The organism is Stenotrophomonas sp., assembly GCF_032061965.1.
In the GTDB taxonomy this organism is placed as follows: Bacteria; Pseudomonadota; Gammaproteobacteria; order Xanthomonadales; family Xanthomonadaceae; genus Stenotrophomonas.
In genome coordinates, this window is record NZ_DAMBEF010000013.1 from 57,672 (window position 1) to 107,062 (window position 49,391).

General features: G+C 62.5%; 45 protein-coding genes (1 of these 45 only partly in view). 14 read left to right on the forward strand and 31 right to left on the reverse strand.

Going from position 1 to position 49,391, the window contains the following annotated elements; translation table 11 throughout:
* Both RT460_RS08970 and RT460_RS08975 read right to left on the reverse strand, forming a co-directional pair.
* Positions 1-85: the 5' end (the start) of a CorA family divalent cation transporter gene (locus tag RT460_RS08970; RefSeq protein WP_313318502.1), read on the reverse strand. The gene continues 845 nt to the left of window position 1, outside the view; only the first 85 of its 930 coding nucleotides appear in the window; the start codon lies at positions 83-85; its stop codon lies off the left edge, out of view.
* Between the two features lie 102 nt (positions 86-187).
* Positions 188-418 carry a hypothetical protein gene (locus RT460_RS08975; RefSeq protein ID WP_313318505.1) on the reverse strand — a complete coding sequence of 77 codons (231 nt, stop codon included), beginning with the start codon at positions 416-418 and terminating at the stop codon, positions 188-190.
* A 60-nt stretch (positions 419-478) separates the two neighbouring features.
* Here RT460_RS08975 and RT460_RS08980 point away from each other — a divergent pair, with 60 nt between their 5' ends.
* The 5 genes from RT460_RS08980 to RT460_RS09000 all read left to right on the forward strand — a co-directional run bounded on the left by RT460_RS08980 (position 479) and on the right by RT460_RS09000 (position 7,582).
* Positions 479-754: a hypothetical protein gene (locus RT460_RS08980; RefSeq protein ID WP_313318506.1), complete on the forward strand. Its 276-nt coding sequence runs from the start codon at positions 479-481 to the stop codon at positions 752-754.
* 109 nt (positions 755-863) lie between these two features.
* A complete protein-coding gene (locus tag RT460_RS08985; protein ID WP_313318507.1) occupies positions 864-2,015 on the forward strand; it encodes a hypothetical protein in 1,152 nt (383 codons plus the stop codon).
* Positions 2,016-2,311: 296 nt separating this feature from the next.
* Positions 2,312-5,320, forward strand: coding sequence for a TonB-dependent receptor (locus tag RT460_RS08990; protein WP_313318508.1), 3,009 nt, complete (start codon positions 2,312-2,314; stop codon positions 5,318-5,320).
* A gap of 159 nt (positions 5,321-5,479) precedes the next feature.
* Positions 5,480-7,120, forward strand: coding sequence for an alkaline phosphatase D family protein (locus RT460_RS08995; protein ID WP_313318510.1), 1,641 nt, complete (start codon positions 5,480-5,482; stop codon positions 7,118-7,120).
* Positions 7,121-7,234: 114 nt separating this feature from the next.
* A complete protein-coding gene (locus RT460_RS09000) occupies positions 7,235-7,582 on the forward strand; it encodes an RcnB family protein (protein WP_313318511.1) in 348 nt (115 codons plus the stop codon).
* Positions 7,583-7,645: 63 nt separating this feature from the next.
* Here the strand turns inward: RT460_RS09000 and RT460_RS09005 are convergent, their stop codons facing one another.
* On the reverse strand, positions 7,646-7,834 hold the full coding sequence (locus tag RT460_RS09005) for a hypothetical protein (RefSeq protein ID WP_313318563.1): 189 nt from the start codon (positions 7,832-7,834) through the stop codon (positions 7,646-7,648).
* Positions 7,835-8,062: 228 nt separating this feature from the next.
* On the opposite strand from RT460_RS09005, the gene RT460_RS09010 reads away from it, so the two are divergent.
* On the forward strand, positions 8,063-8,422 hold the full coding sequence (locus RT460_RS09010; RefSeq protein WP_313318512.1) for a BON domain-containing protein: 360 nt from the start codon (positions 8,063-8,065) through the stop codon (positions 8,420-8,422).
* A gap of 11 nt (positions 8,423-8,433) precedes the next feature.
* Here RT460_RS09010 and RT460_RS09015 read toward each other — a convergent pair whose 3' ends face one another.
* The 22 genes from RT460_RS09015 to RT460_RS09120 all read right to left on the reverse strand — a co-directional run bounded on the left by RT460_RS09015 (position 8,434) and on the right by RT460_RS09120 (position 31,867).
* Positions 8,434-8,931: a hypothetical protein gene (locus RT460_RS09015; protein ID WP_313318513.1), complete on the reverse strand. Its 498-nt coding sequence runs from the start codon at positions 8,929-8,931 to the stop codon at positions 8,434-8,436.
* A gap of 76 nt (positions 8,932-9,007) precedes the next feature.
* Entirely contained in the window at positions 9,008-9,208 is a 201-nt protein-coding gene (locus RT460_RS09020; RefSeq protein ID WP_313318515.1) for a hypothetical protein, read from the reverse strand.
* 185 nt (positions 9,209-9,393) lie between these two features.
* Complete coding sequence (locus RT460_RS09025; RefSeq protein WP_313318517.1) at positions 9,394-12,105, reverse strand: hypothetical protein; 2,712 nt, start codon at positions 12,103-12,105, stop codon at positions 9,394-9,396.
* The gene (locus RT460_RS09030) at positions 12,102-12,641 is read right to left on the reverse strand and encodes a hypothetical protein (protein WP_313318519.1); all 540 of its coding nucleotides are present in this window, start codon (positions 12,639-12,641) and stop codon (positions 12,102-12,104) included. The genes RT460_RS09025 and RT460_RS09030 overlap by 4 nt, the downstream gene beginning before the upstream one ends.
* A gap of 648 nt (positions 12,642-13,289) precedes the next feature.
* Positions 13,290-13,637 carry a hypothetical protein gene (locus tag RT460_RS09035; protein WP_313318521.1) on the reverse strand — a complete coding sequence of 116 codons (348 nt, stop codon included), beginning with the start codon at positions 13,635-13,637 and terminating at the stop codon, positions 13,290-13,292.
* Positions 13,638-13,794: 157 nt separating this feature from the next.
* Complete coding sequence (locus RT460_RS09040; RefSeq protein WP_313318522.1) at positions 13,795-15,621, reverse strand: peptidoglycan-binding protein; 1,827 nt, start codon at positions 15,619-15,621, stop codon at positions 13,795-13,797.
* A 101-nt stretch (positions 15,622-15,722) separates the two neighbouring features.
* Complete coding sequence (locus tag RT460_RS09045) at positions 15,723-16,610, reverse strand: hypothetical protein (protein WP_313318523.1); 888 nt, start codon at positions 16,608-16,610, stop codon at positions 15,723-15,725.
* A 50-nt stretch (positions 16,611-16,660) separates the two neighbouring features.
* Positions 16,661-17,911 (reverse strand): lipase, encoded by a 1,251-nt coding sequence (locus RT460_RS09050; protein WP_313318524.1) that lies wholly within the window; start codon positions 17,909-17,911, stop codon positions 16,661-16,663.
* Positions 17,908-18,600 carry a hypothetical protein gene (locus tag RT460_RS09055; protein ID WP_313318526.1) on the reverse strand — a complete coding sequence of 231 codons (693 nt, stop codon included), beginning with the start codon at positions 18,598-18,600 and terminating at the stop codon, positions 17,908-17,910. Before RT460_RS09055 ends, RT460_RS09050 begins: the two co-directional genes overlap by 4 nt.
* 594 nt (positions 18,601-19,194) lie before the next feature.
* A complete protein-coding gene (locus tag RT460_RS09060) occupies positions 19,195-19,647 on the reverse strand; it encodes a DUF4189 domain-containing protein (protein WP_313318527.1) in 453 nt (150 codons plus the stop codon).
* Positions 19,648-20,286: 639 nt separating this feature from the next.
* Positions 20,287-20,763 carry a DUF4189 domain-containing protein gene (locus RT460_RS09065; RefSeq protein ID WP_313318529.1) on the reverse strand — a complete coding sequence of 159 codons (477 nt, stop codon included), beginning with the start codon at positions 20,761-20,763 and terminating at the stop codon, positions 20,287-20,289.
* 688 nt (positions 20,764-21,451) lie between these two features.
* Positions 21,452-22,486 (reverse strand): type IV secretion system protein, encoded by a 1,035-nt coding sequence (locus RT460_RS09070; RefSeq protein ID WP_313318530.1) that lies wholly within the window; start codon positions 22,484-22,486, stop codon positions 21,452-21,454.
* A 19-nt stretch (positions 22,487-22,505) separates the two neighbouring features.
* Positions 22,506-23,249, reverse strand: coding sequence for a hypothetical protein (locus tag RT460_RS09075; protein WP_313318531.1), 744 nt, complete (start codon positions 23,247-23,249; stop codon positions 22,506-22,508).
* Positions 23,250-23,301: 52 nt separating this feature from the next.
* Positions 23,302-25,770: a VirB4 family type IV secretion/conjugal transfer ATPase gene (locus RT460_RS09080; protein WP_313318532.1), complete on the reverse strand. Its 2,469-nt coding sequence runs from the start codon at positions 25,768-25,770 to the stop codon at positions 23,302-23,304.
* Between the two features lie 4 nt (positions 25,771-25,774).
* Positions 25,775-26,089, reverse strand: coding sequence for a VirB3 family type IV secretion system protein (locus RT460_RS09085; RefSeq protein WP_313318533.1), 315 nt, complete (start codon positions 26,087-26,089; stop codon positions 25,775-25,777).
* A complete protein-coding gene (locus RT460_RS09090; RefSeq protein ID WP_313318534.1) occupies positions 26,082-26,462 on the reverse strand; it encodes a TrbC/VirB2 family protein in 381 nt (126 codons plus the stop codon). The genes RT460_RS09085 and RT460_RS09090 overlap by 8 nt, the downstream gene beginning before the upstream one ends.
* 78 nt (positions 26,463-26,540) lie before the next feature.
* Positions 26,541-27,392, reverse strand: coding sequence for a transglycosylase SLT domain-containing protein (locus RT460_RS09095; RefSeq protein ID WP_313318536.1), 852 nt, complete (start codon positions 27,390-27,392; stop codon positions 26,541-26,543).
* A gap of 46 nt (positions 27,393-27,438) precedes the next feature.
* Complete coding sequence (virB11, locus tag RT460_RS09100) at positions 27,439-28,470, reverse strand: P-type DNA transfer ATPase VirB11 (RefSeq protein WP_313318537.1); 1,032 nt, start codon at positions 28,468-28,470, stop codon at positions 27,439-27,441.
* Between the two features lie 13 nt (positions 28,471-28,483).
* A complete protein-coding gene (locus RT460_RS09105) occupies positions 28,484-29,644 on the reverse strand; it encodes a TrbI/VirB10 family protein (RefSeq protein ID WP_313318538.1) in 1,161 nt (386 codons plus the stop codon).
* Positions 29,641-30,363, reverse strand: coding sequence for a TrbG/VirB9 family P-type conjugative transfer protein (locus tag RT460_RS09110; protein WP_313318562.1), 723 nt, complete (start codon positions 30,361-30,363; stop codon positions 29,641-29,643). Before RT460_RS09110 ends, RT460_RS09105 begins: the two co-directional genes overlap by 4 nt.
* 47 nt (positions 30,364-30,410) lie before the next feature.
* A complete protein-coding gene (locus RT460_RS09115; RefSeq protein ID WP_313318540.1) occupies positions 30,411-31,388 on the reverse strand; it encodes a type IV secretion system protein in 978 nt (325 codons plus the stop codon).
* Between the two features lie 14 nt (positions 31,389-31,402).
* A complete protein-coding gene (locus RT460_RS09120; protein WP_313318541.1) occupies positions 31,403-31,867 on the reverse strand; it encodes a hypothetical protein in 465 nt (154 codons plus the stop codon).
* Between the two features lie 646 nt (positions 31,868-32,513).
* Between RT460_RS09120 and RT460_RS09125 the strand changes: the two genes are divergently transcribed.
* The 3 genes from RT460_RS09125 (at position 32,514) to RT460_RS09135 (ending at position 36,641) form a co-directional block, all read left to right on the forward strand.
* Positions 32,514-33,092, forward strand: a complete 579-nt coding sequence (locus tag RT460_RS09125; RefSeq protein WP_313318543.1) for a hypothetical protein — start codon at positions 32,514-32,516, stop codon at positions 33,090-33,092.
* 87 nt (positions 33,093-33,179) lie between these two features.
* Positions 33,180-34,853 carry a type IV secretory system conjugative DNA transfer family protein gene (locus RT460_RS09130; protein ID WP_313318544.1) on the forward strand — a complete coding sequence of 558 codons (1,674 nt, stop codon included), beginning with the start codon at positions 33,180-33,182 and terminating at the stop codon, positions 34,851-34,853.
* 300 nt (positions 34,854-35,153) lie between these two features.
* The gene (locus RT460_RS09135) at positions 35,154-36,641 is read left to right on the forward strand and encodes a hypothetical protein (RefSeq protein WP_313318545.1); all 1,488 of its coding nucleotides are present in this window, start codon (positions 35,154-35,156) and stop codon (positions 36,639-36,641) included.
* Positions 36,642-36,672: 31 nt separating this feature from the next.
* On the opposite strand, the gene RT460_RS09140 is transcribed toward RT460_RS09135, so the two are convergent.
* Both RT460_RS09140 and RT460_RS09145 read right to left on the reverse strand, forming a co-directional pair.
* Positions 36,673-37,068, reverse strand: a complete 396-nt coding sequence (locus RT460_RS09140) for a hypothetical protein (RefSeq protein WP_313318546.1) — start codon at positions 37,066-37,068, stop codon at positions 36,673-36,675.
* A 147-nt stretch (positions 37,069-37,215) separates the two neighbouring features.
* Positions 37,216-38,316, reverse strand: coding sequence for a crosslink repair DNA glycosylase YcaQ family protein (locus RT460_RS09145; RefSeq protein ID WP_313318547.1), 1,101 nt, complete (start codon positions 38,314-38,316; stop codon positions 37,216-37,218).
* A 220-nt stretch (positions 38,317-38,536) separates the two neighbouring features.
* Between RT460_RS09145 and RT460_RS09150 the strand changes: the two genes are divergently transcribed.
* The 4 genes from RT460_RS09150 to RT460_RS09165 all read left to right on the forward strand — a co-directional run bounded on the left by RT460_RS09150 (position 38,537) and on the right by RT460_RS09165 (position 43,727).
* Positions 38,537-40,525: a PEP/pyruvate-binding domain-containing protein gene (locus RT460_RS09150; protein WP_313318548.1), complete on the forward strand. Its 1,989-nt coding sequence runs from the start codon at positions 38,537-38,539 to the stop codon at positions 40,523-40,525.
* 150 nt (positions 40,526-40,675) lie between these two features.
* Entirely contained in the window at positions 40,676-41,782 is a 1,107-nt protein-coding gene (locus RT460_RS09155; RefSeq protein ID WP_313318549.1) for a hypothetical protein, read from the forward strand.
* Complete coding sequence (locus RT460_RS09160) at positions 41,779-43,140, forward strand: hypothetical protein (protein WP_313318550.1); 1,362 nt, start codon at positions 41,779-41,781, stop codon at positions 43,138-43,140. Before RT460_RS09155 ends, RT460_RS09160 begins: the two co-directional genes overlap by 4 nt.
* Positions 43,141-43,169: 29 nt before the next feature.
* Positions 43,170-43,727 (forward strand): hypothetical protein, encoded by a 558-nt coding sequence (locus RT460_RS09165; protein ID WP_313318551.1) that lies wholly within the window; start codon positions 43,170-43,172, stop codon positions 43,725-43,727.
* A 116-nt stretch (positions 43,728-43,843) separates the two neighbouring features.
* Here the strand turns inward: RT460_RS09165 and RT460_RS09170 are convergent, their stop codons facing one another.
* Both RT460_RS09170 and RT460_RS09175 read right to left on the reverse strand, forming a co-directional pair.
* Positions 43,844-44,578 (reverse strand): hypothetical protein, encoded by a 735-nt coding sequence (locus tag RT460_RS09170; protein ID WP_313318552.1) that lies wholly within the window; start codon positions 44,576-44,578, stop codon positions 43,844-43,846.
* A gap of 62 nt (positions 44,579-44,640) precedes the next feature.
* Positions 44,641-46,590, reverse strand: a complete 1,950-nt coding sequence (locus tag RT460_RS09175; protein WP_313318553.1) for a S9 family peptidase — start codon at positions 46,588-46,590, stop codon at positions 44,641-44,643.
* Between the two features lie 160 nt (positions 46,591-46,750).
* Here RT460_RS09175 and RT460_RS09180 point away from each other — a divergent pair, with 160 nt between their 5' ends.
* The gene (locus RT460_RS09180) at positions 46,751-47,437 is read left to right on the forward strand and encodes a transposase (protein ID WP_313318554.1); all 687 of its coding nucleotides are present in this window, start codon (positions 46,751-46,753) and stop codon (positions 47,435-47,437) included.
* Here the strand turns inward: RT460_RS09180 and RT460_RS09185 are convergent.
* Both RT460_RS09185 and RT460_RS09190 read right to left on the reverse strand, forming a co-directional pair.
* Entirely contained in the window at positions 47,396-48,589 is a 1,194-nt protein-coding gene (locus tag RT460_RS09185) for a GGDEF domain-containing protein (RefSeq protein ID WP_313318556.1), read from the reverse strand. The genes RT460_RS09180 and RT460_RS09185 overlap by 42 nt on opposite strands.
* Before the next feature lie 301 nt (positions 48,590-48,890).
* On the reverse strand, positions 48,891-49,118 hold the full coding sequence (locus RT460_RS09190) for a hypothetical protein (protein ID WP_313318558.1): 228 nt from the start codon (positions 49,116-49,118) through the stop codon (positions 48,891-48,893).
* Between the last annotated feature and the right edge of the window lie 273 nt (positions 49,119-49,391).

The window sequence follows — 49,391 nt, forward strand, 5'->3', positions numbered from 1 at the left end:
CATCCGGCGTGGGTTGGCACAGGTCCACCCACAACGCCTTGGCACCGCCATCGGCGGCATGGGCGAGAGTCCGGCACTGGAGCATGGCGGGATACCGATGAAAGCCAGCGCTCATCGTCGCCGCCGCGCCGGTTGGAGTAAAGCCGGATGACACGCCATCCGGCCTGGGCCACGCGCCTGGCCGGCGTCACCCAGGCGTTGCCTGGAGGGATGCAATGCCCGCAGCAGACCCGCGCAACCACTGCCGATCGTCGCTGCGCCGGACGCCCATCAAGGCCTGCACCACGCAGCTGCGAACTGGCAGCCCATCGCGGCAGCCGCGCACGTTCCGGTAGCGTTCGTCGGGTGCGAACGGGGGCAGTTCCGGCATCCGCTGCTCGGTGGGTGCGGTGCCGTGCACGGTGGCGGCCACGGACACGGTTGCAATACGCGCCCGCCTTCACGCAAGCTCGCCGTTCCTTCAACCGATAGTCCGCTCATGCAAGACAACATCATCCAGATCATCCCCGCCGACGGCTGGGTAGCCGTGTTTGACGAAGCCGGTGACGAAAGTGCGCAGTCGCTGGTGTGCTTTGCGGTAGTGGAGGAAGCCGGCAAGCGTGCCGTGCGCCCGATGCTCGCCAACGGCAAGCAGATCAGCTTTGCTGACACCCTGCCCAACTTCTCCCGCGTCGAAGAAGCCGATGCCTTCGAGGAAGACGAAGACGAGGAAGAAGAAGACGAAGAGGAAGAAGAGGAAGAAGAAGAAGCCTGAGCCGCTTCCGTCGCTGCGCAGCGGGTGCTTGCCGGCTGCGCGGCCTTTGTCATCGGCTGGTCACCGTGGCCTGCAACGCTGCGCGGTCGTTCCGCAACAGCAGCGCCCGATGAAGCTCCGCACCTGCCTGTACCTGCTGCTGGCCGCCAGTGCCAGCCATGCCTCTGCCGTCACTTCCGCCCCCCTGCCCGCATTGCCAACCACCCAGCACGGTGGATTATGGGACGCAGGCCATGTGCAGGGCATCGCCGTGGACGAACAGGGAGGCTACATCTACTACTCCTTCACCAACCTGCTGGCGCGCTATGACTTCAGCGGCACGCTGATAGGTACGCTGGAGGGCTGGACCGGCCACCTTGGCGACCTGGACTTCAATCCGGATGATGGTCTGGTCTATGGCTCGCTGGAATACAAGAAGGACCAGGCCTTCTACGTCGCGCTCATCGATGTACGCCGCATCGACAAGCTTGGCCTGCAAGCCACCGATACCGACATCATGCGCACGGTCTATCTGCCTGAAGTCGTGGCCGACTATACCGCCGACGTCAATGGCGACGGTCGCTTCGATGGTGATGATGGCCGCTATCGCGGCAACGAAACCGCGTCGCCTGATCACCGCTACGCCTGCTCGGGTATCGATGGCGTCGCATTCGGGCCGCGTTTTGGCCACGCAGATGGCGGCCCCCTGCTCACTGTGGCGTACGGCATCTACGGCAACACCACGCGTGAGGACAATGATCACCAGGTGCTGCTGCAGTATGACGTTGCCCAGTGGCACGCCCTGGCTCGCCCACTGAAGGAGGCCGCGCCGCACCACAGTGGACCGCAGCAAGTGGATGGCAAGTACTTCGTGCGTACCGGCAATACCAGCTACGGCGTGCAGAACCTCACCTACGACCCTGCGCAACAACGCTGGCTGATGGGCGTGTACCAAGGCAAGAAGAGCACGTTCCCCAATTACCTGATGTTCGCTGTCGATGCCAAGGCCACACCACGCCGCGGCGATCTGATCGGTGTCCCCGGCCCATCACCGCAGCAGTGGGAACAAGGCCAGCTGCTGCCACTGGCCGAGGCAGGACTGCGTGATCCGGTCACCGGCATCCGCGGCTGGAATCAGAAGGCCGATGTAGGTCTGCAGGCGCTGGGGGATGGACGCTTCTATCTGGTGCGCAACTACAAACAGGGCCAGCAGCAAGGCGCCGAACTGCAACTGGTGCGCTGGACGGGTGATGCCCAGCAACCCTTAGCGCGGGAACCCTAGGCAGCAACAGTCCGCTGCCCTTCCCGCGCCCGCGCGGACCTCGTGATCGACAGATGCAGGCTGTGGCATTCGTCCCTGCCGCCTGCATCGGTGAGGCGGCGAACACTCTTGCTCCGGGCGCGTGTGAACATTTTTTCGGCACTGGACGGGCAGAAGCAGCAAAAAGCATTTTCATTCGTGACTGTTTCCACGCCTGAAACGTAAAGCTTCTGTAATTGTCCGGACGTAAGGTGGCGCCGCTTGCAGCGTGCAACCCCCGCTGTGTGCGGTCACTCCACACTCTCCGGAACAGATCCATGCTCGAAGTGAAGAAGTCGGCGCTGGTCAGCGCCATCGTCGCAGCGCTTTGCCTTTCGCCCACTGCCCTGGCCCAGCAGGCTACGGACACCACAGCACAGGGCATCGCCAGCGGCAGCCTGCGTGGTCGCGTACTCAACACTGCCACCGGCGAGTATCTTCGCAACGCCGAAGTGCGTGTGGACGGTAGCCGCAATGTCACCTACACCCAGGAAGGTGGCCATTTCCAGCTCAACGGACTCACCGCTGGCAACGTCACGCTGCTGGTGAAGTACACCGGCCTGCAGGAAGAACGCATCAACGCCACCATCGTTGCCGGCCAAGCCGCTACGGTCGAGGTTGCGTTGAAGGCGCCATCCTATGCCGGCAGCGGCGCCACCGACCTTGATGCGATCAAGGTCACCGCATCGCGCGACGGCCAGGCCTCCGCGATCATGGAGCGTCGCGCTGCGATGAACGCAAAGAACGTTGTCGCCGCCGACAACTACGGTGCGCTGACCATGGGCGACGTCGGCGAGTTCATGAAGTCGATGCCAGGCCTGTCACTGGACTACACCGAGGTCGACGCCACCGCCGTGCGCATCGGCGGACTGGACCCGAAGTACTCGACCTTCACCACCGACGGCGCGCGCATGGCCACGGCCACGTCGAACAACAATTCCGGTCGCCAGAATTCGTTCGAGCAGATGTCGATCACCGGCATCGAGTCGATCGAACTCAATAACACCCTGACCGCGGCCATGGATGCCGACGCCCCCGGCGGCAACATCAACCTGCGCAGCAAATACGCGTTCCAGCGCACCAAGCGCGACATCGTGTTCCAGCTCGGTGCTGTGGGCACCTCCGACTCGAACTGGTCCGGCAAGTACTTCCCGGACGACAAGAAGCACGACACCATCTACCCCTCCGGCCAATTCGGTTTCGGCGACGTGTTCATGGATGGCCGGTTCGGCGTGGAGTTCAACGCCAGCTACAACGCCAACTACGTGCAGCAGGACCGCATCCAGACCGACTATGCCTACAGCGCTGACGGCAGCGCGATGCCCTACCGCGTGATGTGGCGGCCAGGCCCGAAGATGACCAGTCGCACCGCCGCCAACCTCAGCCTGGACTACCAGATCACCGATGAACTGGTCGCTTCGCTGCGCAGTACCTACTCGATGTATGACGTGGAGTACTTCAACCAGTACACCTACCTGATCTTCGGCACCACGTCCAAGTCCGAAGCCGCGCCGGGCTCCAATGCCAATCACATCGTGGTCAATCCCAACGGTACCAACACCCGCCTGCATACCCAGTACTCGCACCGTTATGCAGGCACGCCGGCCTACCTGATTGCCCCCAAACTCGAGTACAAGGGCGAGGACTGGGAGGCCGTGCTGCGTGGCAGCTACTCCTCTGCGGAGTTCAACTTCCGCGACAACAGCAAGGGCTTCTTCCAGCGCACCGACAGCTGGCTGACCGACATCGGCTTCACCCTGGACCGTCCTTCGGAGAGCTCGCACGACTGGATACTCAACCAGACCGCCGGCCGGCCGTGGGACGACCCCAGCAACTTCAACCGTGACGCCGAGATCGGCTACAACGTGCGTACTGCTGAATCCGATGCGCTCAACGATCAGTACGGGGTCAACCTGGACCTGAAGCGCCACCTCGATTTCAACGATACCACCGTCACCCTGATGGGCGGCCTGGGCACCCGTAGCAACGATTGGCGCACCAATGAGGGCTCGTACAAGCAATACAAGTACGTCGGCCCCAATGGCAGCCAGACCGATCCCGACGCCACGGTGCCGTGGACCGGCAACTACGATTTCGAAATCATCGGCACCGGCGCAGGCAACATGAACCAGCAAGGCTGGCGCGCCGACAGCAACTACGCCATGTACCAGATATTCAAGGATCACCCGGAGTACTTCACGCCGGATGTGGTGGGCAACCTCAAGCGCGAACTGGACAACAACAAGCGCATCCAGGAGGACGTGGATGCGGCTTACATCGAGGCAGAAACCCGCTTGGGTGATGCACGCTTCGATCTGGGCCTGCGCTACGAAAAGACCCGCACCGCGGCGCGCGTGGCCGACGTAAGGCCGCTGAGCGAAGTCACCGAAGCCGGACTGGACGTCAACACCGTCGAAGGCCTGATGTACCAGTACAACGGCGCCCGCTATACCACCCGCAAGGGCGAGTACGACGACTTTTTCCTGAGCGGCGGGGTCAAGTACGACTTCAGCGACAAACTGGTCGGGCAGTTGTCTTTCAGCCAATCCATCCTGCGCCCGGACTATGGCAACCTCGGCGGCGTCGTATCGGTCAACGACGACACCATGATCGTCACCGTGCCCAACGCGCAGCTCAAGCCCGAGCATTCGACCAAGTATTACGCCAGCCTGCAGTACTACCTGGAGCCCTCCGGCATGCTGGGCCTGTCCTACTACAAGCTCGACATGCAGGACATGCAGGTCACCGGCATCACCGTCAATCCGGAAGATGTCGGCTTCGACCCGGATGCGTACGACGGCTATACCTTCCGCAGCGCCCAGAACGCGCCCGGCACCAGCACCAACGAGGGCGTGGTGCTGGAATACAACCAGCAGATGACCTTCCTGCCTGGCGCATGGAAGGGCCTGAGCGTGTATGGCTCGCTGACCCAGGTGAACCCGGACGGCCCACGCCAGAACATTCCAAAGCAGGCCGCCAACTGGGGCATCCGCTACAACTACGGACGCTTTGATTTCCAGATCAACGGCAACTACCAGTCCGAGCATCGTGTCAGCGCGTTGAGCAATACGCCCACCACGGCGAACAACGGCATTCTCTACCGCGATGCACGTGAGCTGTGGAACATCAGCGCCAGCTACAAGCTGACCGACAACATCGATGTGATGCTGGCCGGCCGCAATATCTTCAACGAGCCGGAAGTCATCTATTCCAACATCCCCAGCCGCGTGCAGATGTACACGATCTACGGCTCGATGTGGAACTTCGGCATCCGCGGCCGCTTCTGAGGCCACGCGCAAGAACGCGGCTACCCCACGCTCGAACGAAGCAGGCCCCTGCCCCTCTTCCAGCCGCGGCAGAGGGACAGAGGGCGAGGGCCACCTCGCCCGCCAATCCATCCCGCTTCACCCGCCAATGACCGCCCCCCGCTGACCACGGAGCACCCAATGAGCATCAACATCGACCGCCGCCGTCTGATCATTGGCGCCAGCCTCGGCCTGGGCGCCCTGCTGCTCCCTACGGGCCGCCTGCTTGCCGCCGAAGTGCAGGCGGCAAAGGGCTTCACCCACAACGTCGCCAGCGGTGAGCCTGGCCCCGACTCAATGCTGTTGTGGACGCGCTACGTACCGCCCGGGGACGCACAGGAAACCACCCTGCAGGTCGAAGTCGCCAGCGACCGCGAGTTCCGCCAGGTGGTCTCCGGCGCCAGCGTACGCACCGGTGCCTACCGCGACTGGACCACCAAGCTGACCGTCACCGGCCTGCAGCCCGGGACGACCTATTGGTATCACTTCATCGCCGCCGATGGCAGCCACTCGCCGACCGGACGTACGCGCACTTTGCCGGTGGGTGACGTACCCCGCTTCAAGCTTGGGTTGTTCTCCTGCTCCAACCTGCCGATGGGCTGGTTCAATGCCTATGCCCATGCAGCCCAGCGCGAGGACATGGATCTGTGGCTGCATGTTGGCGACTACATCTACGAATACGGCATTGCCTCCTACAAGATGCACGACCGCATTGCCGAACGCGAAGTGATGCCGGCACACGCGCACGAAATGATCTCGCTGCTCGACTACCGGCTGCGCTTTGCCTGCTACCGTGCCGATCCTGACCTGCAGGCGCTGCATCAGAACGCCGCCATGGTGGCGCTGTGGGATGACCACGAGAGCACCAACGACAGTTGGGAAGGCGGTGCGCAGAATCATCAGCCCGGCACGGAAGGTGACTGGAACGCGCGCAAGTCCGCGGCCATGCAGGCCTACCGTGAATGGATGCCGGTTTCCGAAGAACCCTGGAAGGCCTATCAGATCGGCAACTTGGGCACGCTCTACCGCACCGAGTCGCGGCTGATCGGGCGCACCCAGCCTGCGGACATCGCAAGCGCCTACCAGGCCGGCACCGATGCCGCGCTGGAGGCCTTCCGCGATGGTCCCTGGCAGGACCCATCGGCGACCATGTTGGGCCTGGAACAGGAACACTGGCTGTACCAGGCCATGGCCGAGAACGCCCGTCGCAGCCGCTGGCAACTGGTGGGCATGGGCACCATCCTGGGCCGCACCCTGATGCCCGTCGACACGCTGCGCATGCTGCGCAGCGATGCCAGCGAACGCACCGTACAGGCCTTCAGCAACAACATCCGTGGCACGCGCCTGGGCCTGCCCATGTGGATGGATCGCTGGGACGGCTATCCCGCTGCCCGCGCGCGCTTGTTGCAGGCCGCACAACGTGCCGATGCCGATCTGGTGATGCTGTCTGGCGACAGCCACAATGCCTGGGCCTATTCACTGCAGCAGGATGGCCATCCGGCCGGTGTGGAGTTTGCCGTGCAAGGCGTCACCTCCGGTGGCATCGAAGGCAACATGGGCGCCGCACCCAGCGACGTGGCACGGGCCTTCATTTCGACCAATCCAGAGCTCGCCTGGTGCGATACCTCCCGCCGCGGCTACGCGCTGCTGGACATCACCCCTGGGCAGATCACCGGCGAGTGGACCTTCGTGCAGGATATCAAGACCCGCGGTATCGCAACCACGGCATCGCACCGCATGCGCGTGCAGCGCGACCGGCGTGCGTTCGAAAAGATGGCCTGACCGTCGATGATAAACCCGTGTCGCGACCCGTTGCGGACCTCTGCGTCCATTCACATTGGCTGGATTAGAGTCCGCACCGTGACGCCGCATGCTGCGGCAGGGACGGAGATCAACATGAAAACCACACGTCTGCTCGGCATCACCCTGGCCACCGCGGCCGCCCTTGCTGTGGCGCCGGCATGGGCTGATCCACCGCACCACGCGCGCGGTAATGGGCCGCCCGCACATGCAGGTGGTCCGCACAACCGCCAGGCGCCGCCGCCCGGCTGGCAGAAGAAAGCCTGGCGTCGCGGTGAGCGCATGCAGTGGGCCGACGTAGACCGTCGCTACTGGGTCGACGATTACGCTCATTACCGCTTGCGGGACCCGGGGCGCGGCCAGCGCTGGGTACGCCAGTCCGACACCGATTACCTGCTGGTGGAGATCGCTACCGGGTTGATCATCGACGCACTGCATCGCTGATCCGCACGCCATCCCGGCCCCGTCCACCGGCGATCCGGCAGGCGGGGCCGTTCTGCTTTTTGGCTAGTGCCTGGAGCGGTTGGCCCGGCCCGCACCGGACTTCTTGCCGCCACCGTCCTGCTTGTTCACGGTTGCCCACGCGATGCGCTCCGCATCCCTCTTGGAGCGGCCCGCTTTGCGCTCGCTTTGCTCGATGTGTTCGGCCTGACGCATCTGCTTATCGGTATACGCACTCTTGTCGCCGCGTGTCATGGCGATCTCCTGACTGTGGAACTCAATCAAACTAGGGCTATACGCGTAAGCGAAGCGTGCAGTTTCCGTTCCGGCATGCAGACACTGGCGTCATCGTTGCAATTTGACTCACCTGGTTGAATACGCGGATTCCCCTGCCACTAACATTCGTCCTGCGTGCGCGTAACACGCGGTTCCGTAGGCTGGGATTGCACCTGAGTGATGCGGTTCCACCGAAGGAGCAACGTGATGAAACGCCTGCATTTGCCTGCCTTCGTGCTGTTGGCAGCCATTGTTCCCGCCTGCACCCCTGTCGGGGTTGCCACGGCAATGCCACCTCGCGACAACGTGCTCCTGCAGCAGGCCGATACCGCCAACCAACCGGGCAGTGATGGCTGGATAAGCACCACCATCAAGCAGAAGCTGTCCGCCGCAAGCGACAGCAGCCAGCGGGAAATCCACGTGGATACACGTGGCGGCATGGTGAGACTCAGCGGCACGCTGCCCACCCAGGCAGACGTCGACCGCGCGGTGAACGTGGCCGCTAACGTGGAAGGCGTGATCAGTGTCGACGACAGCGGGCTGAGTGTGGGCGACACGCAGCACTGAACACGCCTTGCCTAACTCAGCGCAGTCGGTGCCTCGTAAGGCATATAGCGCAACCCCAACGCTGTCAGTGCGTCACCTGCCGCATCCAGGACCGTCGCCTCCGCATCCAGCACCACAAGAATGTTGCCGGCGTTGATCTCATCTTCAAATTGCTGGCGCACGGGATCAGGAACAGTCGCACCGAGCAAGGCCGAGGACAGGCTGCCTACCATTGCGCCCGCCAGACCAATTGCCGCCGCACCTGCCAGGGTGATGCCCAAGGGAGGCACCGCCACCGCCACCAGACCGGCCAGCAAACCGGTCGCCGCACCTACGCCGGCACCGCGTGCCGTCGCTGATACCAGATCGGTGTCGGCGAGCTTGCGATTGTCCTCGATGGCGTACTTTTCCACCTCCGAGCGTGCAACCAGAAGAATATCGTCGTCGTGCACACCGGCGAAGCGCGCGGCCTCAACGGCTTGCTGAGCCAATTGCAGACCTGCGGAACTGTAGACATGGCGCATCTTCATTCAGCACCTCCTGTCGTGAAACGGGGTGCGGAACAGGGCTGCCGCACGCAGCAGCCCTGCAGCGTCGTCGCCTCACTCAATGTTTGTTGCCGTGACCACGATTGTCCTGCTCGCGCTCATCCAGCATTTTCTGATCATGCATGTCTTTCTGGTGACTGGGTTCACCGCGTGATGCCTGGCGCGACGGATTTGCATTGCGCGCCTGGTCGGCGGCGTTGCCCTGCGGCTTCGCCTGTTCACCCTTGTGCATGTTGTTCTGGGTCTGCTTGCTGATCATTGCAACCTCCACTGCGGCAGTGGGCCGCAGGATCAGGCTACGGCGCTGCGGGTTAGCAGGACGTGGCAGTTCCGTAGTGGAAGGGACACAAAGCTGAGCCGTTGGCCAACGCAAGCGCTGGCCACCGCATCAGGTTTGGCGGCGTAGCGGTGATGCGGGCTGCGGCCTGCTCAACCTGCCTGCACTCAACCGCCGAGGGCCGGGCCCTGCACCGCGGGGCTACGCGGCTGATCGACCTCAGCCGAATTGCCTTGCGCCTGCGATGCCTGTGCAGCGTTCTGGGCAAACTGCGAACTCTGGGCATAGGCAGCGGTCAAGGCCTGAATCTGCGCAAAGTCCCCCCGTTCAAGCGCCGCCGTGTAGTCATTGATGAACCGGCCCGCCGCCGAGCTGGAAGACGGTGCCAAACCGGCCTGATCCGTGGACTGGCCAGCTTGCGCGGGGGGCGCAACGCTGGGCTCGCCAGCAGCCGGCGCGACCTGGCGCATTTCCTCGCCGGTGGTCATGCTGGTCAGCACCATCTGGCCGTCCTCGTCGCTGGCGTAGCTCGCAATCGGGCTGTTCGCGTTGTAGGTATTGGTTGCCGGATCCGGCATCAATTCCAGTGAATAGCTGCGCTGGCCCAGGCCATCGCGTGCATGATCGCGTTGTACCGCTGCCATCGCCGCGTCCAGTTCCGCGTCGGTACGTGGCACGCCGGCTGTTTTATAGAGGTCGGCAATCAAACCGCGCATGCTGTCCTGCTCGGGCTGCGGATGCTCGCGCGCATACTGCGCGATGGCCTGCATGTCGGCCACGCCGGCCTGCTGGCTCTGGTAAACGGCGTCCAGCTCGGCGCGGACATTGCCCGTGGCCTTGCTGTCGTAGAGCCAGCCGTCGTGGGTCCACTCACGGTCCGCACCACGGGTATAGGTATCGCCATCGGAAGCGCGCAGGGTGCCGGCACTGGCGGCCGCATGCTGGATCGCCTCCGGCACCGGCCCATCGCGGTGCCAACCAAACTGGTCGTAGGCCACCTGGTACCGCGCGGCCACCGCCGCCGGTGAATTGGCTGCGTTCTGCGCCACGATCAGGTCCGAGGCGCGCTGCAGTTCGTCCGCCTTCTGCGCTGTCACCGGCGTGGTCCATTCGTGCTTCATTCCATGCTCCATCGGCATGGAATGCAGCGCCGACCAGGAGCCTGCCTGCGCATCACGCACGTAGGCATCCACGTCGGCCTCCTTGCTTGGCAGGCGATAGGGGTTCTGGCTGTCGGCCGGGTTGGCCAGGCCAAGCGCGTAGGACGCGTTGGCAGATTGATAGTTCAATTGCCGCGCCAGGTTGCCCGATGCCACGTAGCGCGTCTCACGGAACACAGCATCACCATCGCTGTCCAGGCGTGGGCTGACGGCCACCTCGGCCCCGGCCGTGGGCGCCTGCGGCACCGGCGCCAGCTTGATCTGCTCGGTGGCCGCCGACCGCAGCCACCTGCCCTGCGGGTCGTCGGGGTCACGCGCCCACTCCACCCCGTTGCCGTCGGTCTGCTTGAACACCTTGTCGTTGTCGCGCGCCTGCGCCCAGCGCTCGCCAAAATAGGCGCCGACAATGCCGCCGCCAATACCGGTGATGATCGCGCCCGGCCCTGTCTCCGAGCCCACCAGCAAGCCATAGCCAAAACCGGCTGCCACACCGCCGGCAACGCCGCCCACGTTGCGACCGACAAAATGGGTGGCGGTGGATTCGGCGCCCATGTCGTTACCCTGCCCGCGCAGCTCGATCACCTTGTGTCCGCTGCTGGCGAAGTCATAGGCCATCAGCGCGATGCCAGCCGCGCCGGCCCCCTTGAGCATCATCCGGCCACTGGGACTCAGGCCCCGTGCCAGCATCGCATCCGGTGCGGCCTCCGCCGCGGCTTTGGCGCCGGTCAGTTGCGGCGGTTCCACCGCCGGTGGCCCGCGCGGCGCACCGGGCTCGCCGGCCATACGCGACGACGTGCCGGGCGGCTCCACCAACAGGCCCGGGGCCAGCCCGCCACGGGCTGCGCTCCACGCGGAGCGGGCAGTCGCCATCTCATCGAAGCTGAGCGCCTTGAATGCGTCCACCGGTTGGTTGAACAAGGTCCTGCCAACCGCGTCATAGCCCTCGATCAACGACAGGTTGGCGCGCACCTGCTGCACGCTGATGATCTTCCCGCTGTTGCTGCTTGCGGCCTGGGCGATGCTTCGCTCCAGCTGCTGGAACTCGGCGGCGGACTGACTGGCAAAGGCCAACGGGTCATTGCCAAAGGCGCGTACCGGATAGCCGTTGATTACCGCGTCCGGGTGTTTGAGCGCGGTGCTCAGCTCGAAGTTGCTGAAGCCACGCCCCGGCGGTGCATTCTCGACGAATGCCACGATCGGACGACGGGCAGCAATCGCATTCTCGAAGTATTCCGGGCTACCGGCATTCCACATCATGTCCTGCAGCGCGCCGGCGTAGTTCGCTGCGCGCGGCTCGTAGCCATGAAGTTCCATGAAATGCTGGAACTTGCCTTCCACCACCCTGAACTCGGTTCGCGCTGCAGACTCCGTGCCCAGCTCGTTGATGAAGCGGCCCCAAGGCGTATCACCGATGATGCCGGCCTTCTTGCCGACATCGCCTATATACGTCTCCGCATTCTGGAAGTTCGACACGCCCTTGCCGTCTACGCCGGAAAAGCCGACGTAGTCCATGTTGGCAGGCAGCCTTGGCGGGTTTGCCCGCATCTGCCGGGCAAGGTAGTCCGCATAGCTCGACGTTCCATCCGGACCCGAACCGGGCGATTTCAGGTAGCCGATGACCTGGTCTATCTGCGCCGGTGTCAGCGGCTTACCATCGGCGACATTGGTTGCTGCCGACAATGTTGTGCGCGCATAGTCGTCAAAGACGAAGTCGGTCATGCGCCCACCTCGCCGCTTCCACGTGCCGGGATGCGGACCTGCGCAAGCACCAGATCACCCGCGCCCTGCAGGTCGATGTCCGTGCTTGCCGAAACTGCAGCACCCGCAGGCACCGCGATGCCACGCTCCATCAGCAGCGCTGTCCGTGTAGTCGCCACGTACCGCAGGTCGTAGGCAACACGGGAGCGGTTCTCGAAAACCGATACCAGGCCTTCGGCCAGGCCTCGCAGGAACTCGAAGTCGGACTCGTCGCTATTGAGCGTCTGCTTCAACTCCAGCACCGCATCCAGCACCCAGTCCCGGCCAAGATCCAGCGTGAAAACACGCTCACGACGGCCCGCTGAGAGCACCTGCAGGTCAGCACCAAAACACCCGATACCGGCTATGCGCTCCTCACCACGGTAGATCGCATAGCGATACTCGTTGTGGCTTGGGTCTTCCGGCGGCGAAGCAGGCACCATCTGCGGCTGCGGTATCCACAATCCGTTGCTGTTGTCGACCGCCGAATCCAGATGGGGCTCAAAGTTCAAAGGCATTGCCGGGGTCTCGCAGATGGTTGTTTACAGGTAGGAAGGAGTTGTCGCACATGCTTCCTGCTCGCCGTAATGAAGATGGCAAAACGTTCAAGCCCTTGGGGGTGACTCCCCAACAGCAAGGCGGCCGTCATTCTGCAGAAACAGACAGTCACCGTCATCGTCGGCAAGCAGATGCTTGGTCCGGCTACGCCTGCACCTGCACCTGCACCACCAACATCACCCCTTGATGGCCACAGGGGGGCGCTCATCCATCAATCCCTTGTTGTCGCAACCGAACACGGCCAGTCCACTGATGTGCTCGTCCCCAATGAAGATCGGGAATAGAAATCCGGCGCTGGCAGAACCGCTCACCGCTGCATGCCCAGCACGCGGCAACCGAGTCCTAACACCCGACCAGACGCAGTGGGTTATGGGGTTCAAAATCCAACACCATGCCGTACTACTTCGCTGATCTGACAAACGAGGCGTCCAGGGACAATCTCAGGAACCACGTCCTCAGCCGACAACGGTAACCGCAACGCAATGGCGCAGTTTGTCGCCAGTTGCAAGTCTGGGTGCATACCGCCGCGGGTATACACCCAGACTATCGTCTCCACCGCCAGGAAAACGTGGAACAGCGCACCGCGACGACACTGCTCACCCAGCGTTTCAATGCCAGCGGGAAGGACTGGTTTCAGGAATACCAGGACCTTCCCAATCGCCCGACCTCTCTGCCTGCGGACAAATAGTCAGGTACTCCTGCAACGACTTGTAGTCGTCAGTGGTCCATGGCTTGCCATAAGGATCCTCTGGTTGGCAGTAGGGCATCCGCATGTAGGTGCGAATATGATCCACCGGCGTCCAACAGGGCAAAGGTTCCTTCACTGGATCCTGTCCCTTGGTGCAGAACAGGAACGGATCGCCGTCACGGTAGCTAAGGCCGTTGCCGGACTGCGCTGCCGCGCCAAAGCTGAGCAGCATCAAGGCGATCGAGCCGATCTTGAACATGGTTTTCATGGTGTTTCCTCTTCAGCGCATCATCGCGCCGCTTCCATTTGCTGCGGTGGTGGTCAAGTGAAGCGCCGACAATGCGGCCGTTGCCCCTTGCCGATGCAGTCCATGCACCGGCAAGGCCTTTCCAATCCCTGCCAGCAGTGGGCCGGCAGGGTCGAACTCAACGTTGCGGATCCGTGCTGGGCTTGGCGGCGTCCGGCGTCGCCTGCTGGACCTGCTGATTCTGCTGAACCTGCTTGTCCCACTGGCTCTTGAGCGTCGAGGCGTAATCCTCGATCGTCTTCTGGATGCCGGACACATCCGCATTGCGCGCCGCGTTCAACATGCGATCAACGAAGGAGGACTGCCCTTCGCCGCCCTCTTGCTGGCCATGCGTTGACGCACCACCGGCGCGCAGTTGCTGCGTCATCGCCTCACGCGACTGCTTGCCGAACGCGCCATCCACACCAATGCCACGGTCTTGCTGGAAGCTGCGCAAGGCATGCTCGGTCTGCGGGCCGAAGGTTCCGCTGCGGGTTTCCAACGGCTTGCCATCGGCCCCCTTGTAGCCCAACTGATTGAGCTGTTCCTGCAGCGCCTTCACCTCCGCGCCGTTCGCGCCCGACCGCAACACGCCGCTGCTGGCCGGTGCCGGCCGCGCGCCGTCGCCACCACGTTCAGCAGCACGCAATTCAGGTAGCGGATCGATCTTGCGACCATCACGCCACAACTCGAAGTGCAGGTGGGTGTCGCCCTTGGCAGGCGTATTGCCGCTGCGCCCCATCGTACCGATCTGCTCACCGGCCTCGACCCGCTCACCATTACGCACCGAGAAATCGCGCAGATGGAAGTACTTGGTGACCGATCCGTCGTCATGGGTGATGCGCACCGTGTTGCCGGCGGCGCCATTGTTGGGCGACACCGTGACCTTGCCGCCGGCAAAAGCAACGATAGGGTCACCTACATTGCCCTGGATATCGATGCCACCGTGGGTACGGCCGCCACTGCGCGCCGTGCCGAACTCGCCGTGGCCTTCGCGCGGCTTGTCGGCGCGGTTGATCTGGTCATTGCCGGGCGCCGGCCATGTTGCCCCGCCGTTGGCACGCGCCTGCGGCTCGGCGGGCTGGTTGCGCTCAGCGGCCGGGCGGCCCTGCTGCGCGGTAAGCGCCTCGCGCGTGCGCTCGTCGGCCTTGCCGGTCGGCTCCAGTCCGTTGGCCTGCTGGAAGCTCCTCACGGCCTCGGCGGTGCGCTGGCCGTAGATGGCGCTGTTGGTTTCCAGCGAGCCACCCTGTGCGTCACGGAAACCCAGCTGATTCAGCGATTCCTGCAGGGCACGTACATCGTTGCCACGTTCGCCACGCTGCAGCACCCCATCGGCCAACGCATCGCGCTGGCCCGGCAGGGCCGCGCTCGCGGTGATGCCACGGTCGGGGATGGAGATCGCCGAATACTTCGTGTTCCAGTATTGGGTGAACGACGTTGCCAGCTCACGATCATCCATGCCGCGGACCGTGCTGTAGGGGTGACCGGTGATCTGTTCGAAGTCACGCGAACTGATGTTGCCCATGATGTTGCCGCGCGTGCTGCCCAGCGAAAAATTGCCGGTAGCGATCGCGCTCTGGATGGAGCCGTAACCCGCTGCACCCTGCTGGTGCGCCAGGTACATGTCCAGGCCATTCGGGTTCTCGGCGCCGGACAGGAAAGGCCGGCCGGTCTGATCGTGCCTTGCAACGATCTGCCTGCGGTTGCCTTCGTACAACGAAGCTGCAGCTGCGGTATTTGCTTCGGGATCGAACTCGCGACCAGCCAGGCCATAGGCCTTGGCGGTACCGGGAATGAACTGGAACAGGCCCTTGGCACCGCTGTCGGTGTTATGGGCATTGGCATTGAACTTGCCGCCGGTTTCGATATAGGCAAAACGCAGGAAGTCTTCTCGCGGAATATTGCTGCGATCCGCCTGGCGTTCAATGATGTCGAGTACAGCGGCTCTGTCGGTGGGATTGGCCATCGTTGGCTCCTCAGGTGAAGTGCGGCCGCGGGGTGGGCCGCAGGACGTCAACCGGACTCAATCCTTGAGTCAATTACAGAGCGGTCAACTCGAAAGTGGATTCAGGGCAGGTAGCGCCCTTCCTTCGTGTCGAAGCGATAGGTTAGCGCATCTTCGGCGCCAAGATCACGGGTTTTTCCGGGCGCGGAAATTTCTTTCCCTGCCAGCGCGATCTTCACATTGGGTAGACCTCCCTGACCAGGCGCTTCGAACGACAAGGTGCCAGTACTGGCCGCACAGGGCATTACCTTGCCTTCATCACAGGCCGCAGCGTTGTCACTGCCTGCCAGCACCGACCCCAGGTAGCCCCACTTGCGGAAGGACAGGTCGTCAACATTGTCGGGATCGAACAGGAACATTGCATACGATGCCTGCGCCACGCCGTCGTCGAAACGCCGGGTCGGCAATGCCAGCAGCAACCTGCCATCGGCAGTTTCCTGCGACAGCGGCTTGCGGGTGTCATCAATCGCATCCGGTTGGTCGTTCTGGCCGAACTCGCCGACGTAGCCATCGGTATCCACCTGTGACCAGGTAGGCTTGCCGGCGTCCTCCGCCTTCACGAACGTGGCCTGCGCGATGGCGACATGGCCGGGCTCCATCATTTCGCCCTCCCCGTCTTCGCTGTCCTCGCCCGCCGTGCTGGTGGCAAAGCCGGTGAAATAGTGACGGCCCTTCAGATCGAACGGATAGCCATACCAGTAGCTCACCATCGCCCCACCGTCGATCTCGTAGCTGACGGCACCATCACCATCACGCTGATAGATGACGTACAGAACACTGTCGGCGGATGGTGGTTTCAGATCGGTCATACCTGCGTCCTTTGATTGTTCGGCAACGGTGGGGGCGCCAGCGGCCGCAGGCGTTTGTGCGGTCCCGGTGCTGCCCTGCTGACTGCAGCCAGCCAAGGCCAGTGCCAGCAGTACCGCCATCGTCGTCTTTGAATGTTTCATGCAAGTTCCTCAAGGCATCGTGCGAACGAATTCGACAGTCCCGCTGCCGGCTAGCCGTAGCGCGCCATATCCTGTTGCTGCGCCCCCTGCTGACGTGCCTCCTGCTGCGCCGCTGCATCACGCTGCGCCAGCACCTGTGCATGCTGGTCGGCCTGTGCCTGGAACGCCTGTCCCGTCGGCGAGGCCTGCAGGGCATCGCTTGCAGCGCGCACGCCGTCCGGGCTGCCATTGCGAGCGGCTTCCAGCAGTCGTGCCACATAGGCCTGCTGGGACTCTGGCACGGCCGGCGTGGCGTTTGCCGATGCCATCTTTTCGCTTCCATTCAACGAGGCATCGTGGAACTGGTTGTTCCTGCCCTCGCGCTGCAACTCCTCGCGCGCCGCGGGGGCACCTGCGGGATCACGATCGCTGAAGTAATCGACACCGTCCTTTATCCAACCCACCGGACCCCGTGCGCCGATGGTGACCGCGCGCCGCAGGTCCTGCACATCACCGCGGTAGTTTTCGATCATGGGCGCATTCTGCCGGGCCCGCTCAAGTGCGGCCGGATCCTGCAGCACCGATACATCCGGCTTGCCATTGCCATCCACCGGCAGGAAGTTGTGCATGCTGTGCGAGCCCATCGAGCGGCCCGCTGCCACCACCGCCAAATCCGGCGTTATCGCGTCAGCAATGCGGTTGTTGAAATACCCGGACTGGTTGAGAACGGACATCTCCTTTTCGGTGGCGTAAATGCGCACATCACCGTACTGGGGACTGGCCGCACTGACCGCATCGTTGGCCATGACGTGGTTCAACACCTTGCCATTGGGGCCAGCCGGAATTTTCAGGTCCAGGCTGCTCGCGCCATAGGCATTGAAGGTTTCACCGCGCAGATCGAAATGATGGGCCGATACCTGCGCCAGCGTGCCGCCCAGCGAGTGCCCAGTCACGCTGACCTGCGGCGCTTCCATGCCCGGCCGCTCACCGATGGTCTGGGAATATTCGAGCGCACGCCGCGTCAACGCGATCGCATCTTCTGCCTGCGGGTTGGTACGCCGGGTGACCATCGAGCCATCGGCAATCACCGCGTCCTTCCAGATCTGCTCGGTGCCGCGATGGGCAACCACAATCTGGCCGTCTGTCAGGCTCTGGTAGATCGTCCCCTCGTAACCGTTGCTGGCATTGCTGACGTGCTCGAGGACCTTGTACTTGCCGCTCGGGGTCAACTCCTCATGCGAGGGGTCAGCAGGCCCCAACCGATAGTCGGAATAGGAATCGTTGGCCAGCTCTGCGTAGTCCTGGGAGGTGAGCTTGGTCATGAGGCGATCTCCTTGGCGCTGAGCGTCATGCTGAAGAACTCACCACGCTTGTCAGCAGGAACCTTTTCCATATCCGCATCACCCAGATCGCGGAACGCATCCATCTTCGCGCGGGGGTAATAGCCGGACCAGAAATAGCGGGTCTCCTGCCCGCCGGCGATCACTTTTTCCGCGGGCAGACCAAAGATGAAACGGGTGTTGGCCGGATCGTTCGTTGCCTTGAGCACCACACGTGCTTCGGCCAGACCCCAGCGGCACACCGCACGCCCGAAGTAGTCCTCATCGACGATCTGATCAAGATAGATGACCCCGGCGTACTCCGTGTCCGAGACCTTTTTCAGGGCAATCGGTTCGTTGCTGGTGATACGCGGAATCGCACCGATGACGGGATCGACGTTCCCGCACTCGCCCGGGTTCTCGACGTCGAACTGGGCGGCTCCATCGATGGTTTCAAAGGCACCGGGAGCATTTGCAAGCTTCACCCGGATTTCGTAAGCCTTGGTCGGATGGTTGTTGAGCTTGCGCTGCGGCGCAGCGGCTTCAGCGGCTTGGGTAGATGCATTCATGGGGGCTTCGCTTCTGTTCTGCCTGTTGTTGCAGGCGGCGATGGGAACCATCACGGCGCAGGCCATCCCGGCCAAAGCCAACCGTGAGAAAAAGGTACGGGGTGCAATATCAATATTCGGCATGAACGGGGTTCCGTGTTTCGGACAGGTATTGGCAACGCGCCGCGATCGGACCGCGCGGAGCCAAGTGAAGCGACGACCGGGCACACCCCTTGCCTGGCTTCTTCAAAAAAACGATCGAGTGGCTGCGCCTGTACGAGCCAGACTGCATCGAACACAAGGCAACCTCGCCGGAACCGGGTTCCGTCGCTGGCACTACATCATGGTTGTGGGGTGACACGTTGTTCTCTGGCATATCCATACGCAGCGTCATCGTGTGGTCGATGCAAACGCAGGCAGCACACCGGCTACCCTTCCTTAATCGCGCACACCCCTTGCGCGACCCTGGCAATTTCGACTGGCAAGCACCCGACAGGCGACGTGACCAGCATATGCCAAAACTAACATCCAATCGCAAGAAGTTGAACCCTTGCACAGATGCAGTTACAACTTCTCACGCAACGCTAACAAGCGGAACGCAACACGGCCCCTGCATGCCCGCGAAGCGGCCTGGAGAACAGCGCAGCATTGCTGCGGGAAGCGTTTGTTTCCACGCATCCCGACGGCGTTGAAGGGCCACAGCGTTCCGCTCCCAGGTGTCATAGCTACAGAGCGCAATCACCGACCAGCAATGGCGCAGCCTTCCTGGATAATTTCGCAGCCCTGACCACACTCCTTCAGGGCGTCCCGGCGCAGCTTCCTCATCCCTCGATTTCCGGTTGCCACGCCGGTGGTCACGGGGTGACCACCGGCGACATCCACCACTGCGATATTTGAAGCTATCGCCATGCAAGCGTTATTGACGACCCCCAATATCTCGCAACCAACCGCACCCTTGGCTTCACAGGAGCGCATGGCAAAGTCGGTCGCCGCCTGCTCAGTCGGGGCCTCCAGTGTCCAGCCCATCAGCCCCCGGTTCCCAACGGCCAAGGCACCCCATTGATCGATGCCACGGCCGCGAACCGTATCACCAACCCCATGCGCTGGAAGATAGACGCTGTTATAGGCAGCCGAGCCGGGTTGCTGGGCCTCCGCCTCGTTCGACCACGAAAGCAGCGCAAGCCAAAACATAAAAGCAAACGTACCTGATCTCACCACCTGATCTCCCGTTACGCCGCCCAACACGCCGGCGTGTCAACCCGCGGACAACGCACGCCCTTTATGGACGATTCTGCAATCGTCACCGCAGTGCGCCATCACCTCTTTTCTCAGCTTACGGATACTTGTCGTTCCATTCATCACGCGAACAGCAACCAACTGCCCGGTGGACACATCCACTCTTGCAATATCCGACGCCACCGCGGCACAGCTGTCTGCGAAGGTAGCAACGACTTCGCATTCGACTGCGCCTGCCGCACACTGCACCGGTCCATCGCCTCCGCAGCTGCGCCTTGCGCCGAGTCGCCTTCGGTGGTCCAACCAAGCACGCCGCCTTTTCCCGCCACCAGCGCACCCCATCGCATCTGCTTCGGGGCACGCGAGGTGCCACCTACGCCATGCGCAGGGAGGCACACGCTGTTGTAAGCGGCCGAGCCAGGCTGCGGCTGCTGAGCACCTGCCGCCACTGAAACGCAATACAGGCCAATGCAGGACAGCACAATCATCAGTGCGTAACGGATAAACCTTCCTCCTTCAGCCGGTGGAACACGTCCCAGCCTTTGAACCGAAATGAACATCAGGTCCGACTATCGCCGTTGCAATTCCGATGAATCACCTGCCCGGGAGCGCACACCCTTCCTGGACAACTGAGCACTGCCCGCCGCATTCACTCAGTGCTCGTTTCCGCAGCGACCGCATCCCCTCCCCACCATGGACCAGAGTGGTGAACACCTTGTCTCCACGCGCAACATTGGCGACAGCAATATCCGAAGCAATCACCATGCACGAATTGCTGAAGGTACCGAGAATCTGGCAATCAACACCGCCATTTTCCACGCAAACTTGTATTGCCTGCTCAGCCGCCTGCTGCTCATCTCCTGCTTGCAGGGTCCAGCCCAGAAGCCCATGGTCACCCACTGCCACACCGCCCCATCGTTCGGGACCGCGGCCACGCACGGTGTCACCGACACCGTGTGCGGGAAGGTAAACGCTGTTGTAGGCAGCGGAGCCAGGCTGCTGTGCGTGCGCTGACAAGATGCCGCAGAGCAGGCAGGTCCATGTCAGTGCAATGATCGATAGGTAACGCATATCCCAACTCCCTGGCTACGGACGTCGATCAACATCTCGGCGCACCAAAAAAGTCAGCCTCGTCCGAATTCCGCCACTGCGCGAACCGCAAAGGCTGTTAGACGCCCCAACAACGCTGGCTCCTCGCCATGCTCAGCCAGCGTATACCTTGGTTTCGCGACAGCGGGGATTCCCCCTTCGCCATGGCGAGATCGAGCTGGCGTCTTGCGAACTTCAGGGAAGCGCACACCCAGTGCGGATCACACTACAGTCTTCGCCACACTGACGAACCGTCATATTGGTCAAGCGCCGCAATCCCTGGTTGCCCGTCCGCCAAAACCAGCGGCTCGCATTCCGAGTCAGCACCGCGCATTCGTTTACAAAAGTGAACTCAACGCGGCACTCCTCACCGGCCTGACTCCGGCATCCATCCATTGCCAGCTGGGACGCCTCGGCCTCAGAGCCGCCATCGACAGCCCAGCCAATGACGCCACGTTTGCCCGAGGCGAATGCCCCCCACTGCTCCGCAGGTTGACGGGTATCCCCCACCCCATGGGCGGGGAGAAAAACCGTGTTGTAGCCGGTTGAACCAGGCTGTTGTGCACTCGCAGTTCCACAAGACACAACAAGCAACCCAGCCGCCAGCAAGATCTTCATTGGGCTATTCATATCGTCTCCACTATCAGCCGATCTGATCCGATTGCCAGCGTTATCGAACAGGCGAACCAGCTCCCTTGTTGTTCTGATGGTGCTGGTTGTTGTCGTCGTCCCTGTTGCGCCGAAGGATGTCCTGCTTGAAATCCGAAGTCTGACCCGTGCTGTTCCGCCCCACACTGCCGAAGCTGGAGTTGGCAACGAATTGGCCCAACGTGCCATTGAAGAACATTGCAGCCATCGGCGGGGTCATCACCATCAGTACGGACATGAGCAATCCTATGCCGCCTTGCTGGATGGCAGATGAACTCAAGCCTGCACCGAAACCATTGGTGCTACCCGTTGAATTGGCGATGTAAGCCGTCACCATCGCTACGGCCGTGATTGCAACAAGTTTGGTGGCCAGTGAAACCATGAACGCCAGCACACCCATTGAGAACATGGTGCCGATGCCATACATCAACCAGCGCTTGAACAAGTCCTTGGTCTGATCGAACAGAAGGCAAAGGATGAATATCGGGCCAAAGCCCACGAACAACACTATTGCCAGCTTGTACAGCATCAGCATCGCCCCGCCGATCACCGACGGCCCGGCAATGCCAATACCGGTCATGCTGGCGATCATCCGCTGGTCTGCCTGGTTCTGGTCGCTGTCACTCACCGGCAACGCATCGACCAAGGCGAAGATCAGCCCCATCAGCTTCAGGTTCTCGTCAATCGAATCTTCTACCTTCTCATCGTTACCTGTAATGACCTGGTGTATTTCCTCAGGCATTGTCTTGCTGATGAAATTGGTCACGTCTCTGCCCGCAAAGGACATGGACGTAGCCGCGAGCACGATCAGGAAACCTCGCAAGGATCCGACCACCAGGCCCATCAATGATTCCCGGCTGCGTCCGGTGACGATCATGAACCCCTGAGAAAGCACCCAAAGGGTAAGCAGGGTCAGTGACATGCCACTGACCCAGCTCATCGTCCGCCCCAGCATTGCTGCCTGGAACGCGTCGATCTGACCGTTGAGCCATTCGAATGTTGCAGCAAAGAAGGCCCATTGGATGAACCCGCTCAGATCGAAAGCAGCCATTAACATGAAACTACTCCTAGTTCCTTTAGATGCCCGGCAGGGCGCCGTTGCCCTTCAGCGCATTCCTGGTCAAGGCCGAGCGTGAGTTCTGCAGGTGAGAAACACGGGCTTGATAAGCCGCCATGTAGGTCTGATAGCGGTCGCGGTCATTGTCCATGAGCGCGGTGAGGGCCAACACTTCATTGGTGTTGTACTCGATGTTCGCGTAGTCGTTGGCACTGAGGCTGCGGCGGCGATCTTCCAGTTGCTTCAGACGGTCATAGTTCTGCTTGGATCGCTCGAACATCCGCAGCGAAAATCGGTACTGCGCCAGCTCGGTTTTGGCCAGTTCCTGGCACAAGGTCTGTTGTTGCATACCCAAGGTCGTGGCTGCGCCGGTGGAGCACAGCTGGTCCATTGCCACTACCACGCTGCTGGGCTGCGTCTTGTTGAGCGCCTCGTCACCGGTCGGCTCGACGATCATTTCCGGCGTGGTGCCATTGCGCTGCTGGATCTGCAACTTGCGGTTCAGGTCATTGAGGTGACGGGTGACCGTACCACCATCGTTGCCGATACGGCTCTTGATATCGTCCAGTTTGCGCTGGCTTTCATCGTCGTCCACTTTCCAGGCTGCCATTGCCACACCAGTGCCCAGCAGTGCCACCACGGCGACACTGGTCAGCACCCAGCGGTTGGCCTTGGGCGCATTCAACTCCGAGCCGAACGTACGCAGCCACGCCTGGCGAAATGACGATTTCCCGGTATCGCGATGCTGTTTCTGGGTTTTCATGGTCCACCTCTACTAGTTTCAAATAGCGTTGAATTTCCAAGGTACTGGCGCATCAGCGCGCAGCAGCCCGTCTACCATCGCCTGACTCGGATCGTTGCTTCGACCCGCGCCCCGAACCCTTACGATTTTCATAGAACTCCTGCAGCCACTGGTCCGGCGTCAGTTCGTCCACCGCCACGCCGTAATGCTCCGCTTGCTGATTCACGATGCGGTCCATCACGTCGATGTTGTCGGTACTGGCCGAGATCACCGCCAGCGCGTCATCCATGCCGCGCAGGTTGAGCTGGCACACCGTCGAGCCGTGCCCCTGCTTGACCAGGAAGGCACGCGAACGCTCGTCCAGGTTGGCCACGACCTCGAACTCGGCCTCGGTCAGCTTCAGCCCGTCCATGTACTCGCTGCGGGTCGCATTCGGGTTGGGCAACAGGATCAACGTGGCGGTCTGTTCGATCAGTGCCGCGGAGATGTCACTGGCCAGCGCATCCTCCGGGCTCTGCGTTGCAAAGATGCCCAGGCCATTCTGCTTACGGATGGTCTTCTGCTTGTTCTTGGCAAAGTCCTTCAGCGCGCCGCCGCCGTCGAGGATCTTCCAGAACTCGTCCATCACGTAGATCAGCGGCCGGCCATCAATCAGCTCTTCGAGACGGTGCAACAGATAGTTGATCACCGGCACACGCACTTCGGCGTTGTCGATCACCTCGGTGTAATCGAAGCCGATGATGTTGGCTTTTTCCAGATCGATGACATCGACCGGATTGTCGAACACCCACCCCAGGGTATTGCCCGCCGTCCATTTGCGCAGGCGCGCAAATAGCCCGTCATCGCCCATGTTCGGCAGGCTCTTCTGGAAGTTGGTCATCGAACGCAGGTGCTTGGGCATGTCGAGCATGCTTTCCACCGCACGGAAGATGTCCTCGTCCTCGCGCGCGGTGTACGTGGTCTTGCCCGCCAGCACCTTGATCAGGTTGCCGAGGAACTGCACGTTGGCATCGGTGCGATCGCACTGGAACGGGTTGAAGCCGGTCGGCTGGCCATTGTCCAGCGCCAGGTAGTTGCCACCGCAGGCGCGCACGAAGATCTCGGCGCCGCGATCCTTGTCGAAGAAGAAGATGGTCGGCGACGGCTTGTACTTCTGCACCTGGCTGAGCAGGAAGTTGATCAGGGCGGTCTTGCCGGTACCGGACTTGCCGATCACCATCGTGTTGCCAATCGCCTTCTCACCCAGCGAATTCTCCGCCGGGTGGGTGGCATGGAAATTGAAATAGTACGGCTGACCATTGGTGGTCTGCAGCACGGTCAGGCATTCACCCCACGGGTTGTTGTCCCGCTTGCCGGTGGCAAAGTTGTGCAGCGGCGACAGCCCCAGGAAGTTCAACGAACTTACGTTGGCCAGCCGCGTGCGGTACTTCCAGTTCGCCGGTAGCTGCGAATAGAAGGACGAGCACACCGCCAGGTCTTCCTTCACCGACACGAAGCCCGCGTTTGACAGCTCTGCACGCGTGGTGGCCAGGTTCTGCGACAGCGTCTTCTGGTCTTCCGCGTACAGCGTCATCATGAAGTGGTATTCACCGAGCACGAAGTTGCCCGATGCGACCTGGTCCATCGCATGGTCCATCTCCACGATCTGGCTCACCGCCTTGTCGCCCGAGGAGATCATCATGCCCTTGGTGCGATCCAGCACCTTCAGCGCATCCTGCCGCCCCATCGGGCTGAACGAATGCGTGATCACGTACTCGAAATCCAGGTACTTCAGGCCATTGAGGATGCCCGGGTAGGTGCCGTCGGTGAATTCCTTGATATTCAGGATGGCGCCGTAGTGGTTACCACCACCAGGCGCGTTGATCACGAAATCGCCCGACTTGGCCGAGAACATGTGGCGCGATATCGGCAGGTAGTCGTACACCGGCGCATGCAGCACCGGGACCGGCTCTTCCAGACGGTTGAGGATGTAGCCAAAGAAGCTCAACACCTCGGAGAACACGACACCGTTGTCGGCTTCGTACATGCCCAGCAAGGTCGGCGCATAGTCTTTCAGCACCGCCTCAACGTTGCCGGCCAGCTCGGTGATCTTGCCGATGGACTGGTCCTGCTCGGCCTGCAGGCGATCGACGTTGGCTGACTTCTCGACGAACTTCTTGCCGGTGACGATGGGCCGGTAGATCATCGTCAGGAACAGCTCGTTGCGCATGATCTTCTCCGACGACAGGCGCTCGAAGTATTCATCCGACAACTGCTGGTTGAATCTGTGCTGATAAGTACATTTCAGGTCAACCCGACCCCGGCGCCGGATGTCATGCACCCAGAAGGCGACATTGACGAAATCCGGCGCACGCAGGGTCTGCAGCATCCGGTTGAAGGTGCCGTGCCGATGCTCCAGCTCCCATTCCTCACGCCCGACGAAAGGCAAACCGTCCAGGCGCCAGGTGATAAGGAAATCGCCACCCGTAGTCTTCACTACGTGAGGAGACACGTGTGAAGAGTACGGAATGAACTCGGAGATGGAGGTATCGGGCGACAGCATTCAACTAGTCCCTGGAGGGGTTTTCGAGCGTCTTTCTATAACTGTTGGGTGTGAACACCCACATGCCGTTGTGGTGTTTGAGGTTGCGGACCCTGCTGCGGAACTGCCAGCGCAGGCCCAGCAACCTGAACACCATTTCGTCCCTGCGCGCCATCTGCCGCATGATCATGATCACGATCGGCAACAGGAACAGGAAGAACATGTCGATATAGAACGTCAACAGCAGGCACGCGCCAGCCGCGATCGTGAAGGGCATATACGGCACCCCCATGAACATGGCCGGTCGCGTGCAACCGCGGAAGAGCGCGTCTTTACGCATACTGCAGCAGGGACTGCACCATCATCATGGTGGTATCCGTATCGGTAACGTTTTCCGGCAGCAGCATCTTGGCGATCTGCGCTGCCGCGCCAATCAGGAAGCCACCGATCAACACCGGCGCAACGTCACTGATGCGCTTGTGGTTGAAAGCGATCTGGTAGCCCGCAAAGATTACGGCAATGGTCACCACCGCAATCGAGGCGATGTTGAGCAGGCCATTGACGTTGTCGAAGAACTGGGTGACGCGGTTGCTTGCACCCGAGCCGTCCTGTGCCATCACCAGAGCAGGCATGGCCAACAGGCTGACAGCTGCGACGGACGAAGCCGCGCGGCGGCGGACGTTGCTGAAGAACTTGCTGGTTTTATTCTGCATGGGGAACCCCGATTTCGGTTGGAGGAAAAGAACTGCGAGCTACTGCTTGGTCACCAGGTGACCGTTACGGCGATGAAGCTAGAACACGAACGCGGCATCCCGTTGAGGTGCTGCCGCGGCCGGCGCCGATTGGGGGGAAACAGGAGCAGGCGCCTGCGGGCTTGCCGGGAGCGTACCTGCCGCGTTTGTCATTTGCTGTGAAGCCGGTGCACCCATCGCCCGCACGACGACCGGTGCATCGTTGTTGCCGGCCTGCGCGGGCGTAGGCGCAACCGGAGTCTGCGGCGCGGGCACTGCCTGCTGTACAGGCAACGCCGGAGCAGCGGCCTGTGCCTCCGCCATGCCCAAGCCGGAGCGAGCCAAGGCAGCTTCCTCGACACGCCGCAGCACGCGCGCAGCCGCCGAATCCACAGGAACCTGAACGTTGCGCGGGGTGCTGGCGGCAGCGGGCCGCGTTCTGATGACAGGGATGGCCGTTGCGGTCGGCCCGGCGGCGGACGCCTGCCAGGAAGCGACCACCTTCTGCACATAACCGTGCCGATAGCCGGTGGTGAAATTACCCGAGTAGTAGCAGCTGAATGCCTTGCCCCAATCCTGCCCGGAGCGCCCATAGCACTCGGCAAGGATGCGCGAACCCGCCTGCAGGTTGGGGCAGACATCAAATGCCCGCTCGTAGCTGCTCAAACCATGCTTGGCCAGGTTGTAACGGTTCACCTGGGCAATACCCAGCGAGAAGTTGTAACCGGCCTGTTCCAGCATGCGCGTGGTCGACAGTGCTTCACCGAGGTTACGCGGCTGCCGCGCAAGCCGGCCACCGACCACGCCAATCGCAAAGGGGTTGAACGAGGATTCAACCTTGACCACGTGATGCATGACCTCGGCGGGCACCGCCAGGTCCGTGCAAGCCGCCATTTCCAGGCCAGGGAGCATTATTGGCCCCTCCCATGATGCGGGGTGGTGAACGCGCAGGTACGCATCAGCCCAACCCCCGCGTCGGATCGAAATCAATGCCGGTGATATAGCGCCGGCCTGCATGCGCCTTGATGTGCACGACGATATCGATGGTCATCTTCAGGAGGTGTTTGATCACCTCGAACTCCAGCCCCGAACCTTCGTTGGAGGCCTTCACCATCAATGCCAGCTGGTCCCAGGTCTGCGACGTGCTGCCGGCATGGCAGCTGGTGATCGACCCCGGGTGGCCAGAAGCGCAGTTACGGATGAAGTAGAACGACTCGTCGCCGCGCAACTCGGCCAGGATGATGCGGTCCGGCTTCATGCGCAGGCAGGCTTCCATGCAGGACTTGGCGCTGATGTTGCTGGTGCTCTGCCCACCCTTCGAATACAGCAGATGCACCACGTTGGGCTGCTGCAGGAACAGCTCGCGTGCGTCTTCGATGGTTACCAGGCGCTCCTGGTCCGAAATATGGTTCACCAGCGACTTCATGAACGTGGTCTTGCCGCTACCGGTTGCACCGGATACCACGATGTTCTTGTGGTACTGCACCGCCTTCTTGAAGAAACTGGCGTAGTCACGCTGCGCACGCAGCTCGCACAACTCGCGATCATGGTCGCTCAGGGTCGGCGCCTGCTCCAGGATCTCGCTGAAGAAACCATCTTCCTCGTATTGCTCCAACGACTTGCCGAACCTTGCCGGCAGACGGATCGTGATCGACACCCGGCCTGCATCGCAGGCGGGCGGAATCACGAACTGTGCGCGCTGGCCCGTCGGGAAGGTCAAGGACACCATCGGGTCGGCATCGGTGATGCGCTGACCGGTGTTGCTCTCGTTGACCACCGCCGTGCAGAACTGCCGCGCGCGCTCGAAGGTCAGCGACGGGACCGCCTCACGACGCCAGCCCGAGCGTGTTTCCAGGTAAAGCTCACCCGGCCGGTTGATGCAGATTTCAGTGACATCGCTGGAATGCATGTGCTCACCGATACCCAGAATACCGTACTGGTATTCCAGGAAATCGTTGGACACCTTGGCGATGGCGGACTCTGCATTCATGTCGTATGCGGACTCAGCGAATCACGGCCGAGAAGTCGACATCGCGCGCAACGTAGACATTGACGATCGTGCCCTGGTTGATGGTAACGGTCGGCGGACGGGTCATGTTGCGCTCCATTGCCATGTTGGCCATGCGCTCCATGGTCCGCGCCGTGGCGCTTTCATACGGGTTCTGCACGATGGCGCCATTGACGATTGACGACTGCTGCGGCCCGTTCTCGGCGGCGGCGTACTTGAACGCGTCGGCCAGGATGCTGATCAACAGCGAGGAAGCAATGCGCTGGCCCCAATGCGCACTGTAGTGGCCGTCATTGCCGGCTGAGCCCAGCCCATCCACGCCGGGGCTGCTCATGTTGATGTCCAGCCCGGTCGGGGTGGTGATGCGATCCCAGACGATGGCCACGCGGTTGCCAATGATGTCATCGGAACCATAGGTGCCCTGCACCTTCGAGCCACGCGGCAGCAACAGGCGCTTGCCATCGACCGAATACACCGGCTCGGTGACGATGCAGGACGTATAGCCCGGGAAGTCGGAGATGACACGCGCCTGCAGGACGCAACGGATATAGGTGCCACGCAGCAGCAAGGTATTGGGCTTGTACAGCGGCTGTGCGCTGGTCGGGCCATCGGCCGGACCGCCGGAACGCGCCGCAGCTGCGGCCATCGCACCTGGCATCGGCGCAGGCGCACCGCCCTCTCCGGCTTCACCGTTGGCATCAAGCATGCGTCGTTCAAGCAAGGTCATTTCCGGACGCCGCGAGGAATCCATGCCCATGCCCATCGGCGCCTGCGGGCTATCGTCGATCACCGGCAACGGCGGCAACTCTTGAACCGGCGCCGCCTGGACCACAGGCCTCTCAGGCGGCAACTCGGGCAGGTCGCGCGGAGCAGCCGGGATGATCACCTGCTCCGAAGGCGGCTTGCGCGGGGCGTCGTCCCCGGAGGAAAGACCGCCGGAGAATATCCATGCGGCCAGTGCAGCCAATGCAATCACGATGGCTGCCAGGAAGCCCAGCGCCTTGCGGTTGAGGCGCTGGACGTCATCGGCGCGCAGGTACGGCGCCTCATTGTCCAGCCCGGGATCGGTGGCGTATTCGCGCCGCGCATACGGATTGGCAGCTGGCTGCTGCGGCACTTCCGGGGCGTCATGCTCATTGGGTGGGATCTGGTTCACTGCTCCGGTCTCCTGCGCAGGCCGATAGCGTTGTCGCCGTGTCGCACGACAAGGTAGGCGTAGGTGCCATGCACCACGATGGTGTCCCCCTCAACCGTCGAGTTGACGATGAACTCGTCACCGGACTTGCTGTCACGTGCGAACACGGCCGGGAAGTTGCCACTGGGGAAGCGCGAACGATCGCCCATCCGGATGTAGGTGAAGCGACGGTCGTCGTACACCGACGTAGGCACCAACCAGGTTGGCCGACGCTTCTTGTAGGTGTAGTCGTAGCCGAAGTAGTAGTCGCGGCCCGGCACCACCGCCGTGTTCAACTCCGCTGCGGGCTCGTCGGTGGCGACGTTTTCGGCGGCGAACTTGGTATCGGCCGGGTACACGAAGCGCACCTTGTACTGCACGCCGGCCGCCTTGGCCTGATCCAGCGCCCGCCAGTTGGTAGCCACCACCTTCAATTCGAAGATGTAGGAATGCGCCGCCGTGCGCACCATCAGGTTGGTGTCCACGTCCACGTTCTTGGGCTTGAGGTAGAAGACGTTGTCACGCCGACTGATGTCCCAGCCGCCACTGAAGCCGCTGCTGTAGTCCAGCACCTGCTCGTGCGGGCTCAACTCGATCTGGGTGGTGATGCCCAGGCCGGTGCGCACGGTGTAGATCTTGTCCGGCGCGTAATCGTATTCCTCGACCACCTGCGCGGCCGCCGGTAGTGCCAAGCCCGCCATCAATAGCAGAGCAAGGCCACGTCGCAGGATTTTCTGCAGCGGGCTACTCATCGTTCAACTCCCCGTTGTTCACTCGTGGCACCGGACTGCTCCGCCGGCGGCGGCGGCAATGCGGCGGCATTCGGATCCGCGCCTGGCATCGCGCCAGGTGCAGCGGCTGGATAAGCGCCCGGGCCCTGCGGGGCGACCCCACCCGGATAGGCCGGATAACCCTGCTGGCCCTGCGCATCAACCGGATAACCGGCAGGTGCCGCGGCGGGTGCGGGGGCGGGCTGCACCGGTGCGGGTGCACCCGGCGTCGGAGCAAAGTCGTTGTCAACGCGATAGTTGATGACGCGGAACCCCAGCGGGTTGAGCAGCCGGTCTTCGTCACTCAGGCGCAGGCTGGGCTGATAGGTGAACTCCAGCGTGGCGATCTTGCTGTCCAGCGGTTCGACGCGCCCGTTGGACTTGTCGTACACGCTGCGCTGGAAGCGGACCGTGGCACCGGTGGGTCGACGGCCCTCGCCGCCGCCCACCAACACGATGCTCAGGATGCGGATGTTGAGCGACTTGCTGGTGCCGTACAGCCGGAACGGACGCTCGAAGTTGGTCTGCGCGTGCAGCGCCATGTACGCCGGAGCCACCGCCGGGCTGGCCATGGACAGCGTCGTGCGCCAGTTGCGCTGGCCGATCAGTCCGGCATCGTACGATTCGCGCGCAAGGATGAACTGGGCGACATTGCTCTTGTTGATCGCCTCTTCCGTGGTCACGTCGCGCTCACCGAAGTTACCGCTGAGGCGTGCCACCGATGCAGTGCCGGTGTAGGGATCGGCCATCACCAGGTACGGCACCTTCTCCTTGAGCGGCAGGAACAGCAGGTAGCCGCCGGCCAGCAGCAACGCCATGAGGATCGCGCACCAGGCGACCATCCACGCGCGCTTCTCGCTGCGCTTGGCACGGTCGGCCAAGGACACTTCGAAGTTGACCCCCTGCGAAACCGCCCGATCTATCTCGGGGGAACTCGTCTTCTTTTTACCAAACATGCCCGCGCTGTCCTTTACTTGCCAGCAGCATCAGCTGCGGAACCTGCCTGCGGGCCCGCGGTGTCGTTGGACACAGCCGCGACGCTGACGATGATCTGTTGCCGCTCGACCACCACCAGCACGCCCTGTGCGGCATAAGCGGCTGACAATGCAGCGGCGGCTTCTGCAACGCTGATGGTGTGGATGTCGGCGACCGGCCCGAACAACGTGTAGTCGTTGGGATGCAGATAGGACAAGGTCAAGCCCGAATCCTTGGCCCAGCGCGTCAACATGCCCTTCAGCGTGCCGTCCACAGGCGAGGCCTGATAGAGGTACGACGCGTGCAGCGGAATCGCCTGCGGCGCCTCGGCCATGCGGTTTACGGGCATCCATTTGCCACTGGGCTCGGTGGGCTTTGGCGCGGAACAACCGGCCAACAGCGCGATAGAGCTGAGAAAAGCAACGCACAGCGTGTTGCGGATCGGCATATTGCGGCTCACGAAGTCACCATCGAGAAGTTTTCGACCGCAGCAGAGCGCTGCAGGAGTCTCTGCACAGGGAAGCAGGGATGTTTGCGCCGAGATGGCAGGCGATGCGACGTGGCAAGGGCGACCCCAAGCAAGGGCTTGCCTGCAACCGTCAATGTGCGGACAGACCGCCGTCTGCTACCCGCTCCCCGTGAGAGATAAACCATTCAAAAATCCATTTCATCGTGACGTATGCACGGAACGATTACTTCGCACACTCGTCCCACTTCACCTTCGGGGCGGAGCATAGAGACGCAAATGTTTGCATCCCGTGAAGTAATTTTTCACACAAGAGTGTGATGCGCGTTCCGCGCATGGGCATGATCAACACACGTATCAGAACAACGACTTCAGCTTGATGACAGCGCGTCTGCGTCCGCAAAAAAGCTTAAAAATCCCCAATTCGTGCACTCAACATGCAGTCATCGCCGCCCCCCCGGGGACGCTGCAGTATGCGAGCGTCCGACTACACAAGAGCGCTGCATGAACTGAGCATACACACACTCTTCACTGATTGACGTGAAGAAAAAAGTTAAACGACGTTTGTTTCCCACTCGATGTTCGATTCTGGCAACATGCGCCTCTCGCCCGGCGAGGGTGTGAAGTCGAAAGGTGTGACATGGAGCAATCGAAGATGGAGGACTTCATCGCAAACGCCGCACTTCTTGCGGGTCACCTGACGCAGCAATGCGAGAAGGTCGTTGCGGAGCAGAAGTCGTCCACCGCGGATCTTCAACGCGCGGCAGCGGACGTGGGGCAAGGCGTCGCTGCGGGAAGAGCCGAGCTTGCACAGAGCGCGCGCGCAGCGGTACGCGAAGCGCTTTCCCAGGAAATCCCGGCAGCGGTGGAAGCCATCGCCGATAGCGGTGATCGCCTGCGCGCCATTGCCGATCAACTGCAGCGCGAGCAATTGGCCGCTGCCTCGGGCATACGCGCATTGGCGTGGAAAGCGTTGGCCGCCATGGTCGTTGCTGCTGCCGTGGTCATCGGCGGCACCGCCTATGTCGCCTCGAACAACGTGCAACGTGCGCAGAACGCACGCCTGGAAGCCGAGGTGATGGAGACGCTGCAGCAGGTGAAGATCACCGCCTGCGATGGCAAGCCCTGCGTCAAGCTCAGCGATGGGCAGCAGCGCTGGTCGCGCAACGACGACTACATCCTCGTTGACACCAGCAACGGCACTGGCGCCGGCAAGTGATCGCGAAGTGGCTCCGGCGCACTGCGGTGGGCCTGTCACTGCCGCGTTTCAAACAAACATACGAATGACCGAGTCGAAGGAATCGCCTTGAGCAACTACCGGATCCTGATTGCCGCCATCTCTGCAGTGGTCCTGCTGATCGCGGCCATTTACCTGGCAGGCTTCCTGACCTTGATGTTCCTCGGGCTCGACACGGGGATGACCGAGTTCGGCACGTACTACCAGTACTTCAAGAATCTCAATCACCCGCAGGTGATGCCGTATGCCGGGCGCATCAAACTGGCCGGCGGTATCGGCGCGGTGTTGATGCTGCTGGTCTGGGCCTCCATCGTGGTGATGCTGATCAAGCTGCGCAGCCATCGCAACATCCACGGCCGTGCGCGTTTTGCCGGCATGGTTGACCTGGCCAACACGGGGCTGCTGAAGCACAAGGACGATGGCATCGTACTGGGGCAGATGAACGGCAAGCTGCTGCGGCTGTCCGGCCAGCAGTTCGTGATCCTGGCCGCGCCAACCCGTTCGGGCAAAGGCGTTGGCGTGGTCATCCCCAACCTGCTCGACTACCGCGAATCGGCCGTGGTACTGGACATCAAGCAGGAAAACTTTGACCTGACCTCGGGCTGGCGCAAATCCATCGGCCATGAGATCTACCTGTTCAACCCCTTCGCGGAAGATCGCCGCTCGCACCGTTGGAACCCGATGACCTACGTGTCCAGCGACCCGTCGTTCCGCGTGTCCGACCTGCAATCGATCTCGGCGATGCTGTACCCGGATGGTGATGACAAGGACAAGTTCTGGACCAGCCAGGCCCGCAACGCCTTCCTGGCCTTCACCCTGTATCTGTTCGAGCAGGCCGACGCCGTACCGGGATCGCCCAAGCCAACGCTGGGCCAGGTACTGCGCCTGTCCTCCGGCGACGGCACCGAGTTGAAGCCCTATCTGCAGAAGCTGGCCGAAGCCTCCTTCCTCAGCTCGCAGGCGCGCACCGCGTTTGCCGGCCTGCTGTCGCAGGCCGATGTCACCTTCGCCTCGATCATCGGCTCGTTCCGCGAGCCGCTCAATCCGTGGTTGAACCCCGTGCTGGATGCAGCCACCAGCGGCGACGATTTCCGCCTGGATGATGTGCGTCGCAAGCGCATGACCATCTATGTCGGCATCCAGCCCAACAAGTTGGCCGAAAGCCGCCTGATCGTGAATCTGTTCTTCAGCCAGCTGATCAACGTCAATACCAAGACCCTGCCGCAGAACGACAAGAGCCTCAAGCACCAGTGCCTGCTGCTGATGGACGAGTTCACCTCCATCGGCCGCGTGGACATCATCGCCAAAGCGGTGGCCTACATGGCCGGTTACAACCTGCGCCTGCTCCCCATCGTGCAGTCCATGGCCCAGCTGGATGCGGTGTACGGCAAGGAACTGTCGCGCACCATCATCACCAACCACGCGCTGCAGATCATCTACGCACCGCGCGAACAGCAGGATGCCAACGACTACTCCGAGATGCTGGGCTTCACCACCGTACGGCGGCGCGCACGCACGCATTCGCATGGCCAGAACCGGTCGGTATCGGATAACGAAGTTCTGGAAAAGCGCGCCTTGATGCTGCCCCAGGAGCTCAAGGCAATGGGCCCGGAGAAGGAGATCGTGCTGTACGAAGGCCTGGCCCACCCGGTGCTGTGCCGCAAGATCCGCTATTACAAGGATGGCTACTTCACCAAGCGGCTGCTGCCAAAGGTGGACGTCAAGCAGCTCACGCTGGCCTGACAAGAGCCGATTCGCCCTGCTTGAACAGCGGCCCCGGGGACTGGGTCCCCGCGGACAACCGCGCGCCGCGTCATCCAGCCCGACCGTCCGGCAGAGCTCTGCGGGCGGTACGCTTGCCGCCCAAGCCCGCAACCTTCGTTCACCGTCCCGCAATCGACTGCGCTCCGGGCTCCGTACGTCTCCACATTCACTTCACCCGTCGCCGGGTAGCCTCGCGACGCTTGCTATAAGCTCGTCTAAGGTTATCTGGCCGCTGGCTTCGCCGCCCCGGTAATCTGCACGTAAATTCACGGGGGTTACATGCTGTCATTTATCCAGGCTCCGGCGTTGGTGCGCCGCTGCTCGCGCGTAGTCGTTGCGCGTGCAATGCGCTGCACGGGTGGTACGAGCCGCGTGGCGGTGTTGTTGTTCTCGCTGTTTGCCATTCCGGCGTTGGCCAACGCCGCCGAGCTTGCCCCAGGTTTCAACGAATGCCCGATCGGCGCCAGCGTCAACGGCCAGTTCGACGCGGGCTGGTTTCATAATTCCCCCTCGCTGACGCGAAACCAGGACTTCCGCGCCAACCCGCCGGCCAACAACGATCCTCAGAACGGCTGGATCGAGACTGCCGGGGCAAACCCGCTGGTGGTGGCTTCAGCGACGGCCGAGTTGACCGGAAGCGGATTGGTTGAATTCAACGAAGGCCCGACCCGCAGCCGCTACCTGCAGGGCAACATCACCACCGGCAGCACGCTCACCGATGCGGCCAACAACAACTGGTACCTGGAATACAAGTTCACCACCCCGGCAGTGGTCGCCGCGGGCACGTTCTTCAAGAAGGTGCATGTGGTCAGCTATCAGGGATCGAACTTCCAGCTGGCGGTACGTGTGTTCGAAGGCGCGTCCTCTGATTTCTGGACCATTGCGCAGGATGTTCACGTCAACGTGAACCGAGCCAACGGTGATGCCAACACCTGGCAGCGCTTTTCGGCAAACAACACGCGTTACCCGATGCTCAAGCCTAACACCCAGTACACCGTCCGGCTTTACCTGTACAACCGCATTGGATCGGCAGTCATCGCCGCCAACACCAACCCCGGCATTCCCGCTGGCATGGGCGTCATTTCCGCGGACGACTTCCAGTTCGGCACAGGCGTGTGCCCTCCCGCAACGCTCAAGCTGACCAAAATTTCCAACGGCAAGGCAGGTACGTTCAGCTTTGCCGGTACCAATGGCTTCCCGACTGAGAACCTCACCACCACGGCGGCCGGCAGCACAGGCCAGGCGAGCGTCACGCATACGCTGACCGCGACCAATACACAAACCGTGGTCACCGAGAACGCTGCTACCGGCTTCCGCCTGGGCAATATCAGCTGCACCGGTCTGGGTAGCGGTGGCAACGCCACAACCGCTATTGCCGGCAACGGCGCCAACGGTGGCAGCGTTACCCTTGATGCCGCAGCTACTACATGGGGCAGCAACATCGTTTGCACCTTCACCAATGAATCCACCGAAGCAGGCTTGTGGATACGCAAGAGCAACAATGCACCGAGCCTGGTATCCGGCACCCAGACCACCTACACCATCGAACTGCACAACGATGGTCCCGGGGCCGCCGATCAGGCCGTGGTACGCGATACACCCGCCGCCGGCCTCGGCAATTGCGCCGTGGTCGCCAACAGCTGCTCGCCGACCGCTATCACCTGCCCCGCCAATCTGTCTGATGTGCTGACACCCAGTGGACTCACCCTGCCGCTGCTGCCTGCTGGCAGCGGCCTGACATTCCAGGTGCAGTGCCAGGTGCAATAAGCGGAGCAGAAAACTGCCCCGCCAGCTTGAATCAGCGGGCGGCCGGCGCAGCCTTGCGCAGCGCGATGGTGTAGAGCACCGCATAGAGCGTGGTGACGGACAGCGGCACGATGATGGTGCGCAGGATCTCCGGCGTACCTGCCAGCCAGTGAATGCTGCTCAGCAGGCTTACCGATACGGCGGCAGCCGCCAGCGGCGGCAACCACCAACCTGCGCGGCCCGGCAAGCGGGCCGACAGCGCTTCAAGCATGCGCTTGAGGAACAAGGTGATCAGCGCCGACAGTACGCCCTGCACCAGCCCTGCAATCAACGGCCGCGGCATCGGATGTGCCAGATTGGCAAATGCCGCCCAACTGCCCATGGCCACGAAGGCCACTGCCATATGCACGGCACTGCTGCGGGCGGCGGCTTGAATGTTCTGACTCACGTGCGACTTCCCTTTCGATCAAACCCGGCATGCAAAGGCAGGCCCCGGTACAACATGGCCCACCCATTGCAGACCAGAGCACGCAGTGTAGTGCCAACCGGCGCAGGGGCTTGCATGCCGATCCGGCCACATCACCCTTCCCCGCAGCTAGGGCGTATCCAAACCCAAGCCAAGAAACGAACGCATGCGCTCAAGCTCCGCTTCCAGCCCTTGCGCAAAGCCGGGCTCAGGCGGCTTCCGCCCTTCCACATAGCTCAACTGCGCGTCCAGGCTGCCGGCTGCCGCCGATACATTGCCCCAGCCAATCACCTTGTCGCGCCATAGCAGGGGTAGCGCGTAGTAACCCAGCTTGCGCTTTGCCGCTGGCGTATACGCCTCGAACCGATAGGCCCAGCCCCAGAACAACTCAAAGCGTCGGCGGTCCCATACCACCGGATCAAACGGTGTCAGCAACCGCACCTGTTCATCAGCAACCCACCGCCTGCTATCGGCGCGTTCGGATTCCGGCCATAGCCAATCCACACCATCCACGCGCACACGCTGCAAGCGCTTTCGCGCGCGCACCAAGGCGGCCTTGCGCCCTTCCTTCCATTGCGGCACACCGCCGCCCAGATACGCCACCAGCTGCCCCAGGCTGGCATCCGGCAACGGCGCGTACTTGTTGACGATCAGGTCGATCAACACATCCAGACGCTGTTCGACGTCGGCCGCTTCCACGGCGGGATCGGTCTCACGCACCGCGTACATGCGTGTGCCGCCCTGCCGCCGCGCCACGCGCAGCAGGCCGCGGTAATGCATGCCATCCAGGAGTTGGGTACTGGCATTGGACGAACCACCAAACCAATTGGTGGTCTTGCCATGGGCAAAATGCGCGTCGACCTCGCGCGGATGCACCACCCCGCGCTCGGCAATGAACGCCTGTACCGCCTGCGCCTGCTTCCAGCGTGCCGGCGTCCATTGCAAACGCGCCTGACGTGGGTGCATCAAGCCCTGGTGGGCACGCGGCAGGAAGCCGTAGTTGACGAAGTAGTCTTCCTCCAATGCCAGCCGCGGATAGCGCCGCTCCAGATCACCCGCGCGGTAGCCCGTCACCCGGTGCCGCAAGGTCAGGTCCTGCGCCCGCGCGGGGGCACGGATGGGATCGGCCTGGACAAAACCAAGTTTCTCGATCGCCCGCATCAAGGTGGTCGGCTTGAACAGCGTGCGGGCGACCGCATAGCGGCGCAGGTGATCGAGAGTGAGCGGCATGGCGAGAGTCGGCAGGTTGCTCCAGCAGGTTAGTTGGATCGCCGGATGCCGCATCGACACCCTTGACGCCGATGGCGCTGGCGCCACTGGGGTTGATTCTCGCAATATCTGCACCGCAGTTGTAGGACCGTTTGGCGCAAGGGCCGAGCGACGCTCCCGTGCATCTCGGCTCGCGTGCCCGTGGCTTATCATTCGCCATCCCAAGGAACGCACTGGCATCATGGAACGAGCCCGCACACAGCCACGCCGTTGGCCGCTTTTCATTCACGTCGCCGGTCTTGCCCTTGTAGGGCTATGCAGCGTTGGTGAAGCCCTGGCGCAGACCGCACGCAAGCCATCACCCTACGAGTACCGGCAGCAGGATGCCTCTGCGCCGGCGCGCGTTACCGGGCCGGACTACCTTGAGCGCATCGACAGCCGCGCGCAGTTCATGCAGCTGGCCCGGGTCTACAACACGGGCACGGCGCTGGAGATGCCGCACCTCATCTTCGTGATCGACCGCCGCAATGCCGGACGCATCTATTACATCAACACGCCCCGCCATGCCCTGCACGAGCAGTTCGTACGCAACCAGCGCCTGCTGCCGGGCATGACCAAGGCCACGCTCAACGCGCAATACCGCGACCCGCAGCGGCGCTTCCTGTTCGGCACGGTGAGCTGGCAGCGCGACCTGCCCGGCTATACCTACGAATTCTGGGAAGGCGACCAACTCACCGCTGCCCTGCTGCGCCAGACCGACCAGGTCCTGCATGCCTCGTTCCGTGATGCCATCCGCTTCAAGACCAACTCCACCCAGCACGAGCAGCTAGCGCGCAGCGTCGGCCTGCCCTTCATCACCCAGGAGGCCTTGCTGCGCGAGCAACGCTTCCTTCCATTGAATACCGGCCGTGCAGAAGGCAGGCTGCGCATCGTGCGAACCGAGGCTCAACTGCGCGATCTTTCGCCCCGCGATATTCCGGTGCTGGATGAAGTGCCGATCGCATTGGCGCCGGTTGCCGGCCTGGTGACCCAGCGCCCCTCCACCCTGCTGTCGCACGTCAATCTGCTGGCCAAGGGTTGGGGCATCCCCAACGTCTACATCCGCGATGCCCAGAATGCGCTCCGTCAGTACGACGGGCGCTGGGTGGAACTGGATGTCAGCAACAACGACTATCGGGTGACACCGCGCACGCGACCCGCGCGCACGCCCTCGACCACCGCGGCCCGGCCTATCGCCCGCAACCTGCCGCGGCCGGACTTGTCGGTGACAACGCTCAAGCCGTTGGCAGCGTTACGCGCGCGCGACAGCAGCCACTGCGGCGTGAAGGCAGCCAATCTTGGCGCACTCAAGACCGCCCTGCCGCCGGCTGCACGCGTGCCGGATGGCTTCTGTATCCCGTTCGCGTACTACCAGGCGACCATGCAGCGATTGCAGGTTCCGCAACGCCTGCAAGACCTGCAACGTCGCCACGGTTTCAGCACCGACGCGGGGGTACGTCGCGCTGCACTGGCGTCACTGCGCACCGAAATCAGCAATGCAACACCCGACCCTGCATTCGTGCGCGCACTGGACAGCCAATGGAAGAACCAGCTGCACAGCGTGGGCGTGTTCGTGCGCAGCTCGTCGAACTCCGAAGACCTGCCGGGCTTCAGCGGTGCGGGCCTGTACACCACGGTGCCGAATGTGACCCGCAGTGATGCACTGGCCAGGGCAGTGCAGACGGTGTGGGCATCGGTATACAACTTTGAAGCTTACGAGGCACGCAGCGCCGCCGGGCTGGGCCAGGATGCGGTGGCCATGGCGGTACTGGTGCAGGCCGCAGCCCCGTCGGACAGCTCAGGGGTGATGATCACCCGCGACCCGTTTGATGCTGCCCGCCGCCACATCACCTATATCTCCGCCAAGCGCGGCCTCGGCATCCGCGTGGTCGAAGGCAAGCGGCAAGCCGAGCAGGTGATGTATTCCACTTGGTCCAAGGCCGTGCAGGTACTCAGCCGCTCTGCCGAAGACACGCAGCTGGTTGCCAACAGCGCCGGTGGTGTACGCGAGGTACCCATCACCGGCTCGCGCCAGGTGCTGACCGACCCGCTGATCGCGCGCCTGGCTGCTATCGGCAACAAGACCAAGCAGACGCTGGGCGGCGTGGATCAGGATATCGAGTGGGCCGTGGTTGGCGACGACGTGCTGATTCTTCAGTCCCGCCCGTATGTGGATGGAAGCCGGAACTAGCCGCCAAGCCCAGGTTCCAACGCAGCAGATGGATGCGGGCTTCTCAAACGTGAACAGGTGGCCCGCGCGGCCAAAGCTAGACTCGCTTCACTGGGAAGAACACGTGCGTGGGCTATGTTCGCGCACATAACTGCCAAAGGAGCCTTCGCAATGCCCTGCGCCCCCCTTGTTTCGCGTCGCATCGCCGCCCCACTGATGTTGGCAACGCTGATGGTGGCGTGCAAACCCGCCGCGTCGCAGGACACGGGCCCCGCCGCAGCCGCGCCGGTAGCGCAGCCCCAGGCAACGGCTGCTGCAACGGACAGGTTGCCCGCCGAACTTGCGACACTGCCGCAGGCGCCATCAACCTCACCGCAACCGTGGGTGCCTTATGCGGTTGAGAAGGGAATGGGCGCGCAGTGGTGCCCCGAGAATCCCAACGACAGCCAGGTGCCCAGCGATCGTGCGCGCAGTACCGGCCTGTTGCACAAGCCCTGCCTTGGGTTGTTGCCGCAGCACCTGGCGCAGGTATTGCTGGCCATCCCCGACAAGGACATTTTCATTCCCGGCGCAGCGCGTGCGGCACTGGTCCGTGAGCCGCAAGCGTATCTGGCGCTACCCGGGCGTGGCGCGCGGCCCGATTTCCTGACTACGGTGGACTTTCTCGAAGGCATCACCGTGCGTTCCTTCGAAGGCAGCTCGGCGGCCGATACCGTTTACCTGGTGCAGGGGCCGTTCCGTTGCATCGACAACGTTGCCGACGCCGCGCCTGAAGGCGCGTATCAGCTCGATGCCGCGGGTTGCAAGGCTGCACTGGCCGATACACGTGTCTACAAGTGGTCCAGCAACGGTACCTTGGGCGACGTCACCCCGCACTACCTGCCTGCCCCGCAATTGACCCCGGCCGAGCAAGCTGCCGTTGAACCCGGTTCGTTGCAGCTCGATCTCAGCCACTTGAGCGAGGTGCCGACGTTGCGCTGGACGGCACTGCTCAAGAGTCGCAACCCGGGTGGTGGTCATGATGACTACGACCCCATCGCCATGCCTGCCGATATCCCCGCCGAGCGGCGCTTGGGCGATGCGTTGCACTTCGGCTTCCTTACCTGGGATGGCAAGGCGTTCCAGACCCAGCAGCGGGTAACGCGGGCGCAATGGCCCACACCGCACTGCAATGCCGCGCGCCCCGACAGCGGCTGTGATACGGACGCCAAGGCAAGTGGGCGCTATGCCGACCCCTTCGTTGATGAGCAGGCCCCTGCGGCAAGGAGCGGATCATGACCAATCCCCACCCCACCACCGCCACCGATATCGATATCCGCAGCAGCGCCGATCAGGTGATCGCGCAGTTCCGCCAGGGTCACCACGCCGAGGCCATGCGCCTGCTTGAACAGGCACGCGGCGATGAGCGGCCGGTGGTGCAGGAAGCCCTGGATCGCTACGTCTCCGCAGGTGCCCGTCCGCAACTGGACCAGCTCAATACGTCCGGCGCATTGCAAGGCGGGCCGGACCAGGCCGCACTGCAACGGCTGCGCCAGGCATCGCAGCCACCGCGCATGCCCGAGTACAGCCAGGTCGCGGACCAACCCAATGAGCTGGTCGGGCTGACCGAAGCGCAGAAGTACGATGTCTACGCCAGCATGGTGGAAACCCGCGGCAACCAGAACGCGCGCGACGCACTGGGCACGCAGGACAGCGTGCTGCTCGGCCTGCGCAAGGAGACCTCGACGCTCGCCTCGATGGACAGCAACGGCCAACGCGGCACCGGCGTGTACGACGACCAGATTGCGGTACTGCGCAAGGACGCCAACGGCGGCAGGCACTGGTACATGGCCGACCGCGCCAGCACCGAACCCACCGCGCAGTACGACCGCCACGCCGAGCCCGCGCCGGGCCGCGAACGCACGCCTTATGCCGATGTGACCTGGCGCCGCGCCGAGGGCGAGGATGTGAACGGCGACCGCCGTGAAGATCTTGGCCGGTTGGCCGAGGGCACCATCGAAATGAGCTCCACCACCCACACAAACCCGCGATCGGCAGGCACCAACCAGGCGTTCCGGCCTTCGACCGAACAGTTGACCGCACCACGCGATGCCGACCTGGTGCAACGCGACAGCAATGGCGATGGCCTGTTCAACCAGCACGATACCAACGGCATGCAGGACTTGAACCGCACCTTCAAGATCCATAGCGGCTCGCGCACCAATACCGACTCCGCAGGTTGCCAGACCATCCACCCCTCGGACTTCTCGTCCTTCATGGACGCCGCCAGGGCCAATCCAGCGCAGACCCGCTGGCAGTACGTGCTGACCTCGACCACCGAGCCGCCTGCCCAACAGCAGGAACAGGGCCGCGCACAGGAACCGCGCCAACAGCAGGCACCTGCAGGCGCCGCGGCTGCCGAGCGCCACGGCATGAACCAGCCAGGCCCTTTCAACGACGCACACGCAGACCAATACCTGGCTGCGGCAATGAGCGGCAACAGCGATGCGCTGGATAGACTGGCGATGAACTTCGCCCAATCGAACGAAGGGCAGCGCATGGCACAGATGGGCGATGACCTGCTTGCCCGCCAACAGGCGATGGACCGCCAGGTCGCGCAGCCGCAACACGCACCGCAGGAACACGCGCGGCAGTAATCACCAGAACACGGCACCAAGGACGCAACATGGACAGAGGCAACCAGGGAACGAACAACGCCAGCACCGCCGACGCAGTGAAGGCGCTGCTGATGCTGCGTTCGGAAATGGTCCAGCGCGAGGCACGCATGAGCGCCGCCTTCGACGAGCGCATGCAGGCGCTTGCGCAGCAGGTAACGCAGGTGCGCAGCGACATCGCCGGCCTGGTAGGCGGCGCCAGCGCACAGATCGCACGCGAGGCCAAGGATGCCGTATCACCGGTAGCAACCGAATACGGCCGCGCCGTCTCCGCCACCTCCGCCCACCTGCAAGGTGCCAACCGCATGGTCTGGCTATGGCTGGGCGCAGCCGCTTCCATCCTGCTGCTGGTGCTGTTGGTGGGCTGGGCAGTGCTGGGCTACTACCGCCGCGAGCTTTCGCAGGCCAAGGATGAGCTTGCGCGCTACGAAAATGCGGTACCGGTCATGCAGGCCTTCGCCGCGTCGGACGCCATCATCTGCGATGGCCGCATCTGCATCAATCCGGATAGCGCGGCCAAGAGCCAGGCTGATAACAGGCAGTACCGGGTGGCCAAGCCAAGGCCTTGATCCAAGACCTGAAATCCGGATTGGGGTTGGGGTCACTGATCAACAAACGCCAAGGCGCAAACCCACACGCTGATGGGCTGTCCGCAATAGCGCGATCGCGCACAGGATGTTCATCATCACCTCCCCCGCTCATCGCATAGCTCGCGGACGGTAAACCCCACGTCATCCTGGATGCGTTGTGCCATTCGCTCCAGGCCATCCAGGCGCTCGTGCAGATAACTGTCAGACGGAACCACTGCACGCAAACGCTCGCTGACATCGACGGACCAATTCTGCGGCCCGGTATCACGGGTATTGGTGGGCTTTCCAATGCGCCAAGGCAGCAGCATTGCCCTCTGCGAATCGGAATGCAGCATCTGTTGCCGGCCATCGCTCCAGATCAGCTGGATGGCCGCGAACGGATCGTCGTCCGTCCAGCGCATATCTTCACCGAAGTCCTCATCAACCAACGCCCCGGTTCCTTTGTTCTTCACGTATTGCCCACCCAACACCAGCTGCGTCTGTGCACTGCACCGTCCTGTTGAGTCCGGATAACGCACGTCATCTGGAATCAACTGCCCGCGCCGGATGCGTGAAGCAACCTCGCGCACGCCACGGCTATGTGACCAGGCCGGCGCCCGTACGGCGTCGACCAGGGCCTTCACGTCCGCAACGGCGACATTGCGCGCGGGATTTTGGCGGTTTCCATCGCGGTTGCGATAGCTGCCACGCAGTCTGTAGTCCCCTTGGCCGGCTGCGCGATCAAACGCAAAGCTTTCCTCGATAAAATCCCACCCCATGTGTTGGTAGCTGACGACAATGCGTACCGGCAAGTCACTGCCGGCTGTCGCTGCCACGGCAGGCGCTGTCACGCTTATCAGCAGCAATGCCGCAAAAAGCCAGCAATAGGGATGGGCCCGCCATCGTCGATGACTCATTTTGCCGTCGCGCCACCCAGGTGCTGGCCAAGAAAGCCCAGCAAGCGCGCGTAATACTCGCGCCGATGCGGTTCGGTGTAGAAGCCATGTCCCTCGTTGGGGTAGTACAGGGTTTCCACCGGCACACCCGCGCGCTTCAATGCCCGCTCCATGCGTTTGCTGTGTTCGATCGGCGCACGCTCATCCCTGCCGCCGGCAGCCAGGAACACGGGGACCTTGATGCGATCAGCCAGATTCACCGGCGAGCGCGCGCCCAGCTCGCGGCGGTCGCCCAGCCAGTCCGCCGCCCAGGTGCGCCCGGAACCACTGCCCTGCGAGGTGTCGCGATGCATCAGCTCCAGGTCGTAGACACCCACGTAGCCGGCGGCACAGCGATACAGGCCCGGGTCGCGTGCCGCACCCATCAGGGCGGCATAACCGCCGTAGCTGGCGCCGTAAATGCAGATACGTTCGCGGTCGGCCACGCCTTCCTTGATCGCCCACTGGGTGGCATCGGCCAGGTCGTCCTGCATGCGCGCGCCCCATTCGCGGCTGCCCGCGTCGGTAAAAGCGCGCCCATAGTTGCCCGAGCCACGATAGTTGACCCGCAGCACCGCATAGCCAGCAGCGGCCAGCAACTGCGCGTCGTCGTCGAAACGCCATTGGTCGAACACCGTGAAGGGCCCACCGTGGGGCAGCAACACCATCGGCCGCGGACCATTGGCGGCGGTAAGCGGCTCGGTCAGATAGCCATGCAGCTGCATGCCATCACGCGCACGGAAGTTGACCAGGCGCGAGGGCGGCACCTGCGTTGGCACGAACCATTCGCGGCGACTGAAGATACGGTCGGCCTTCTTCTGTTCGGTATCAAACAGGAAGTAGTCGCCGTTGTTGCGGTCGCCCCAGACGAACAGCAACACATAGCGACCATCGGCGGTAGCCGAGGTCATGCGCACCGCGTCGTGCACGAACACTTTTTCAAGGCTGCGATAGAGGCGCGGCGTGCGCGCGGCTTCATCGAAGAAGCGGTTGCTGATGCGCTCGTGCATGAACGATGCACCTATCGGTGTCTTGCCGTCCAGGTCATAGAGGATCTGGTAAGGATCGACCACTGCATCGCGCAGCAGCTCCACTTCCTTGCCGGTAACCGGGTCCCAGGACACGATGCTGTCCGGGCCACTAGCCTGCTCCACCTGCAGGTAGGCCAGCTTTCCGTCCGCGCTGAAACCCAAGGGAAAGCGGCGCTGACCGCTGCTGCCGGCATCGTTGATCAGCCGCCAATCCTCCCCGCGGGCGTCGCGGTAATACAGCTTGGAGATGTTGTCGACATTGGCGCCCACTGCAAAGCGCACTTCGCCGGCCTGATCGGAAATGAAGCTGGCACGCCGTACCGGCACCTCGGCAATGCGGATGCGGTTGCGGTTGTAGATGTCCAGCTTCTCTACGCGCACGAACGGATCGTTGGTGACGGGCACCGCCGACACCAGCACATTGCGTGTATCGCCCGCCAATGGGTCCAGCATGTAGACCATCTGCTCGAGCGTGTTGCGCACTTCCGTGACCAGGCCCGCATGCTCGCGCACGCCGTAAGGGCTGGCCAACAACATGCTGTACTTGCCGTCCACGTTCACCGCGTGCAGCTCGCCGATGGACACCGGCTCATCGCGCGAGCCCTGCTTGCGTGACAGCGAGACCACGACGCGCTCATCGTTGGCCCACCAGAAGTCATCCACCACCGAGTCCGCCCCGCCCATGATCTTGGCGGTGAAGGCGTGATCCTCACGGCGCAGGATAAGCAAGGCGGTACGGTCTTCCAGCGGCTTGGTCACCGCGAAATGCTTGCCGTCGGGTGAAATCTTCACCCACTCATAGACGTCCTGCTGGACATAGGGCGTAAGGTCCACGGCATCCGCTGCCCGCACCCCGGCCGACACCACGCATAGAAACAACGCCAACCAGAACCGCATACCGATCCCCTCCCTGGCAACCCAGACCCCACTGGTAGGCGGAGCATGGGGCAAAACCGGGGTCAGAGTCGAGTTCCTACACCACCACCCCGGCTACAGGGATAGCCTTCATCCCCCATCCCGCCCACCCTCACCGTTGGACACCTGGACGGGACCGCACATGGCACGGCAACCGCGTATCGACCTGGCCGGCATAGCGCAACACGTGATCCAGCGCGGCAATGACCGGCAGCCCTGCTTTTTCCGCGATATCGACCGCACGCGCTACCTGCAGGACCTGCGGGAACTGTCCATCAAGTTCGGTTGCGGCCTGCACGCCTATGTATTGATGACCAACCACGTCCACCTGCTGATTACGCCCACGGAAGCAGGTGCCATCAGTCACATGATGCAATCGCTGGGCCGGCGCTATGTCCGCTATGTCAACGATGCCTATACGCGAACGGGCACCCTTTGGGAGGGCCGCTACAAGTCACATCTGGTCGCCAGTGATGAGCATTTACTGCGTTGCTATCGCTATATCGAACTGAACCCCGTCCGCGCCCGCATGGTTGCGCGCCCCGAAGACTATGCCTGGTCGAGCTACCGCCACAATGCCCTCGGCATGCCCGACCCCGCCCTGCAGGCGCACGTCTGCTATCAACGGCTTGGTCCCACCCTGCAACAGCGTCAGATGGCTTACAAGGTGCTGGTAGATGAGATCAATGCAGAGGACGCCGAGCAGTTCCGCACGCATCTGCACAAGCAGCAGCCCATGGGCAACGACCGCTTTCGCGCATCCATCGAACAGCAACTGGGACGCAGCCTAAGCCCGCGCAAGAGCGGCCGGCCGAAAACCCGACTCTGACCCCGGTTTCACTTCCACCCGGTTGCGGCCGGCGTGCTTGCCCCGGTATAGCGCCGCGTCGGCTTCCTGCAGGGCATGGTCCAGGCCGGCTTCGCTATCAAAACTGCCCGAGACGCCGATGGTCACGGTGCAGCGCAGCCCCACATAGTCCGGGCCTTGCAGCATTGGCTTGCGCTCTATCGCCTCGCGCACACGTTCTGCGAGAGCAAGCGCCGATGGGTCATCGCCGCCCACGCAGATGGCAACAAACTCCTCGCCGCCAAGCCGGCAGAGCAGATCCTCCTTGCGCACAGCACCACGCAACGCATCCGCTACCCCGCACAGCACTGCATCGCCAACGTGGTGGCCATAGTTGTCATTGATGTGTTTGAAATGGTCCACATCGATGAGTAGCAGATGCGCTTGCCTGCCACGACGGAAGTAGCCTTCCAGCTCGGCACTCAAACCACGCCGATTGAGCAACTGCGTCATCGGATCGCAGGCGGCACTTGCGCGCAGCGTATCGGTAAGTCGGCGCAGCACCAACCACACAATCGAAGGCGGAAGAATGGTAGCCAGCGAACACATGTAGACGTAGAACACCATCTGGAACTGCTGGTCCGCCGCCAAGCCTGCCAATCCACCGCTCAGCAGTTTGACCAGCTTGATCACATTCAATACGCAGATGCCGCTGATCAGGCCTGCGAACAACAGCATCTCACCGCGCAGATCCCGAGCGAAGCTGCGCATGCCGTGCACCAGCATTGCCACCATGCCAACAAACCACACCGCGCAGGCACCCGCGAGCATGACGTAGCGCCCCAGCGAACCCCACCCCCAATTGGCCAAGGCCTGCGCTGCGCAGTAGCCCAAGGCAAGGCACAACAAGGGCCGCAACAACGGCGTATTCAAGCCAAAGAAGCGTGCACCGCCCACGCAATACGCCAGCAACGAGCAGAGCGTGAGCGTGTGGTTGGCAACGCTCATCAGGTTCCAGCCCGGCGCACCCTCCAGCAGCTGCAGTACGTAAGCACCGCCCAGCATCAGGTTGCCGACCGCAAACACATCCATGCCCATCTTCTCGCCACGCAGGCGGCGGCTGATCAGCAGGAACATCACGGTAAAGCTCAGCAGGTAGACGCAGAGCATGCCGACTAGGAGGGTGGCGATCATCAGGCATTCGATACTTTGGGCAGACAAAGGCATAGCCGCCCGCGATGCGGACCGATCAATGCCCAACGTGAAATCGCAACGCTGCCGTTAGCCCCCCGGCAAACTGCGTTGTCCCCGGGCGGTATGGTACCGAAATCGGTTGAGGCAATTGGATTTGCACGCGCCTCGAGACGTTTTGTGACGGCCTGCCGGCAACTCTTACGCCTGGCCGCCAGCTAGATCAGTGCTCGCCCGCCGCTAGTCCCCTGATCGAAGCGGAATCTCACTCCGGAATCTCACTCTGACCCCGGTTTCGCATGCCTCAATCCACGCGTCGCGAGCAACGCACATCCCACCTGCCCTGCGCAGCAACAAACAACGAAACCAGCTGGACAAGCGAGCCACACGGCGACAGCGACAATAGATCCTCTTCCAGGGCATCCCGCAGCCCCGCGAACTCATGAAACGCATGGTCCAGATCATTAGGACCATCTTCGTGATCGCGCGAATGCTGCGGATGCAAGGCTGGCAGTAATACCTGCTCCGGCACGAAAAAGCTCTCCTTGCTCTAAACAAGAGCGAATCGCAGCATCGGCGTCCCGAACCTTGCCGCGCAGCAAAACTGCGCCATGCGTCTTCCAGTTACCCGCATCCCGATACAGGTACTCCAATACGGCGAATCCCTTCTCCCTCTCCATTTCTCACTCCCGCTGACCAAAGAGCAGCAAGATTGCCCTGGGCCAGTCCCATCGGCTGAGATGGAAGATCTGTAATGACCCACTGAAAACCTGCTCAGGTGTTAGTTTTCCCAAAGGAGACACCG

Excerpts from the sequence above, each read along its gene's own strand:
- RT460_RS08980 (WP_313318506.1), top strand. The coding sequence starts at position 479 with ATGCAAGACAACATCATCCAGATCATCCCCGCCGACGGCTGGGTAGCC.
- RT460_RS08985 (WP_313318507.1), top strand. The coding sequence starts at position 864 with ATGAAGCTCCGCACCTGCCTGTACCTGCTGCTGGCCGCCAGTGCCAGC.
- RT460_RS08990 (WP_313318508.1), top strand. The coding sequence starts at position 2,312 with ATGCTCGAAGTGAAGAAGTCGGCGCTGGTCAGCGCCATCGTCGCAGCG.
- RT460_RS08995 (WP_313318510.1), top strand. The coding sequence starts at position 5,480 with ATGAGCATCAACATCGACCGCCGCCGTCTGATCATTGGCGCCAGCCTC.
- RT460_RS09000 (WP_313318511.1), top strand. The coding sequence starts at position 7,235 with ATGAAAACCACACGTCTGCTCGGCATCACCCTGGCCACCGCGGCCGCC.
- RT460_RS09005 (WP_313318563.1), bottom strand. The coding sequence starts at position 7,834 with ATGACACGCGGCGACAAGAGTGCGTATACCGATAAGCAGATGCGTCAG.
- RT460_RS09010 (WP_313318512.1), top strand. The coding sequence starts at position 8,063 with ATGAAACGCCTGCATTTGCCTGCCTTCGTGCTGTTGGCAGCCATTGTT.
- RT460_RS09015 (WP_313318513.1), bottom strand. The coding sequence starts at position 8,931 with ATGAAGATGCGCCATGTCTACAGTTCCGCAGGTCTGCAATTGGCTCAG.
- RT460_RS09020 (WP_313318515.1), bottom strand. The coding sequence starts at position 9,208 with ATGATCAGCAAGCAGACCCAGAACAACATGCACAAGGGTGAACAGGCG.
- RT460_RS09025 (WP_313318517.1), bottom strand. The coding sequence starts at position 12,105 with ATGACCGACTTCGTCTTTGACGACTATGCGCGCACAACATTGTCGGCA.
- RT460_RS09030 (WP_313318519.1), bottom strand. The coding sequence starts at position 12,641 with ATGCCTTTGAACTTTGAGCCCCATCTGGATTCGGCGGTCGACAACAGC.
- RT460_RS09035 (WP_313318521.1), bottom strand. The coding sequence starts at position 13,637 with ATGAAAACCATGTTCAAGATCGGCTCGATCGCCTTGATGCTGCTCAGC.
- RT460_RS09040 (WP_313318522.1), bottom strand. The coding sequence starts at position 15,621 with ATGGCCAATCCCACCGACAGAGCCGCTGTACTCGACATCATTGAACGC.
- RT460_RS09045 (WP_313318523.1), bottom strand. The coding sequence starts at position 16,610 with ATGAAACATTCAAAGACGACGATGGCGGTACTGCTGGCACTGGCCTTG.
- RT460_RS09050 (WP_313318524.1), bottom strand. The coding sequence starts at position 17,911 with ATGACCAAGCTCACCTCCCAGGACTACGCAGAGCTGGCCAACGATTCC.
- RT460_RS09055 (WP_313318526.1), bottom strand. The coding sequence starts at position 18,600 with ATGCCGAATATTGATATTGCACCCCGTACCTTTTTCTCACGGTTGGCT.
- RT460_RS09060 (WP_313318527.1), bottom strand. The coding sequence starts at position 19,647 with ATGTTTTGGCTTGCGCTGCTTTCGTGGTCGAACGAGGCGGAGGCCCAG.
- RT460_RS09065 (WP_313318529.1), bottom strand. The coding sequence starts at position 20,763 with ATGCGTTACCTATCGATCATTGCACTGACATGGACCTGCCTGCTCTGC.
- RT460_RS09070 (WP_313318530.1), bottom strand. The coding sequence starts at position 22,486 with ATGTTAATGGCTGCTTTCGATCTGAGCGGGTTCATCCAATGGGCCTTC.
- RT460_RS09075 (WP_313318531.1), bottom strand. The coding sequence starts at position 23,249 with ATGAAAACCCAGAAACAGCATCGCGATACCGGGAAATCGTCATTTCGC.
- RT460_RS09080 (WP_313318532.1), bottom strand. The coding sequence starts at position 25,770 with ATGCTGTCGCCCGATACCTCCATCTCCGAGTTCATTCCGTACTCTTCA.
- RT460_RS09085 (WP_313318533.1), bottom strand. The coding sequence starts at position 26,089 with ATGCGTAAAGACGCGCTCTTCCGCGGTTGCACGCGACCGGCCATGTTC.
- RT460_RS09090 (WP_313318534.1), bottom strand. The coding sequence starts at position 26,462 with ATGCAGAATAAAACCAGCAAGTTCTTCAGCAACGTCCGCCGCCGCGCG.
- RT460_RS09095 (WP_313318536.1), bottom strand. The coding sequence starts at position 27,392 with ATGCTCCCTGGCCTGGAAATGGCGGCTTGCACGGACCTGGCGGTGCCC.
- virB11 (WP_313318537.1), bottom strand. The coding sequence starts at position 28,470 with ATGAATGCAGAGTCCGCCATCGCCAAGGTGTCCAACGATTTCCTGGAA.
- RT460_RS09110 (WP_313318562.1), bottom strand. The coding sequence starts at position 30,363 with ATGGCGGGCTTGGCACTACCGGCGGCCGCGCAGGTGGTCGAGGAATAC.
- RT460_RS09115 (WP_313318540.1), bottom strand. The coding sequence starts at position 31,388 with ATGTTTGGTAAAAAGAAGACGAGTTCCCCCGAGATAGATCGGGCGGTT.
- RT460_RS09125 (WP_313318543.1), top strand. The coding sequence starts at position 32,514 with ATGGAGCAATCGAAGATGGAGGACTTCATCGCAAACGCCGCACTTCTT.
- RT460_RS09135 (WP_313318545.1), top strand. The coding sequence starts at position 35,154 with ATGCTGTCATTTATCCAGGCTCCGGCGTTGGTGCGCCGCTGCTCGCGC.
- RT460_RS09145 (WP_313318547.1), bottom strand. The coding sequence starts at position 38,316 with ATGCCGCTCACTCTCGATCACCTGCGCCGCTATGCGGTCGCCCGCACG.
- RT460_RS09150 (WP_313318548.1), top strand. The coding sequence starts at position 38,537 with ATGGAACGAGCCCGCACACAGCCACGCCGTTGGCCGCTTTTCATTCAC.
- RT460_RS09155 (WP_313318549.1), top strand. The coding sequence starts at position 40,676 with ATGCCCTGCGCCCCCCTTGTTTCGCGTCGCATCGCCGCCCCACTGATG.
- RT460_RS09160 (WP_313318550.1), top strand. The coding sequence starts at position 41,779 with ATGACCAATCCCCACCCCACCACCGCCACCGATATCGATATCCGCAGC.
- RT460_RS09165 (WP_313318551.1), top strand. The coding sequence starts at position 43,170 with ATGGACAGAGGCAACCAGGGAACGAACAACGCCAGCACCGCCGACGCA.
- RT460_RS09175 (WP_313318553.1), bottom strand. The coding sequence starts at position 46,590 with ATGCGGTTCTGGTTGGCGTTGTTTCTATGCGTGGTGTCGGCCGGGGTG.
- RT460_RS09180 (WP_313318554.1), top strand. The coding sequence starts at position 46,751 with ATGGCACGGCAACCGCGTATCGACCTGGCCGGCATAGCGCAACACGTG.
- RT460_RS09185 (WP_313318556.1), bottom strand. The coding sequence starts at position 48,589 with ATGATCGCCACCCTCCTAGTCGGCATGCTCTGCGTCTACCTGCTGAGC.